This is a genomic window from Paenibacillus cucumis (ex Kampfer et al. 2016), assembly GCF_019748695.1.
GTDB classification, from domain to species: Bacteria; Bacillota; Bacilli; order Paenibacillales; family Paenibacillaceae; genus Paenibacillus; species Paenibacillus polysaccharolyticus.
Genome location: NZ_JACLIC010000055.1, coordinates 1 through 57,671 on the forward strand (window position 1 = coordinate 1; position 57,671 = coordinate 57,671).

A 57,671-nucleotide genomic window follows, 5' to 3' on the forward strand; every position below is an offset into this window, starting at 1 on the left:
AGGCGGAAGTCATACGATGTGGCTGGGTTCAAACCTGTTACGGTTGCACTTGTGGCGTTGGTCGCAATCGTTCCACTTGTTTGTGCCGTTGTCCATGTATTCGTGTCCGCTGGGGATTGTTCAATCACGATTCCGGTTGCTCCACTGGCTGCTGTCCAGCTAAAGCTTGCACTTGTACTCGTTTTCGCTGTACTCGCAAAATCGGTGAGCGGTACGCTCGGTGCATTGTCCGTCGTGATGTTCGAAACCACGTTCGATGTGCCAGCGTTCGTACCGCCAGTGACCACAAGACGGAAGTCATACGATGTAGCCGGGTTCAATCCTGTTACCGTGCCACTTGTGTCGTTGGTCGCAAGGGCTCCGCTTGTAGACGCTGTAGTCCACGTGTTCGCGCCCGCAGGGGATTGTTCGATCACAATTCCAGTTGCCCCGCTGGTTGCTGTCCAGCTAAAGCTTGCAGTTGTACTCGTCTTCGCCGTACTCACAAAGTTAGAGATTGGTGCCATCCTGTTGATACTGATCTTGTAGTACAAGGTTGTATTGTCTTCTGCAACGACTTTGATGTATACATCTGCTCCTGAACCCGATGTAAGGTTTACTGTCCCGACCTCAGGCGTCACGAATGTACTGTCTGTTCCGTAGAAAGTCACCATTGCACCTGCGTCGTGCTTGACGATATCCCCGGCCGATACAGATGATACTCCATTGCTTACCTCGATGGTTGCAGTCTTCGGAGCTGACGTTGTACCCGCTTCCGCTCCTGTTGTAATGTTTTGCCCCAATACACTGCTCAAACTTGCATCGTTGCTTGCGCTGGAAGAAGCAAAAAAGTCGGTTTGTTTTCCATAAACATAACTTGCTTTAGTTGTGTCCTTTTCAAAGTACTGCAACATCAGATTCCCGGTTGACGGAACAAAAGGATGCAACCAGTCCAAATTCTTGCCTATCATATTGCTTAATTCGGGAATATCATTCTTCCCTTTCATCCAAGTATTACTTCCAGCGAATTTTCCATAATAATAATAAGAGGTAGCCACATAATTTGATGGATCAATGGAAGCTGCAAGGACAAACATATTATCATTCGCATCGATAACCAAGCGGCTCACCGCTTGAGGAGAATCGTTTGAAGTTGCGACGTAGTCGACATTATCAATTACTGTTGTTTCCCATGAACCCCCGTTTCCGGTATTAGATACAACTTTAAAACCTGCATCCCCATAGAGAACATGAATGTGATCCGATGAATCTATTGCGGATCCATAATAAGAATAATAGTTATTGTCTCCAGTTAGTACTTTAGTGGAAGTGGCAAAGGGGGCGCTGGATACATAAATATCTGGACCAATCCCCGTCTCAACTGAATAAACAACACTTAAATTTCCGTTATGATCGCTCAAAAGGCTATTAATGCTTACGGAAACTCCTGTATTCAATACGGTCTCGGACCAAGTGGTATTTGAATTCGAACCGACTTTAATTTTAATATGGTAATTCTGATTTGGATTTGTATTTTTCACATAGGCAATAGCAGCCTCACCCAATGAATTCACTTGAAGTTGTAGCGATGTATAAAAGTAACGGGTTGCACTTAATTGTGTAGGAAGACCCTGTGTCTCCATTTCCGAAAATTCATTTGACCAAGAATTGCTGTTTGTATTGTATGTGCCGTAATATACTCCTTTGGTATAGGCGTACCAATTCGAATCATAGAAAGAACCTGTTTTTATAAAAGCAATGTGTAATGTGCCGTTGGTGTCAACTGCCATCTTTAATTCCCCATAATAGACATCAAATTGGTTCAGTCCAACCGCTGCGTTGACACTTGTTTCTAGTGAAAAAGAATTGCTCGCTGAAGTCCATTTATAAATTTTAAAATCCTTAATACCCTGGCTTCCACCTTGAATAGTTCCCATTTGAGGATATGCGAGATACATATCCCCATTCGAGGCTTTGGCCACTGCCGATGGTATGCCATTAAATTCAGGATATGAATTGCTTGTAATTCCTGAAGCAGCCGATACAGGAAAAGAATGCAAACTAACGAAAAGTACAATTACCATGAAAGAAGAGAACACCTTATTAAGGTAGCTCTTCACATTTTTTGTTGGATGGGATAAATGTCTTTGCAGCCCGGTTTCCTCAGCTATGGCCTTTATCATCGCTATTCTCCTTTTTATTGAACCGTAGATTATGCAAGAGTTATTACAAATCTTATTTTGACCGAGATTACATCACTAATTTTAGAATCCTAAATTTAAAGTTTCACCCCAGCCCCTCCCACAAATCATCCCTATAAAGTCTATATCGGTTTGTAACCATACCGCCATCAGACCTAATTGAAAAAAAAGAACCTTCCTGTCTGAAAATTCAGACAAGAAGGTTCTCGTTAAAGACTATTAATGTGCAACTGCGTTGTTAAGCATGATCCAGATCGAACCAATAACGATAGTCAACATCATCAGCAATCCGAAAATGAGAGCCATCACGTTCCAGCGAGGTTTCTCTGTTTCACGGATATGCATGAAGAAGAAGAGTTGAACGACAAACTGCAGTGCCGCAGTTCCCAGAATAACAATCATCGTTCCTGTTTTGCCCATCATGTCGTTCAGCACCACTACCAGAGGAATGATGGTCAGAACGATGGACAGTATGAAGCCGATGACATAAGACTTCAGGGAACCATGTTGTTCATGGCCATGAGAATCATGTGCGTTGTGCTGTGCCATCTACATCACCCCCATCAGATAGACGATGGTCAGGAGGAAGATCCATACAACGTCCAAGAAGTGCCAGTACAAGCTGATTACGTTGATTTTACCGCGAGTGACATCGGTAATACCCCGTTTTTTCAGTTGGAACATCAGGCCGATCATCCAGATCAGACCGAGCGATACGTGAAGTCCGTGAGTACCCACGAGGGTAAAGAACGCGCCGGATGCTGCACTTGTTGTGTAGCTGAATCCTTCGTGAACCATCTCAACAAACTCATAAATCTCCAGGGCAAGGAAGCCTGCACCCAGAACGGCTGTAACGATCAGCCAGTTAATCAATTGTTTTACTTTGCCTTGGTTCATTGCCAGAACCGCAAGTCCGCTCGTGAATGAACTTGTGAGCAACAAGAAGGTTTCAGCAATAACACCAGGCATTTTGATCAGTTCAGACAAAATCGGTCCGCCCGCCGTATTGTCACGCAACACAATGAAGGTTGCGAACAATACGGAGAACAGGATAACGTCGGAAATCAGGAAGAACCAGAATCCGAGAATTTTCATTTCCTGTGGATCATGGTGGCCATGGTCATGACCGTGTGCATGATTCTCACCGTGTTTAGCGGCTGCTTGAGCCATCTATACCGACCCCCTTAACGACGCTTCGGTACGCTTGATTTCATCGACCGGAATGTAATAATCCGTATCGTAAGAGAAGGAACGAGCAATCATGCAGATACCCACGCCAGCGAGTCCGAGGATTGCCATCCACAGCCATCCAAAGACGAAGCCGAAACCAGCAACGAACCAGAAGACAGACATAATGAACGGAATCGAGGAATTTTTCGGCATATGAATTGGCTCATATACAGGCTCAGGCGGATGAATGCCTTTCGCACGACGTTCTTTCTCTTCCCACCACTCATCCACATCATCTCCGCGCGGTGTAACAGCGAAGTTGTATTCTGGTGCTGGTGAAGGAATCGACCACTCGAGCGTACGACCATCCCATGGATCGCCAGAAGCTTTGAGTGTTTTGTATTTGCGAATACCGTCTGCAATTTGTGCAACTTGGAACAAGAATCCAACACCCATCAGGAATGCCCCGATTGTGGATACGAAGTTCAGTTCCCACCAGCCGGTATCCCAGCCGTAAGTGCTCAGACGACGAGTCATACCCATCAGACCGACAGCATACTGCGGCATGAAGCACACGTAGAAACCAATATTCCAAGTCCAGAATGCCCATTTGCCCAGTTTCTCTTCCAATTGGAAACCGAACATTTTTGGCCACCAGTAGTACAGACCTGCGAAGTATCCGAAGACAACGCCACCGATCAATACTTGGTGGAAGTGGGCAATCAGGAAGTAACTGTTGTGGAACTGGAAGTCAGCAGGAGCAACGGATAACAGAACCCCTGTCATACCCCCGACGATAAAGCACGGGATAAAGGCAAGTGTCCACATCATCGGAGTGGCCATGCGTATCCTTCCTTTATACATCGTAAACAGCCAGTTAAATATCTTAACCCCTGTTGGAATGGCAATCAACATCGTCGTAACCGCGAAGAATGCATTAACGTCCGCTCCGGAACCCATCGTGAAGAAGTGATGCGCCCAAGTGAAGAAGGACAGGAAGCTGATGATCAGCATCGCGAATACCATCGATTTGTAACCAAACAGTTTTTTCTTCGAGAATGTACTTACAATCTCGGAGAACACACCAAATGCAGGCAAGACGACAATGTATACCTCAGGGTGACCCCACATCCAGATCAAGTTGATATACATCATTGGGTTGCCGCCCAGATCAAGTGTGAAGAAATGCGCCCCGGCAAACCTGTCGAGGAAGAGCAATGCAAGCGTCACAGTCAAGATCGGGAATGCAAACAAGATAATGATACAAGTGGAGAATACCGACCATGTGAACATCGGCAGTTTCATCCATTTCATGCCTGGCGCACGCATTTTAATGATGGTAACCATAAAGTTGATACCGGTTGCCAGGGAACCGATACCCGATATCTGGATACCCCATATATAGAAGTTCTGTCCTACCCCTGGACTGTGTGACAGCTCCGATAGAGGCGGGTAACTCAGCCATCCTGCATCCGGTGAACCACCGATGACGAAGGACAGGTTGAACAGCATTGCGCCCAGGAAGAATAACCAGAAGCTCAGTGCGTTCAGGAACGGGAATGCAACGTCCCTCGCTCCGATCTGTAACGGCACAATAACGTTAAACAAACCGAACATGAATGGCATCGCCATGAACAGGATCATGATCGTACCATGTGTTGTGAAGACCTGATTATAGTGTTCTGGATGTAAGAAATCCATATTAGGCATAGCCAGCTGCAGACGCATCATCAATGCATCCACACCACCACGGAACAACATGATAATGGAAGCAATGATATACATAATACCGATCTTTTTGTGATCGACAGTAGTTAACCAGTTACGCCAGAGCCAGCCCCATTTTTTGAAATAAGTCAGCACCGTTACGATGGTAATCATCGTAATCCCGATCGCCACGTCCGCTCCATAGATCAGCGGGTCACCGGTAACGAAAAACTCCGATGCAAACTCCTTTAATCTCTCTAACATTGGGGGCCTCCTTTCGAATCTTTAGTTCGTACTTGTATTTAATTTCGGTACAGACAAGGATTTATCTCCAGCAGCAGACTCGTTCGAGCTTGAACCTTCATGCTTGCTGTGAGCACTTTTACCGTCAACAACATATTTAGTTACGATTTTCTGAAACAGTCCTTCAGGGAATGCAGAATAATACGCAACATTGCTTGTTCCTGGCTTAGCCAGTGTGTCATACGTTTCTTGAGTCATTGGCTGGGATTGTTGCTTCACTTCAGCTACCCATTTATCGAATTCTTCATCCGACGTTGCATTAACATCAAAACGCATCTCTCCAAAGTGTTCACCAGTGAAGTTGGCTCCTGAACCCCAATATTGACCTTCATGGTCAGCTTGCAGGTACAAGGTCATTGCCATTCCTGACATCGTGTAAATCTGTCCACCCAGTTGCGGAATCCAGAACGAGTTCATCGGTGAATCCGCAGTGAGCTCAAATTTCACAGGCCGGTCTGCAGGAATATTCAGTGTGTTAACTGTTGCAATGCCCTGCTCAGGATAGAGGAACAACCATTTCCAATCCAGTGAAGATACCTGAATCGTAATGGGCTCTTTCTCATGTGCCAGTGGTTTGGAAGGCTCCAAATCATAGGTGTAGCGCACAGTAACGATGGCCAAAAGTCCGATGATAACAATCGGAATTGTCCACCAGATGACTTCGGCCTTTGTACTATGAGCCCAGTTTGGCTTGTACTCATTTTTGTTTTCTGGTTTGTCGCGGTAACGCCAAACGATTACAGCGGACATAATCAACACAGGGACGATGACAACTGCACACAAAAGAGTTGAAATAATAATCAAATCTTTCTGTGCGGCGCCAATAGGCCCCTTCGGATCCAGAACAACATACTGCCCGCCTGCCAGCATTGGCCAGACAATCAACGCAATTGTAACCAACGTCAGGACAACCGGAATAATAATCCGGATAAGCGACCTAGGTTTCTTGTTCATTTTGATCCCCTCTCCTTAAATATTCGCTAATACTAAAAAATCAGTATACTACTCTCTTCCTACTAAAGATATCAGAAACGAACGACTTTTTTGTTCATGTTAACAAATTTGTCGATTTTACACCCCAAATGTGTGAATTTTTTCTCACAAATCGCTTGATCGGTTGATATTTGTACATTGTAATCTTTACACTCCAGGTCACAAAATAAAACCCTTTGCAGTCCCGTTGAACGATTGTCAACGTATCCGCAAAGGGCTTTATTGACTGGATTTCCGAGGAATACTCCAGTCTTATTATGGACGATATTACGCAAGATTATAATTAATCTGCACCTTCATCTTCATGCCGTGTATGAACCAGACCAATCGATTTAGCAATGACGTAGATAAATACGCTACCTACAAGAAAGCCAATGCCGACCATTAATCCTAAATTGCGATCATTAAAATCATTCAAGTTGATGAGGCACAGTACCACTCCAGTGATGAGCGCAACCCATGCCAGAACTGTCATCGTTAAAACTGCGCGACGCATATTTTTATCTTTACGCTCTAATTGGCTGACCATTGCTGTTTTAGATGCCATAGTAAACACTTCCTTTTCCCTTTTTGTAAGTGCTTTCCTAATACCAATATACCACATCAGTATGAATTTTAGTCAAGAAATGTTCAAATTTATTTCTCATTTTGGACACTTTATTTCTTTTAATTGTATTGACAAAGTTATTGTCACCATCTCTATACTTCTTATAACCCAAAAACAATCCATTTATAACAGAAATTTAGTTAACCCTTATGACAGTTAAGAAATTTCAATTTTACTTGTGACAACAGAGATGCTTAACGATTATCTGGCTCTGTTCTTTTAGTTAACGAAGAGGAAGTTAGATTGGGAATGTTAAGATGCTGAGACGGCTCGTTTTTCTAACGATCACCAGAGACGCTATTTAGGGTATATCACACCTTTTTATTTTCTAACGATCACAGGAGAGCTTATTTGAGTTGTTTGGCGCTAAAATGGGCTTGTTTCTTCTGTTTTTGTTGAAATAAGCTTTGTGGAGATCGTTACAATTTCGGAAGGCTCTAATTCGTTCAAATAAACTCATCTGAGATCGTTAAAACAAGAAAAAGACGGTCTATCGGAGAAGTCCGACAGAACCGCCTATATATAGTAGAAAAAATAATTTCTGTTAAAGAAGACATTCGCTTAGAATCTAGTTCCGGATCTCAAGCCAATTATTTCTAATCACGTTCTGATACCAGTAATAGCTTTCTTTTGGCGTTCTGACAAGCGAACGAAAATCAACATGCACTAAACCAAAGCGCATCCGGTAGCCTTCAGCCCATTCATAATTATCCATCAGTGACCAGGCCATATACCCTTTCAGGTTGATGCCGTCATTGATGATGCGGTGGATCTGAGCCAAATGCTGTTCATAATACGAAATGCGGCGATCATCGTTAATTTTGCCGTTCTCCAAATCGTCGTTAATACATGCACCATTCTCTGTAATATACACATCCACGTTACCGTACTTTTGCAAATAATGCATAAACTCATATAAGCCGCGCGATTCTACAGGCCAGCCGATGTCTGTTTTAATTAATCCCATGTTCATTTCTTCCGACTGAAGCACACCCGCTTCAGGATTATGACGGTTAATGCCCATCGTATAGTAGTTAATGCCAAGCAAGTCAATCGGCTCTGAGATAATTTCCATATCTCCATCTTGAATCGGTACAGTTGCTCCTGCTTCTGCAAACCAGTCCACCAAAAATTGAGGATAGGAGCCTTTATAGATTGGATCAAGGAACCAGTCTGTATTCAGTGCGATAGAGCGGTCACACGCTGCCTGATCCTCAGCAGATTTACTATATGGCTCAGCCCAGCATACATTGGGAGCGATACCGATCTGACCCGTAATGCCCATACGTCGGAAAGACTGTACAGCTTTGCCGTGTGCCACGAGCAGACCATGAGCCACATTAATAGCCGTTTGCACATCTTTATTACCCGGCGCATGAATGCCAAGCATATTGGACAGGAAGGCAATACACCATGGTTCATTGAAGGTTAACCAGAAGTTGATCTTGCCTGAAAATTCTTTGAAGATCACTTCAGCATATTTTACAAATGCATTCACCGTTCTACGGTTTCCCCAGCCTCCGTCATCCTCCAGCGTCTGTGGTAAATCCCAGTGGTACAGTGTAAGGAACGGTTCAATACCAGCATCTAACAGAGCATCTACAAAACGATGATAGAAATCCAGACCTTCACGGTTGATCTCTCCATCCCCATCTGGAATAATGCGTGGCCACGCAATAGAGAAACGATACGTGTTAATGCCAAGCTTTTTCATCAGTGCAATATCTTCTTCATAACGGTGGTAACTGTCACACGCAACATCACCATTATCACCGTTAAACACTTTACCAGGAGTACGTGCGAATGTATCCCAGATGGATACTCCACGCCCTCCCTCTTGTGCAGCCCCCTCAATCTGATAGGATGCGGTAGCGGTTCCCCAGCGGAAATCTTGCGGAAATTGAAAAATCGTCATAATTAAATCCTCCATTTCAGATGACATACGGATCGTGCTTCCCACGTCATTCATTAGTAATAGGTCGTGCATGTAAGGCATGATTCCATCTCGCTTATTAACTATTTTTTTCTTTTTTTGAAATAGGGAGTTAGTGAAACTAGTTTCCTAAAACGTTTTCGAAAATGCGAAAATAAAAAGTTTAAATGGTGTAAACATGCAAAACTTAGAATTCATCCATTATGTTGACTGGAAGTGCTTACAATAAGAGGATTATATGCGATTTCAAAAATGTCGTCAATGATTCTCGTTACAGAATTCTCAAAAGATACTACTACAGAAAAAAGCCCTCACAATGAGGGCCTTTTCCTATTACTCCGATTCGAAACTGGATAAAGATGAACTCTTATTATTTAACGTCTTTACCCGTCCACAGGGATACACGATCTTTGATCCATTCCGTGTATTGTTTCTCCATTTCTACTGCACCGGCTTTATCCAGTTCAGCCAGGAATGCATCATAGGTTGCATCGAAGTTCGCTGGTGAAGTCAGAACAGCTTCCGGAATACGTTTGCGCACGATATCCTGTGTTTTCTGGAATTTCACACTGTAATCTGTACCGGAAGGTACGGGCATATTGTACGCTGCCCCCCACTCTTTCAGCTTCAGATCATCTTCAGCAGGATAGAAATCCTTCCAAGTATTAATACCATAAGCTTTCAACGTTTCCTTCTCAGCCGCTGTGTATCCAGCCTGAATCTGCTCAGGGAAGTTGGTCGTGAAATAATTGTCCGTTGCATCCTTCACACCATCACCGTATCGGGCACTGAAAATGTTGTACATGCCAATACCTGTTTCTTTGGTGAATGCGGAGTTATCGTTTACTTTGCGATCCTGAATATCTTGTGGAACGACACGTTTGCCATCCTCTACTTTGTAATGCTCATTTTCAATGCCCCAGTTTCTCAGGACTTGACCTTCATCGGATGCGAGCCAATCCATAAACTTGATGATGCGGACCGGATCTTTGGCAGACGTCGTGATTCCGATACCGTAACCGTCAAAACCGGTTGGCTGGAACGTGTGGTCTACGATGTCCTTGTTCAGCGAGACGGAGAAGTGAGCATACGTGCTGTCATCCTTACCTGCGGACTTGAGCGCATTCTCGGCTTCACCATAGTTCCACTCCTGATCAATCAGACCCAGAACACGGCCGCTGGCGATTTTGGACTTGTACTGGTCATCCTTTTGCACAAATGTATCTTTGTCCAAGAGACCTTCGTTGTACATTTTGTTCAACCAGCGGAAGTATTCTTTCTCCTCTGGACGTTTGTAATGGAGCATCGCTTCATATGTCTCAGGATTGATGTAATACTCTCCATCATCCGGTGCACCCGTTGCCTGGAAGGCCGGATTCGTAACCGTGATCATGATTTTCCAGTCATCGGCATTCAGCGTCAGTGGAATCGTTGGCTGTCCGTCGATGGTAGGATGTTTTTCATAATAGGCCCGAAGTACATTTTCATAATCTTCAAGTGTTTTTACTTCAGGGTAACCTAGTTCTTTCAGTACCTTTTGCTGGATTTCGAATCCGCCTGTAGCGTCAAAAACAACGTTGTCTACCCCCATGTTGGTCGGGATGGTATAGATCGCCTGATCTTCGGTGCTGTATTTCAGACGGTTCATCTGATCACCATAGATTTTTTTCAGGTTAGGAGCATGCTCTTCGATCAGATCGGTAAGGTCAATCATTGCACCTGCATCCACCAATTTTGACAAGTTTCCTTTTGGGAAAATCATGTCTGGATAGTCACCGCTGGCCGCCATCAGTGCAACCTTCTGGTCACCGCCATTGTTCACATCATACTCAGCCTCAATCGTAACGCCGGTTTGCTTCGTGATCTCTTTACCAACGGCATCCTGCATGTTGTTCCAGGTTGGACTTGGATCTGCGCCAAAGAATGAGATCGTAATCGGGTCGGTACCACTGGATTCAGTAGTCTCTTTGCTACCGGAGTTACCGCATCCAGCTGTAACCAACATTGCACTAGCCAACATTAACATCGCAAACGTCTTGGGTGTCTTACCTGTCATTCTGCCTTTCATTTTGCCTCTCATTTGTCTATCTCCCCTATTTATGAAGGTTTTATCTGTATAACAGGCTTGGTGCCTGTGAATACCACTTCTTATTTGAGCCAAGCTGCTTAATCTTGAAAAATATAATTACAATTTTCCTTCAATGCATTTGTCATGCTAAAACTTATTTCACATCTTTACCTGTCCAGAGGGATACACGATCCTTGATCCAGACGGTATATTGTTTTTCCATCTCCACTGCGCCTGCTTTATCCAGTTCAGCCAGCAGCCCGTCATACACACTGTCGAATTGATCCGGTTTCGCCAAGATCGCTTCCGGAATACGTTTGCGGATGATATCCTGTGTTTTCTGGAAAGTCACGTTGTATTCTGTATCGGAAGGCACCGGCATGTTATATGCTGCACCCCAATCCTTTAGTTTCAACTTATCCTCAGATGGGAAGAAATCTTTCCATGTTGTAATGCCATACGCTTTCAACGTTTCTTTCTCAGCTGCCGTATATCCAGCCTGAATCTGTTCAGGGAAGTTCGTTGTGTAGTAGTTATCTGTGGAATCTTTCATACCGTCACCATATCTGGCACTAAAGATGTTATACATTCCGACTCCAGACTCTTTTGTGAACGCGGAGTTATCGTTAGTTTTACGATCCTGCACATCATCTGGTACGATGCGTTTTCCATTCTCTACTTTGTAGTGCTGGTTCTCAACACCCCAGTACCGGAGCACCTGGCCTTCGTCAGAAGCAAGCCAATCCATAAACTTGATGATACGAACCGGATCTTTCGCAGACGTTGTAATACCAATGCCGTAACCGTCAAAACCGGTTGGCTGGAACGTATGATCTACGATGTCTTTGTTCAGGGACACGGAGAAGTGAGCATATGTGCTCTCGCCGTTGTTTTTGGATTTGAGCGCATTCTCAGCCTCGCCATAGTTCCACTCCTGGTCGATCAGACCCAGTACGCGGCCACTGGCGATTTTGGACTTATACTGGTCATCCTTCTGAACAAACGTATCTTTATCCAAAAGACCTTCGTTGTACATTTTGTTCAGCCAGCGGAAGTATTCCTTTTCCTCTGGACGTTTGTAGTGCAGCTTTGCTTCATACGTCTCTGGATCAATATAATATTCACCATCGTCTGGTCCACCCGTTGCTTGAAAGGCCGGGTTTGTAACCGTAATCATAATCTTCCAGTCATCCGCATTCAGCGTGAGCGGAATCGTAGGCTGACCATCAATGGTTGGATGTTTCTCATAATAAGTGCGTAGCACGTTTTCATAATCTTCAAGGGTTTTCACTTCGGGATAACCCAGCTCTTTCAACACTTTCTGCTGAATCTCGAATCCGCCGGTAGCATCGAATGCGACGTTACCTACACCCATATTCGTTGGAATCGTATAAATTTTCTGATCTTCATTGCTATATTTCAGACGGTTCATCTGGTCACCATAGATTTTTTTCAGGTTAGGTGCATGTTCCTCAATCAGGTCGGTTAGATCAAGCATGGCACCTGCATCCACCAGCTTCGACAGGTTTCCTTTAGGATAGATAATATCAGGGTAATCACCACTAGCAGCCATCAGCGGAATTTTCTGGTCTCCACCGTTATTCACGTCAAACTCAGCTTCAAGCGTAACACCGGTTGCCTTCGTAATCTCTTGCCCAACAGCATCCTTCATGTTATTCCAGTTCGGACTTGCATCGGCTCCGAAGAATGTAAAGGTGATTGGCGTTGTTGTATCCCCCGTATCCACCGGTTTTTCTTCAGCTGATTTCCCTCCGCTAGTTCCGCATCCTGCTGTGATCGCAAGAGCGCTCGCTAACAAAAGCATTGCAAATGTTTTTGGTGTTCTGCCCTTCATGTATAATCCCCCTTTGGATAAAATGAAGCTGTGTATTTGTACAACAGGACACGCCTGCTCATACCATATCCGGGTGAATCAAATAGCATTTCTCAGATTCGGGTGACATTAAAAGCGCTTACTTTTCCCCCGTCTGTGGGGATGAGAATCTGACCTAGCTGAGCTTTGATGAATCACACGTTCACTCAATTTAGTACTAACGTTTGAGTCTATCCAACAGCGTACAAGTTTTGTAAGTGCTTTCACAGTTGAATCATAATATCTAAAAATTCCCTTGTCAATAGCTAATTTTAAAAACCTAAAACGGTTTCACTAAAACGTTTTCTGTATAAAACAAACCCGATATTCCGGGTTTGTTTCCATTTTTGAAACAGACAAGTCTGTACTACTCCAACACTAATCAGCGTTCCACAAACGAACGCGATTTTGAATTAAAATGGTATATTGTTTTTCCATTTTTTCTGCTCCTGCCTGGTTTAGTTCAACGATCAAGCCATCATAAATGGCATCAAATTGATCCGGCGAACTTAAAACAGCTTCGGGAATCCGTTTGCGAATGATATCCTGTGTTTTCTGGAAAATGACATTATAATCCGAGTCTCCGGGTGTAGGCATGTTATAAGCTGCTCCCCAAGGTTTAACCGGGAATTCCTCTTCCTTTGGAAACAGGTCCTTCCAAGTGGATGCACCATATGCCCGTAGGGTCTCTTTCTCCGCCTGGGTATATGAAGCCTGAATTTGCTCAGGAAAATTCGTCGTATAATAATTATCAGTCGAGTCTTTTACACCATCCCCGTAACGTCCAGACATATTTTTATATAGTCCAATGCCAGACTCTCTCTGGAAAGCAGAAGCATGGTTTGTTTTTTGATCCTGGACTTCTGCGGGAATTACACGTTTGCCATCCTTGATTTCGTAGTGCTTGCCTTGAATGCCCCAGTTCATCAAGATCTGACCCTCCTCGGAAGCCAAATAATCAAAGAACTTGATGGTACGCACCGGATCAGGGTTAGAAGTCGTTATACCAATTCCCCAGCCTGATACAAATCCCGTGTCTTGAAAAGAATGATCCTTCATGTCTTCGGACAACGTCACCGGAAAATGTGAATAGGTTGCCTCCGCTCTGCCCGCCGATTTCAATGCGTCCTCAGCGTCGGCATATCCCCAATCCTGATCGATCAGGCCCAGTACGCGTCCACTCGCAATCTTGGATTTATACTGATCTGACTTTTGTACAAAGCTTTCCTGATCCAGCAAACCTTCGTTATACATATGGTTCAACCATCGGAAGTACTCCTTTTCCTCTGGGCGCTTATAATGTAGCTTCGCTTCATAGGTAATCGGATCAATGTAGTATTCGCCGTCATCCGGCGCGCCTGTCGCCAGAAACGCAGGATTCGTAACGGTGATCATGATTCTCCAGTTGTCAGCATCCAGCGTTAACGGAATGGTCGGCTGACCATCCGTCATGGGGTGTTTTTCGCTGTAAGCTCGCAATATATTTTCATAATCCTGGAGTGTACGAACCTTGGGGTATCCCAGCTCTTTGAGCACACGATGCTGAATACCGAATCCACCGCCGGCGTCAAAATACTTCTGATCCACCGCATAATACGTCGGCAATACATAAATAGACTGATCCTCGTTGCTATATTTCAACCGATTCATGGAATTACCATATAGCTTCTTCAGGTTGGGAGCGTGTTGTTCAATCAGGTCTGTCAGGTCGAGCATCGCTCCAGCATCAACCAGCTTGCTAAGTTCCCCCTTGGGAGAAACGATATCTGGATAGTCTCGGCTTGCTGCCATTAATGAAATCCTATCCTGTCCCCCGCTAACGGCAAATTCACCGTTCAGGGTGATGCCTGTTTTAGCTGTAATGACCTTGCCCACTTCATCCTTCATGCCATTCCAGTTCGGACTCGGATCAACACTGAAAAAATCGAACGTAAGTGGAGATGGCGCTCCGCTCGTATTCGTAAGTGACGTTTTACCGCCAACGCCTCCATCACAGGCTGTAAGCACAAGTAAAGCCAGAACAGGCGCCAGTGCGACCTTCATTTTGAAACTGGACATAATGGTAATCCTCCCTATTCATACGTCTGTCTTATACGGAACTGTTCTGTTCCTCTCTATAGCTTCATGAGTATCCTCTGCCGCAGTAGCTGAAAATCAAGCCGTTACGGCAGCAGTTCGGATATCCCGAGCTTCTTGTATAAGTACTTTATTATAGGTGTACAATCCATTATTAAGCCAGTCTTTACATCGGATCACAGGTCTATGCTTTTACCGCTCCAAGCGTCATTCCGCCAACAAAATACTTTTGCAGGAATGGATACACAATCAAAATTGGAACGGTAACGACGATTGTAATCGCCATTTTGATCGACTCTGGAGAGATTTGCGTCATTTGCTGTGCCATATCATTCGCATTCCGTCCAGCTCCCGAACCTTGTTGTGTACTTTGCAGTACTTTCATCAACTCGTATTGCAACGTCGTCAGATGTGCTTTTGAGCCGTTATACAGATACGTATCGAACCACGCATTCCACTGACCTACTGCCAGAAACAAAGCAATCGTTGCGAGTACCGGCTTACACAGCGGTAGAATGATCCGGTAATAGATTTTGAAATCATTCGCGCCGTCCAGCTTCGCTGATTCCTGCAAGGCATAGGGCAACCCGTCAATGAATGAACGGATGATAAATACGTTCCAGGCACTGATCATACCAGGCAATACGTATACCCAGAATGTACCGATCAGGTTCAGATCACGCATCAGGATATATACCGGAATCAGACCACCCGAGAAATACATCGTCAGCGCCAGTGTTGTAGATACAAATTTCCGAAGACCGAAGTCAGGTCTGCTTAGCGTAAAGGCGATCATGGATGAACTGATCAGTCCAAGCAGTGTACCTACAAGCGTACGCATAATGGAGATTTTCAAGCCCTGGAGCAGACCTTCATACTGGAAGATCGTCTGATAGTTCTGTAATGTAAATTCACGAGGCCATAAGTAAATTCCGCCGCGTACTGTATCTGCTGAGTTGTTCAGTGAGATCGCCAGTACGTTAAGAAATGGATAGAGTGTTACAATCAGCACCATGGTCATCGCGAGGATATTAAATATATCGAACACTTTATCGCCCCGTGTGGCATTGAATGTTTTGTTCGCCATAATGTCTCCCCCTCCCTACATGATGCTTTCTTTGGTGAATTTTTTGAACAAACCGTTGGCCGTAAACAACAGGATGATACTGACAACAGAGTTGAAGATACCTATCGCTGTACCGTACGAGAATCGGCCCATATTCAAACCGTAATTGAGTGCATAGAGATCAAGGACTTCGGAGTAATCCAGGACCAGACTGTTCTGTAGCAAAAATTGTTTCTCAAAACCGATGCTGATCAGATGTCCGATGGACATGATGAACAATACAGAAATCGTCGTCCGGATACCTGGCAGTGTGATATGCCACATCTGTCTAAAACGGTTTGCACCGTCTACACGGGATGCTTCATACAGTTCTTGGTCAATACCAGTGATGGCCGCCAGATAGATGATCGCATTCCAGCCCGTTTCCTTCCACATATCTGAAGCGGTTACAATGTACCAGAACAGATTTCCCTTGGCCATAAACTGAATCGGCTGATCAATAATATTGAGACCGATGAGCAGGTCATTGATAATGCCTCCATCCGTGGACAGCATCTTGGTAATAATCCCCGCAACAACGACCCAGGATACAAAGTGAGGCAGGTACGATACGGTCTGTACAGCCCGTTTGAAGAACATGCCTTTCATTTCGTTCAGGAGGATCGCGAAGAAAATCGGCACGATAAAACCGACAACCAGTCCCATCAAACTCATCGCAAGTGTATTTCGAAGCACCAGATAGAACCTGTCATCACTGAACAATTCTACAAAGTGTTTAAAACCAACCCAGTCCTGTTCACCAAACGACCTGGCTGGTTTATAGTTTTGAAAAGCCATCGTCCATCCCCACAGCGGAAGATAGTTAAATACAAATACCCAAGCGACGAATGGCAATGACATAAGATAAAGATACTTCTGCTGTTTCATTCTGTCCCAAACTCCGTTACGCCTTGGCTTCAATGGCGGCTGGGAGTCACTGCCTCTTTTCGCGGAAGCGGATTTCTTTGTTAGCGTTTCCATCTCCGTTCCCCCTCCTCTGTTTTTATAAAATAATCATAATCGATAGAGCGTTTTCAAAATACCATCTGGATTTTAGAGAAAATCATATAAAAATTAGATATCCCCCTCTAGAATCAGACATTTATCCGTTAAAATTAGAGATATTAAATACTTATTAGTGTCACAAAATCTATATGAAGTAAAAAATAACTTTTTTAACTAAAATACGAAAACGTTTTTCGGAAATCGTTTACTTTACATTTTATACATCAAAAAAGAGACCTGGTTAGGTCCCTTTAGTGTCTTGATTCGTGTCTTATCACAATGTGAATTGAATAGGTTGAAGTTTGAATACTCCTAGCAACTCGGCGGCTGTAACGGAGCTTTCCGGATGAAACTGCTCTCCGCGGGCATAAGACAACATCTCTTGAAAAAGAAACGCAGCTTCCGGACGCTTCATCAAGGCGCTGTCGGTAAAAGGAAAAGAGGATACCAGGATACGCCCCTTCCCTGCTCTAGCCTCAAAAGCATAAGCGAGCCGTTTCGCCCGGTGAAAATGATCTACCACCTCGATCAGCGGTGTAGCCCCCTGCATGGTATCCAGGCATATGGCCGGCGTATCATTCACAAGATGATACCAATGCCAGTCCGAAGCTCCATCCTGCGGAAAAGCTCCGAGAAGAGCTGTTTCTTTCTCCATATACATACCCATCGTAGCCCCCGGCTGGGTGGCAAACATGAGATAATTCCAGAACACCGGCAGGTACTTCGTTTCCACTGGATCATACAGATCCGTTGCACCCGGCATAAGCCAAACTCTTCCACCATTCAAGAGAAGATCCAGTACATTGGAGGTTAAGGACTTTACAATCAGCAGGTCATGCTGATTTTCCTTTAACCATCGGAAGCCATTCACATGATCCACAGCATCATGATAAGAATCAGCGAGTAGGGGCTGTAGTTCTTTTACGGTATTCCAGATGCGCTTCATCTCTCCATGACGCTCGTTTTGCATCTTCATCTGTGGGAAAGACCAAGCATGCCACTCATTCTGAGCTACCGTAACGGTTGCTAAACGATGGGAAGAGTGAACGGTAGAATGCTCCGCATTACCGGGATGCAGCGGATCATTCACATGGTCGCAACGTAGCTCAGCCTCCACTCGAAACGCAACTACACCTTCGGCCTGAGAGTTAACCATTATACTCCCGAGAGATGTTACCGCACCGCACGGCATATCTCCGCAGCTCCATTCTCCTTCAGCCAGCATCCGTTCGTCCGTAACCGTAACCATTCTCCAGTGAATGGAAGCATTTTTTAACACCCTTTTGCCAAAGTGGGATACACGTACTTCGATTTCAATCGGTTCTCCAGCATAGTATGTCCGCTCTCTGGAGCCAAGAAGGATGACTACCTCAGCATTGAATTGTTTTACTTCATTCGGTGTGGTTATCCCTTTATCTTCCCAAAAGACATCCAGAAAACCCGTGGTGGCGTGTCCCTGTCCCGGGAAATCACGGATATCCAGCAGCTGGATGCCCGCAGCATCTGGCGTACGTCTTACTCGCTCCATCGCCTCTTTAAGGGATCGCATCAGATGTATACCCGTTGCCTGCTGATATTGTTCCAGCTTTGCCATCATGCCTTTACGTGTAAGCGACTCTTCGACAGGTTCTAACCATGTAGGACGAAGGACACCTGTATACTTCTCTCGTTCCTGGGGACGTACATACATCGTAAATTGCGCATGTTCATGCCCGATCACCGGATGTGATGCAAGCCGTGTAACCGCATGATAATCCAGCGTAGTATCGGGTACCGCCGCCAATACAGATTCCAGCGGGGGATGCCAGTTGAATGATTGAATAAAATAATCGGTCTCTCTACCTTGAGCTGGAAGGTGTCCAAAGCCTGTGTTATCTGTATATAGTCTCGATGGATCTGTATCTCTCGCTCTTGAGATAAGTGCATTCAGTTCAGGATGCCCGTTTGCGCCAATTAACTCATTGCCGAGTGAGAACAGGACAAAGGAAGGATGACGATGCAATGCTTCCAGCAACCGATCTAGCTCCTGTGTCAGATACATACGTATTTCAGGAGGAGCGGATACATCCCGCTGTTCAAAAAAACGTGACCAGTGAGGAAGCTCTGCTTGTACAAGCATACCCTCTTCATCGGCAGCTTCCCAGAATGGTTCCGGTGGACTCCACCCGTGTAAACGAACATGGTTGAAGCCATATGACTTGGCTATGCGAAATTGCTCCACATAGTACTGTGCATCCCAAACGGGATATCCCGTAAGTGGAAAGATACAACAGTCCACATACCCGCGCAGAAACACTGGTGTTCCGTTCAGGACAAGTTGTTTTCCACTGGATGCAAAAGAACGCATGCCAAACCGCTGCTCCACCTGGTCAAGCTTCTGTTCGCCTGCCTGCAATTGAACTACCGCCCGATATAAGAGGGGATTCTCATCGCTCCACATGGCAATCGCATTCTCGGAGTCCAATGCAATCTGGCATACCCCCGTAACCCGGCCTTTCTCAACACTGCTATTCAAGGAATCATCATCACTTCCAGTGTTTGCACTGTTCCCAGTACAATCGATATCCAAACACTCGCGCTTTAGCCATGAGCCATCCGGATGCTGGATATTGATTAGAAGCTGCAACGGTGCGACTGAGTCTTCAGCTGGATTATTAACCGTGTACCGAACTGCTATCCTTCCGTTAGCAGGATCAGGTTCAATACGCACGGTATGTACTCGCCGCAACGGTAGCCTTTCCAGATATGCTCCGCCTGTAATACCTCCCCAAGCCGTAGCGGTATGCAAAGAATGAATATGGCTGCCTGCCAGTTTAAGCTTCATCGTGTTGTCAACCCAAATCTCTACACGGTTCATCTCGCCAGGCTTCACCCAAGGTGTCACATCCCACGTCTGTTCCGTCAGCAGACTATCCCTTTCTCCCGCTTCGTTCCCATTGAACCACAGCCTTGATGTCCAGCGTACACCTTTCAGTCTGAATACATAGTGTCCGTTCTGTGCATCATGTGGAACATGGACATCCTGCGCATACCATGCCGCCCCCTCATACTCTCGGATTTTGGTCCACGTGTCGATTCTGGCATACCCCGGTTCTTCGCCGTATCCTTGCTCTTCCCATGACCCCGGAACTTGAATCGTATCCCATAAGGCATCATCCCGGTGCGGGGGGGGGCATGTCCCAGCATTCTCTCCCTCTCTTCGTTCTCCACTCAGTTCAGTTAATTGAAAATGCCATGTTCCGTTCAAATTGATCGTGTGACGTACAGTTGTTAAATCAGTACGATTCATATCCTGCAGCCATCCCTTCATCTGGACTCTTGTACCTTGTACAATCAGTCTACGGTGTACAGCTTGGACATACCATTGCTTATTCGGGGAAGTACATGGACTATATTATGAAGAACTCCAGCACCGCCGGTTATTCATCTTCATTGTCATGGTGATTCGTTTCTCTCGTGTGAGATTGGGATCTGGATTGTTTATACGCCGAAGGAGATTCTCCTACGTATTTTTTGAACTTACCGTGAAAATAGTCCACATTGGCATAACCGACTCTTGAAGCTACCTGATGCACCTTTAACCCTTCGTCAAGCAATGCTTTCGCTTTCTCGATCCGAACTTTATCCAGAAAGGCGTTAAAAGATTCGCCCGTGTGGTTCTTGAACAATTTCCCCAGATAACTGCTGTTGTAGTTAAACACCTCGGCCAGAACCTCCAGCTTCAGATTCTCACCGGGATTACGCTGAATGAACTCAATCATCTGTTTCATCACGGTATCTGTACTGCCTCCGCCCATACGCTGAATCAGACGATGCAAATGTTCCGCCGCCATCGCTTTAAGATCAGCCATCGTGAACTGATGATATACCTCATTAATCAGCACGGAGTGATCCTGCATAATGGTTTGCATGTGCTGATTCGCCGCAGCAAGTTTATTGAACGCGAGCGAGAACACCTGCGAAAATGCCGTTTTGATTGCTTGCTCCGTCCAATGATACGGAATCAGTCGCTCCTCCATCTCTCCAAGCACACGCATAACAGATTCACTGCTGCGAATGTCCAAGGCATAATACAGCTTGTCCGCCAGCTCAACTTCATCAGGCTCTTGAATGCCGTCTGCCTGGGCTCCCATACCGTTACTCTCCGCACTTGAAGGTGACAGTCGCCCTTCATCCCAGCGTTTGATCCGTTGCTCTGTGAACAGGAACCGTTCTGCCATAAGGCTGCTCGCCTGTGTGTATGATCTGGCAATCTCAGTAGTAGACTGTACCGGTTCTCCAGCGGTAGCGTACATGTGAATGTTCCACTCTGCGAGTAATGTTTGCAATTCATCATATAGATTCTGTAATGAGGGATTCTGAGTAACTGCTTCTTTGATCAGTAACCCCAAGCCGGAATGATATGAAAATACGATACCTTTGTCCTTCTGATCGAATGCTTCAATCAGTTTGCGTTTCATCTCATTCCCCCGCTGCAGATCAAGCGTTGCATGAATCTCCAGCAAAATCACTTGATACTGAGGCCAATGCAGTCCAAGACTGTCCTCTCCCTTGTTCCCCTTACCTTGTAAAGAGTCATATAACAGTTCTTCAATCTGATGTTCTCTATATGCTGTATCTTCTCCAGCGTAACGAGCCTGCGTTTCCTGTTCCTGATGAAGCTGTCCCGCAATTCGTTCCAGTTCAGCGATGATCTCTTCTTCGTCAACCGGCTTCAGCAGATAACCATCTACGCCGAAGCTGATTGCTTTTTTGGCGTAATCAAAGTCAGCATAACCGCTCAAAATCAGAAAATGTGCGTCAGGTTCATGCTGGCGGATCTCTTCGATGACTTCCAGGCCAGTCATGCCTGGCATCCGTATATCAATAATGGTCAGGTCCGGCTTGATTTCGTTGAAACAGGCGATGGCCTCGCGCCCGCTTCCGGCTGTAGCCATGACCTGGAAGCTGTATTTTTCCCAATCGATAATCGTGGTCAATCCCTCGCGAATGCTTGGTTCATCGTCTACCAACAATACTTTATACATGCTGGTTCCCTCCTGCTGGCAAGGTGAAAGAAACCTCTGTTCCTTCCCCGTACACACTGTTAATCTGTAACCCGGCATTTTCCCCATACGTCAAAGTCAAACGCTGATGCACATTGCGCATGCCAATCCGGCTCTTCTCCTCTTCTTCAGGACCGCTGACAAACTGCATCACTTCTGCAAGCCGTTCCGGCGTGATGCCCGCTCCATCATCTTTCACTTGTACCGTGACCATACGATCCACCATACAAATCAGAATATGCACCCGCACGGTTCCTTCTTTGTTCTCTAGTCCATGCACAATAGCGTTTTCTACAATCGGCTGAATAATCAAAGGCGGGATATACATCCTCTCCACCTCAGGGTCCAGATGAATCTCAAAGGCTAACCTGTCCCCATACCGAAACTTCTGAATCTCCAGATAGGAACGTACCATTTCCAGTTCTGCCCGAAACGTTGTTTTGCCGCTGCCAATCTCCAGGCTTTTCCGCATCAGCTTGCCAAGCAACCTGACAATATTCGCAATCTCTGCTTCTCCCTTGATGTGAGCCTTCATGCGAATGGATTCAAGCGCGTTAAACAAAAAATGAGGATTAATCTGGCTGGCCATCATTTTCAGTTTAATCTCTTTTTGGGCGATTTCCAATTGGTTGTTCTGCTCTGTTGTCTCGACCACCTGAGTCATCAGTTCGTTAATACTTTTCACCATGTAGTTGAACTGACGTGATAATTGCCCGATCTCATCGTTCCCGTCAATACGCGAAGTGACGTTCAAGTCTCCAAGAGCCAGCTTGTTCAGATGTTTACTGAGGCGTAGTAGCCGGTTCGAAGTGAGGAATGAAATAATGTACACCAGCAACAGCGCAATCACCAGCACCATGGTAATAAAAATCATGCCGATCTGGCTAATCTGGTTGGCATCTTTCACGATATTTTTGGTCGCAAACACCGAGATAACCTTCAGCTTGTTAAAGCTTGATCCCGGCCCCAGTTCATCAATGACAATATTCGAGGGCTCTCCCTGAAAATCGGCTTCAATGGTGCCCTTAGGTTGACTCTGGAGGTCTACGCCAAAATCAAGCTGACCCAGCGTTTTCCCGACCAGGTCAGTATTTTTCGCTGCAACAACGTAACCCTGCTCATCGGTAATCAATGTCTCAAACTGCTCTTGGCGCAACAAACCGTTAAGTTCTTCCTGATTGATTACGATCATCAGCACACCTTCGGTCTTATATTCGGCAAAAGGAACCTTCCGTACCAGACTGAGCCGGTGAACCGGATTGTCTTCGTTACCAGGGATATAAAACCAGCCAATGCTCGTTGTTTTCAGCGCTTCCTTGTACCAGTAACTCTGCTTGGTTCGCTCATTGACCGGAATAAATTCCAGATTATTGATCAACGTCGGGTTCGTCGAATAAAAACGTATACCTGCAATTTCCCGATATAACCGCCTGTATTCTTGAAAATCTTTATATGCGAGGTAAGCCGAGGTCAGCTCCACCACACTTGTATACTGTCGATTCACGATCTCCTTGAGATCGGTGTTAAACATGAGCAAGTTGGATATGTCTGTAGGTACGCGCAGCATCGTTGCCGTCTGGCTTTTAATTTTATCCACATTGATGATCGTTTGCCCAATGGCATTATCCAGTGCTTGCTGACGAAAATAACTGGTCACTGCGAGACCAATAATCAGGACGGGAACCATGACAACAAGCACGTAGGAAATGAGCAATTTATGCTTTAATTTGAGATCATTTGTAATACGAATCAGCCGTTTTAACATATCCGCACCTTCCGTCATCTTGTATAAGCGCTTACAACTTGCGATCATCCGAAGCAGGTCACTCTCACCTGCGCATCCATCATACCACATAACTGCAGCCTTCGATTTGACATTAAAGTGGAGATATGGACCTGAGTTGTTATGGATACATCGATGGGATTCAATAAAATATGACTATGCTAAAAAGACACTTCCGCGATTGGAAGTGCCTTTTCATTCAAACTAAAGTGAAAGTAAAGCTTTTTATGGACGAGGTGTGCTCACGCCATTGAGGATCAGCTTCGGATGGATATCTGCGCTCAGTGATGCGGAAACGGCGCAGTATTTCTCTTCAGCCATCTGGATGGCTTTCCAGATCCGGTAATCCGGGATATCTCCGTCCACTTTGAAGATCAGGTCAATGGACGTAAAACCTTTGGGCATATCCTCGCTCCGTGTGCCTTGTGCTTCAATCTCAATCGAATCGATCTTGTCCAGAAAAGCATCCAGAATCATCGTGATGTCGATTCCCATACAACCACCAAGTCCAGCGAGTAACAATTCCATCGGCGTAGCGCCTTGGCTATCACCGCCATATGCCGCTGTGGCATCCATGCCTACAGCATACCCAGACGGTCCTTCGGAGGTAAACGCGCGTTTTCCCTTCCATACTGTTGTTACGTTCATGATGTCTTCCTTCTTTCTATAGTAGTTTACACATACACTGCGATGACAGAATAACCTTCCCATCAGTGGGTGGTTTAAAATTCGGTAATCTGCCGCAGGAACTGGCGTGTACGCTCTTGCTCCGGATGTTCAAAAAAGGCTTCAGGGCTAGCTGTCTCCACAATGGAGCCGTCTGCCATAAAGACAATTTTGTTCGCCACGTTCCGGGCAAATTTCAGCTCGTGTGTCACGACCAGCATCGTCATGCCTTCCTGCGCCAGCTCTTTCATCACCGACAGCACCTCTCCAACCAGTTCGGGGTCGAGGGCCGAGGTCGGTTCGTCAAACAGCATCACTTCCGGCTCCATCGCCAGTGCCCGTGCAATGGCTACGCGTTGCTGTTGTCCACCGGATAAACGGGAAGGATAAGCATCCTGCTTATCCGACAGCCCTACACGATCCAGCAAAAGCCGGCCACGTTCGGCGGCTTCGTCCCGCTTTATTTTTTTCACCGTCACAAGACCTTCCATAACATTACCAAGCACCGTCTTGTGCGGATACAGGTTAAACTGCTGGAACACCATACCGGTCTGGCGACGAATCTCCAGCACCCGGGCACGTTGCACACGCAGCGGATCTGCGCTGTTTACCACAATGCCGTTCACTTCGATCTGTCCGCCAGACAACTGTTCGAGTCCATTGAGACAGCGTAGCAGTGTACTTTTGCCTGAGCCACTGGGACCCAGCAGGACAACAATATCCTTGGCATCTACATGCATATCGATATTGGTGAGCACTTCATGATTTTGAAAACGTTTGGTTAATCCAGTTGTAGTAATCACCCGGTTCTCTCCCCCTTTAGTAAGCCCGGGCCAGCCGGCGCTCCACTTGTTCCAGAATGGCCGAGAAACCGATGCTCATAATCCAATAAATCACGCCGATTGCCAGATAAAATGGCATGTTGAGCGCATACTGCGAAACCAGAAGCTGCGCAGACCGCAACAGCTCGGTAACGCCAATTGCAGCAACAAGCGATGTTTCCTTGAGCATTCCGATAAAGGTATTCCCCATCGGTGGAATGGCAATGCGCACAGCCTGCGGGAAAATGATCCGTCTCATCGCCTGTGCTGGAGTCATACCGGTAGCGTATGCCGCTTCCGTTTGCCCTTTCGGTACAGCTTGAATCGCACCGCGGAACGTTTCCGACAGGAAAGCCCCCGCGTTCAGACTGAGACCAAGACAAGCGGCCGTTAGTGACCCGAGAGTTACGCCGTAGTCCACAAGCCCGTAATAGATAACGAATAATTGCACCAGCAGCGGGGTTCCCCGCATGATGGATACATAAAATCTGGCGATCAATCTTAGCCACATCGGTCCTTTAAGCCTGGCAATGGCTACAAGCACCCCGATAATAAAGGCAAAAAACATAGAGATCACCGTAACATAAAGCGTATAATAAGCCCCCTTCAAAAAGAAGGGGATATTTTCGAATATCAGTTCCATGGATCAAACTTCCCTTCGCCTTGCAGGTTCATTATTGCGCAGGCTCTTCACCAAACCATTTTTTGAAAATGGTATTGTACGTGCCGTCATCCTTCATGCCTTTCAGTGCATCGTTCAGTGCCGCTACAAGTTCAGGGTTGTCCTTACGCACCGCGATCCCTGCCTGGTCACTCTTGATTGCTTCGCCAACAGCTTTAATTTTGAATCCATTCGCATCTACGATAGGTTTCAACGCATACAGGTTGTTGATCGTTGCATCGATCCGTCCTGCGTTCAGGTCTTTCAGAGATGAGATAACATCATCATACGTTTTGATTGTAAAATCTCCGACTTTGGGCAACACTTCGTTGCGCAGGTACGTTTCATCGTTTGTGCCCAAACCTACACCGATTGTTTTGCCTTTGAAATCTTCCAGTTTCGTAATATCGTTGTTGTCTTCTTTGACAATAATTTTGACCTGGTTGGTGATGTACGGATCACTGAAATCCAGCACTTTTTTGCGATCGTCCGTAATCGTCATTTGGCTGATAATCGCATCCAGCTTTTTCGCTTGCAGACTTGGTGTCAGACCGGAGAACTCCTGAGATACAAACTCAAACTTAACGCCAAGACGCTTCGCTACTTCACGTGCGATATCCGCATCAAATCCGTCCATTTCTTTCTTGTCATTCAGGAAGTTGTATGGACGATACGTACCCATCATGCCGACTTTCATGACACCTGCTGATTTGATCTGTTCCAGTTCGTTGCCACCAGACTGTGCTGCATTGTTTGTATTGCCATTCTCCGCCGCGGGTTTGCTACCGCAAGCACTCAGTACGAGCACAACCATGAGCAGAATCGCGGTGATAGACCACCCTTTGCGAATTTTAGTTCCATATGTGTTATTCATGACGTTAACTTCCTCTCATTCATCTTATGTTCTCTTGGTGATTCCATTATTCCCTGTGACTGGCTTAATCATGTGAAGAAGTGTGTTAAATGTGAATCCTTCCTGCCTCTTTTGCCTGAAAAGTAAAGCCCCGGCCCTTGCCGACATTATGTACCGAGCAGGCCGTAAAACTCAAAACTCGCCGCTTCAGCTGCTAACGCTGTAGCACTCATCTCCGTGAAACGGCTGTGCAGTGCGTCTGAGCCGAATAACCAGCGCGAGATCATGCCCTCGATCATGCTTACAAGCAATGCCGCACGTAAGGGTACATTCATATCTGCCGGCAACATCCCCAGTTCAATGGCACGCTCCATATTGTGACGGAATGCTGTCTCCACGGCATTACGAGTCTCTTCAACTAACCTCTGGACGGATTCCTCGGTCACGATGCCCTTAAGCAACAACTCCATGAAATATCGGTTCTGCGCAGCAAAGGTGAACAAGTTTGTAAACAGCTTCTCCGAGGCCTTCACCATATCTTCAACCGACCCGGCATCCTTCCGGTACCCCTGCCCGATTGCTTCAAGTAGTTGTTCTCTGCCCGTTAACAAAATCTCGGAAGCAATGGCTTCCTTGCTCTTGAAGTGCCAGTAAAAGGTGCCTTGAGCGACTCCAGCTTCGCGAACAATATCAGAGATTTTCGTCTGATGGTACCCTTGAGTTGCGAATCGTTCCATCGCTATGCGAATAATTTGGTCCCTTCGTTCTTCTCCGGGTCCCAAACCGTTAACTTTGGCCATGCTCTTTACCCTCCCGATTGATCAGTCAGTCAGTTAATGTATATCCTATGGGATAACTAGGTTTTTGTCAATATAGTTTTAAACAACGGGTTACAAGCATAGAGTTGAAGTGGGAGGCAATTCTGAGCATAATAGAGGATAGTCTTGTTCGAAAGGACAGACATCGTTATAGCAGGACAGGCCTTGTGGCTGCTGTCATCTGCATTTCAAGGAGGAAGAGAATTGGACTTTATATCATCCATTATTATGGGCATCATCGAAGGTTTGACTGAGTTTTTGCCCGTGTCCTCTACAGGACACATGATTCTGACAGCTCACTTGCTGGGTCTATCAGAGGACAACGAGTCAGTCAAAACGTTTGAGGTGGTTGTCCAGCTTGGTGCTGTACTGGCTGTTGTTGTACTGTACTGGAACAAATTCATTGATATGTTTCGCTTCACCGGGGGCAAAAGGCCGTATTCCCGACGCCTTAATCTGGGACATATCATCCTGGCGATGGTTCCTGCTGTTGTCATCGGACTTGTGTTCCGGGACTGGATCAAGGCTCACTTGTTTGGTCCGCAAACCGTACTGTACAGCCTTGTGATCGGTGGTATATTGATGATCGTAGCTGAACGCTGGAGCCATAAGAGCTCACGGATTACCACACATGATGTAGACGATATTACCTACAAACAGGCATTTGCTGTGGGGATGTTTCAGATTTTGGCGTTGTGGCCAGGCTTCTCCCGTTCCGGCTCTACGATCTCGGGCGGCTTGTTTGCCGGAATCAGCCGGGTAGCTGCGGCAGAGTTCACCTTCCTCGTGTCCGTTCCAATTATGATTGGTGCCACGGGATATGATATGTACAAAAGCATCGATCATCTGAACAGCGATGATTTTCTGATCTTTGCGATCGGATTTATCGCAGCGTTCATCGTTGCCATGCTGGCGATTAAGACATTCCTGTCTATTTTGAAAAGATTAAGCTTGACCGTCTTCGCTGTGTACCGCTTTGTACTTGCAGCTGTATTCTTTGTGATCCTGATGATGTAATGGAATCTGTGTAAACACAGTTCAATTCATATCAAACATCAAACAGATCCGTTGATTTTAATTGGAAAATGGCGGCCCTGTCTTCCTCACGGAAGTCGGGCCGCCATTTTGCTATCGCTTCATATGTAAATGTACCATCATGATATTTCTATGGCATGTTCAGGAAGTTAGATCGTTACTCCCATCGGTCAGCCTGTATGTTTCGCTGTCTCTTCCGCTCCTTCAGTCTTCCTAACCAACGATATCTGTTCAGCTTCTGTTCATGTAACATTTGTTTGACACCAGCCATAAGTAAATGATACCTGCGATCATCATTATGGCTTAATTGGTGCATCTCATCCAATATTTCTCTGTTCATGTGGCTCTTGTTCACTCCAATATTCAGTTTGTTCTATTAAGTATAACGAACGATACTGAACAAATTCTAAACAAGGTGCTATAGCAGAACTAAAAAATCCCCTACATGTCTGAAGACAAGCAGGGGATGTGGTTATGGTCTGAAACGATACATAGGGTTAATTGAGCAATATCAATATCAATTGTCACATATAAGGCTATTCCGCTTACACTTTGGATTCAAGTGTCTCCAGATACTCCGAGATTTGTGCAGGGGTTTTTGCCCATTTGCTGTGAAGATGTGCAAGCTTTTTGCCGTTCTGGAACACCAGCAGGCTTGGAATGCCACGTACACCGTTCTCTTCAGCAAACGGCTGGAATTCTTCTGCATCCAGTGCATAGAAGGTTTTATCCGTATGCTGATCAATAACGTCACCGATGAACCGATCCAGGTTTTTGCAGTCCGGGCACCACGTTGTATCAAATTTAATGACCGTCATTCCGTCGGAGTTAATCAGGTCGCGATATTGCTGTTCACTTTGAATTCTTTCCATATCTATTCTCTCCTTATGTCGTTCTAGTTAATAGTTGTACTGTACTTTGTGTAGAGATGGTACTTTTATTGTACCTCAAATAGTTACACTTGAAAACAGGTAACCCACCCATTAACGATGCTGCGTGTAACGGTTAGCAGGACTCTGCTCCCGTATAGCCTGAATCTCGGCAGGGGTGAGCGGGGCCGATGAAGCAGCGGCAATGTTATGCAACAATTGTGTTCTGGAACTGGCTCCTGGAACGACAGCAGCAACGGCAGGTTGCGCAAGCGCATAACGGATTGCCGTCTGTGCCATGCTGCGATCATCTGTGACCAGTCCAGCCAGGCCTTGGCGGATGTGATGCAACTGCTCTGGCGTATAATCCAGATATCCTTTGTCTGCCTTCGCCGTTCCCGATGCTGCCAGTACACCACTGGCAACCGGGCCGCGAGCGATGATACTGATTTCTTTTTGCTCAAGTAAAGGTAATACTTCCTCTTCCGCCCGGCGATCCACTACACTGTATTGATTCATCACGCTGACAATGGATGATTTCTCTACATACTCCCGAATCACGTTCGGACGAATGGAAGAGATGCCGTAGTATCGGATAAGTCCTTCCTTCTTCAACTCCTCAAACGCTTCAATGGTCTCAGCGATTGGATCATCCAGCGTGCCACCATGAAGCTGATACAGATCAATGTAATCGGTCTGCAGTCGTTTGAGGCTTTCATGCACGGCCTGTTTAATATAAGCTTTGGACGGGTCCCATGACCAGCCCTCTTTGCCAGGAATACGGCGGTTCCCCACTTTCGTTGCCAGAATGACTTGATCCCGGCGCCCTTTGATCGCTTGTCCCACAATCTCTTCGTTCCGTCCGGCATCATACAGATCAGCTGTGTCCAGCAGATTAACCCCGAGATCCAATGCTTCGTGAATCAGCTCCACTGCAGGTTTCAGTTCCGTTCCGAGCGACATACAGCCCAGTCCGATCTCCCCCACCATCAATTCCGAATTACCCAAACGATTTTTCTTCATAGAAGTGCCCATTTGACCTTTATCCACAAGTGCATCTCCTCTCCATACGTTCTGCAAGTATTCATTGTATCATTCTTCATGGAAAAAATCGCATAGTGTGCAATCTCCAGTGATGCTCAGACGCACATAAGAAAAACCCGGAACGATCGTCCCAGGTCTCTTTGATGTTGCTCACCATATGCGCCTGCTAGTAGCAAGCAAGTACGTTTATTTACTTTTACGTGTATCGAACAGATAACAGGGCTTCCTTACACTGCCCACGCTATTGGTTAGCCGTCATGTAAGACTCCTGGATTACTCAATTTCTCCACTCTTGGTTGCTAACCTCTACCCGCGGTCTTGCGGTACGAGATGATGATCCGTTCTTTTTCACCATATTAGATACGGTGCTAATGACTTTGTCCCTGGCCTGTTTATTCCTCATCAGATACGTCACGCCAGCTCCAATCGCCGTCATGAGCAATTTGCGTTTCGACATGTAACTCTCCTCCTTCTGGATTCATGTACATCGTGTCTTGTTTGAGTTTTACCCGATCTAGCACAAACGAAACGATATCCAAGCTTGCCTGCCTGTAAAAAATAAAATATTTCTCCAACTGGCACACCCAGTTATACGATTGAGCAGTACAAAAAAAGATGATCACCGAAATGAAGAATGGTTCGGTAATCATCTTTTGCTCGGTTATTATGCTCCGTAACGTGAGCCTATATGAGCCATACAGGACTTTATTTTGAATCCATATGTGAGCCATTAGGTTAGGAGCTTATAAGGAAACATGTAGTGGTTTCATATGCTTTATTGAGTCCTGTTGCCCTAACCCCGCGTCATCAGTCGGATGGTCGGGCTACTTGGCTCATCTCTTCATGCTTGTAGGTCGAGCCATCGGCGGTCAGATAAAAATGACCGGTCGGGTGCAGCTCTTCGTTCAACTCATAGACCAGCGGAATGCCAGTCGGGATGTTGAGCGCCATCACGTCTGCTTCGGACAATTGGTCCAGATGCATGACAAGTGAACGGAGCGTATTGCCATGCGCGGAGATCAGCACTCTTTTTCCCGAAGAAACCATCGGTTTAATCTCTGCATCCCAGTACTCCAACACCCGCTTGGACGTATCCATTAAATTCTCCGTACGCGGGATGGTGCAGCCAAGGCGCTTGTACTTGTCCAGATCCTGCACATATCTGTCGTCATTCTCATCCAGAGGTGGTGGGGAAATGTTAATGGAACGACGCCATTCGTGAACCTGATCCTCCCCGTATTTCAAAGCCGTCTGCTGCTTGTTCAGTCCTTGCAGCGCACCATAGTGGCGCTCGTTCAGCTTCCACGTCTTCTCAATCGGAATCCACATCAAGTCCATTTCATCCAGCGCAATGTCGAGTGTACGAATGGAACGTTTCAATACCGAAGCGTAGGCACAGTCAAAATCAAACCCCTGCTCTTTCAGGATTTTCCCGGCCTTGCGCGCTTCACCATACCCATCCTCGGTCAGATCCACGTCCGTCCAACCCGTAAAGCGGTTTTCCACGTTCCACATGCTCTGTCCATGGCGAATCAACACTATCCTGTACATCACGTGACCCTCCTTCCTTGGATACATTACCCGCAGAACCAGCGAAATTATACATCATTAGCCCTGCGCGTAATTGGTGGATATCGTTAATGGCATAAAAAGAAATCAATAATACGGTGCCATCATCAAGTAAACGACTACACCTGTAGAACTGACATACAGCCAGATTGGCATGGTCCAGCGTGCGATTTTACGGTGTTTCTGCAACTGGTTTGTCCAGCCCCATACGAGCGTAAAGAGCGCAAGTGGCACGATCAGGGCAGCCAGAATGCTGTGTGTGATCAAAATGAAGAAGTAGATCGAACGAACAATACCTTCGCCACCAAACTTGGACGTTTCCGGAGACAGATAATGGAACGTCAGATACGTCACCAGGAACAGCAACGTGGTTGAAAATGCCGCCAAAATAAAGCGTTTATGCAGCTTGACGTTACGTTTGATAATCGCAATCAGCGCAGCCAGCAAAAAGATAAAGGTAAAGCTGTTAAACACGGCATTGAAGCGTGGCAACACGGTGATGTCGAACGTAACCTCACCTTTGTACCCGATCGATGGTGCGAAAAACAATAACAAGATGATAACGTTAGCAAGAATGGAGATGGTAATAATGATACCTGCGAAATTTTTATTACTGGTCGGGGTTGTCTGATTCGATGAAGCATTCAGACTCCCTCTTTCCTTGTTAGCCAATGCAAAATCCTCCTCATATCCTAACTTTCTGTGTTCTATATCATTATATCGCGGCAAATCAGGGCTGTTAAGTGACAACACTCTGAACAAAAACAGGCTGTCCTTACGTATAAATGCCCGTTTTAAACTGTTTTCATGCCTTTTCGTGCGAGTATGATTTTACCCTAGTCTTAAATTGTGGTATAATTAATGCACTTAATCACATACGCGTCGACTATGGAGGAGCCTGTCACCAAGGGCCCCTCTTTGTCTTTTACAGGCATGGAACGGTAACTTGTTATCGTTGTTCCGTGCCTTTTGTTATGATCAAATTGGGTGGAACAGGGATGTTTTCCCTTGGAAAGGATATTCTAAGGTTGCCGCGATCAGAGAGGAGAAACCATCTGTGGAATTTATTTTAGTTCTTGCCCTTATTTTGATCTTCACCAAACTGGCTGGTGATCTCTCCGTTCGGTTAGGCCAGCCATCGGTGCTGGGTAAACTTATTGTGGGTGTTGTCATTGGACCTGCCCTACTGGGCTGGGTGGATAAAAGTGATTTTGTGCATTATATGGCCGAGATCGGGGTATTATTGCTCATGTTCATCGCCGGTCTGGAAACCGACCTGGAGCAATTGAAGAAAAACTGGAAGTCCGCTTTCGCTGTGGCAGTGGGCGGAGTCATCTTACCTTTTATCGGAGGATACAGTTCGGCTGTTGCTTTTGGCATGTCTCAGACACACGCACTGTTCTTTGGTCTGTTGTTCTGTGCCACCTCGGTAAGTATTTCCGTGCAAACCTTGAAGGATATGAACCAGCTCGGTTCACGTGAAGGCACCACCATTCTGGGGGCAGCGGTAGTGGATGATGTGCTCGTCGTTGTACTGCTCGCTGTCATGATGAGTGTGCTCGGAACAGGCGGCGGAGATGTCTCCATCGGCTTGTTGATTGGTAAAAAGCTGTTGTTCTTTGTCATCATCATTGCGGCAAGCTGGCTACTTGTACCTCGTATCATGAAATGGATGGCTCCTCTGCGGGTAACGGAAACCGTTATTACGGCAGGACTCATCATCTGCTTTGGCTTCTCTTATTTTGCAGAATGGATGGGTGTTGCAGGGATTATCGGTGCATTTGCGGCAGGGATCGCGATTTCCCAAACTGGATTCAAACATGAAGTGGAGCAAAAGGTGGAACCGATCGCGTACAGTATTTTTGTACCTGTTTTCTTCGTTAGTATTGGACTGAATGTAACTTTTGACGGCGTAGGCTCACAGATCGGTCTGATCATCGTCATCAGCATCGTTGCCATTGTCACCAAGCTTCTCGGCGGCGGGGCCGGAGCTCGGTTGACTGGTTTTGATCGCTCCTCCTCAATTGCAATCGGTGCAGGCATGATCTCCAGAGGTGAAGTTGCGCTTATTATTGCCTCGACTGGACTTGCATCTGGCTTGCTGGATGCCGAATATTTTACCAGCGTGGTTATTATGGTCATCGTCACCACACTGGTCACACCACCGCTACTCAAAATCACGTTTGCCCGTAAAAAGGGTGAACAACGTGTGGAACAAGGGATTGAGGATCCTCATCTGAACAGGTGAGGTGAATGGTACGTGGAAGCGTTGCTCTCTTTTAGCAGAAACGGTTAAACGACTTGGTTGTTCATCCAATCCGACATAAACTTACTCATAGTAAAAGTGGTACTTCTGTGTTAAGCCCAAGACATCCTTACCATAATGAACTCACTCTTAACTCACTCTTTAGAACTCACTCATACTTGCGTTGTAAAATCTTCATGCGATTAACTACACAACTTAGTAGGCGCTGGAGGTAAGTGGGAGTAGCATCAAAACCGGGTCTAGGTTATACTTGGAATTATTGTAGAAAAAGTAGCTATAGATGTTAGTAAATAGATATTAATTAATCGGTCGTGAAGCACACGCCGCTTTGTCCATTTTTCCAACCTTCCAATTATGGAGGCAGGAAAGATTGGGTAAAGCGGCTTTTTACATTTTCCCACTAACTTATCTTAGGAGGTTATCATGCCATGAGTACAATAATCCAAAACTTTGATGAAGCATATGAAGAATGGATGAGAACTCTGCTCACAAAAGAAACCAACCCCCGCGTTCGATCACGGATTGAACATGGACTTGAACATGGTACATTGGAATTTTTGCGCTCCGTCTGGTTCCCCGTCATGAAAAATTTCAACCATTTGCATCCCGAGTGGGAAGTTCGAGATTTTCACAACGGTTATCGTTATCTGGATCTTGCCTACTTACCAGGGAACGGTGTGAAAGGCGGTATTGAGATTCAGGGTTATGGGCCTCATGCTCGTGATCTTGATGCGAGACGTTTCAAAGATCTATGCTGGCGACAATGTCTCCTAACATTGGAAGACTGGCTTTTCCTGCCGATTGCCTACCTCTCCATTAAAGATGAACCAAAACAGTGTCAGCAACTGGTGCTAGCATTTATGGGAAAATTTATGGCTTCAGATGCGCCCGCAGCCCTCAACTGGTTGGATGCTGAGGCCGTGCGGTATGCGAGACGTATAATCCGGCCGTTTACACCTTTGGAATTGGCAACACATCTGCGAATCTCTGACGCACATACGAGAAGAGTCCTCCGCAGCCTGTTGGATCAAGAAATTATATATGTTGCGAGCGGCATTCAGCGGTATCGCACTTATGCTCTACGAATGTAAAACGGAGTAAGTGCATATGTCTCGGACGTGGCTCGACTACGCAGTCGAATGTCCCAGGTGCAGTGATCGCTAGTGTTATCATATACATAGTGAAAGTGGGTCCGTGGTGCGGGAGTTAGGCGTAATTGGCAAACGTGGGTCCGTGGTGTAACCACTGTGTTTGATCCCGTAAAGCAAGCATGTGGACGGGCATTGCACTGTTTATGTTAATGATTACTTGCTCGTGGCTGATTTATGAGTGAATGAGGCTACGCTATGTCACGTTGAAAGTATTTCCTTATGTGTGCACTCATCTCCGCAATTCTAACGATCACCAGAGACGCTATTCGGCGTATATCACACCTTTTTAATCTCTAACGATCTCAGGGAAGCTTATTTCGATAATTTAGTGCGAAAACAGACCTAATTCATGGGTTTTTGCTGAAATAAGCTCCCTGGTGAGCGTTAGAATTTCAGAGAGCTCAGGATCGTGCAAATAAGCTCATCTGTGATCGTTAGAATTTTCAGGAGGAGTTTTACATTTCATTGGCTTTACTCTAGCAGGTTTGTGGAGACTTCTAATGGAGACTTCTAATGAAGATTTCTACTTTCTTCGTATTGCGTTTATGTTTTGTTTCTGAGTTTCCATCTGTATGGTAGTGATGTCCTCAGATGTTTGCAATGTGCAAATCAGATCGGCTCCCTGGTTGGCACAGATAAGAGGGTTGGGTTGTCTCGAATGGAAAACAAAAAAAAGACCACCTTACACACGAAGAGGTCTTCCATTCTAAGTTGTATTATTTAATCTGTTTTGCTAAGTCGCTTCTCAACCGTTTGTTGTTGCTGCGGCATACACCCTCCAGGGGATTCACTGATTATAAGTACCCTTTCATGTATAACCCGTCTCTCCGCCTGCTACAAGGCTTGTCCAGCCTAAGTTAACACACCTACATAGAAACCAATCGAGATAAACAGAACACACCAAACAAATGCACCGATTCCAGAAATAACAGCATATTTCCCCATCCTCATGCGGCTCATGCCAGAAAAACAGCACATTAGATTACGCACGCCTGGGATGAAGTAACCCAGAATAACGGACCATGAGCCATATTTGAGAAACCACGTTTCTACCCTGCTAAATCGCTTGGCATTTACCCCAATCCATTTACCATACTTGTCAAACAGGGGCCTGCCGGCTTTTCGGCCAATCGTATAACTCAGTATGCCTCCCGTAAAGGCCCCGCCAAAACAGACAGCGATGGATACGGAATAATCCAGAACGGAGATCGAGGCGAGATAACCGACAAAGGTCATCAACACCTCATCCGGAATCGGTAGCCCAATAACACCAAGAGCGAGTAAACCATATATTGCGAAATACCCATATTGACTAATAATTTCTTTAGCAAATTCCATAACTTAACTCGCTCCTTATTTCGGTTCCACAATATCCTTCTCATGAGAGGGCAGTATTTGCTTCAATGAAGGGAAACGGATTTGACTAACCATGAGACCGGATAATACCACAATAACAAGATATGCTACAGCATGATTAAAATAAGGACTCCATAGAGCGAAGAAGGACATCAGTCCACCTGCAAATGTAATCGGCATTCCGACAAAACCACTAACTGGTGTTTTCTGGCAGTTATATCTTGCAAGACGAAGCGCTCCGCACACCGGGAACAGTGCTGTCAATACCATGCCCAGCATACCAACTTCAGTCATCGAATTAAGGTACAGAATTAGCACAGGTGCTGTCCCGAAGGAAACGACATCAGCGAGTGAATCAAGCGCTTTACCAAATTCCCCTTCACAATTAAGCTTGCGTGCCGCATATCCATCAAATAAATCAAAGAACATCGCTACCCATATCATTGTCACAGCCAAGGCAAATTCCCCATGAATCGCCATAATGACCGCGAGCATCCCCGAACTTAAATTCCCCAAGGTTAAAATGGATGGTAAAGACTTCATAAAATTTAACTTCCTTTCATACTAGGCTTTAGGAAATGTAATATAAAAACGTACGCCATCCGGTGTATTCTCCACTCCATAACCACATCCGTGCAGATCGAGAATCTGTTTTGAAATGGCCAGGCCTAGCCCGGTCCCTCCCATTTTGCGATTGCGCGAGCGCTCTACACGGTAGAACCTCTCCCATATATATTGCCGTTCCTCTTCCGCAATGTGTTCACCTTTATTCTCAATCGTGACGTGAACACAACCTTCATGCCTGTTAATCTCAATCATTATATCGGTTTGCGGAACCGCGTGACGTATAGCATTCATCATAATATTGTAAAACACTTGCTCTAGCTTGCTTCGATCCCCTTCGACCGTCTGCTCCGTCGTGGATATAAGCACCACTTCAAGCCCTTTATCTTTCAGCTGAGGCCCGAGGCGCCCAGCAATATCTTCAATCATGTCAGCCAAAGCAATCGCTCCGGTATTCAGTTGAATCGCAGCAGATTCCAGTCGGACCAGATCCAGCATTTCTTCAACCATCGTTTCCATCTTAATGGCTTCATCTACAATGACTTCAATGTAGCGCTCCCGCTTGTTTTCACTCACACCGTCTTTCAGCCCTTCAGAATATCCTTTGATAATACTGATCGGTGTTTTGAGTTCATGAGAAGCATCGGCAAAAAACTTACGCTGACGCTGTTCAATCTGCTGTTTCAATTCCATGTCGGTACGCATCTGTTCATTCGCCTGTTTAAGCTCTTCCAGCGTCTGACCCAGTGTGCCTGATAGAGCATTCAGACTATCAGAAAGGCTACCAATCTCGTCCTTGCGCCGGATCGATGATCTGACCGTGAAATCCAGCGTGGACATCTTTTTCGCCACATGATTCAAAGCGAGCAGCGGCTTCGTTATGATTTTGGACAATAACAGGGCGAGCAACAGAATCAGCACAAACGCGCCCATACCGAAGTACGCATAGAATAAACGAGTAGCCTCATTCGCTTCCCGAACCTCCTGCAGGGAGGTGAGCGAGAAAATCAACTGTTGTTCCGCGCCGACACGTTGCACAGGAGCAATGGTAACGACGTTACGCACTCCGCTCCAGCTTTCCTTCCATTCTTCATTAATCATTTTGCCATTAGACAGCTTTTGCTGATCTTCTGACGACAACGGGAACCGACTGTCCAGAGCCTGCACGAGCAGGCCTTGTCTCTGACTCCAGGTAGCAAGATCCGGTAACACAACCTCCGTCAGAACTCCCGTCCATTCCTGCACAGGTAGCAACGATTCTTGAAAAGTTTCTGTGCCCCATGCAGCAGAAGCTGCATCTTGAATTTTGAAGGGATATACCGTAGGCTCAGTTTTACCCTGATCGCTGGAAGATCCCTTTACGGTCAGTTTTTGTCCAAATTTGAGATGTGACCTGATCCAGCCTGCGTTTTCACCATTAATGAACAACGACAGAGATACCTTCACACGTTTGCCGTCTTCCTGAAGAAGCGTGATATGAAAGGGATCATCCACCAGCTTGCCTGTGTTCGTTAAAATAATGAGATGAGACTGATTTTGCCGCATGAATCTGCCCATTTCCTTCGCGAGTTGCATATCACTCCAGTGACTGGCAGAGAATTGCTGTTCAAACTTGGACAGCTTCTTTTTCATACTGCTAATCTTCTGATGCTGGTAAAAATCGGGGAACCAGATCAGTTGGGCAAGCACCGTTGTCCCATACAGCAGGACCACAAATCCGGCCATGACCAGAAACAGCTTCATCGTTACACCATTTCTTCTCATTCTTCTGCCTCAAAACGGTACCCCGTACCAATCACAGTACGAATGCACTTTGCTTCATCGCCCAGTTTACTGCGAAGCTTTTTGATATGCGTATCTACCACACGAGAATCCCCTTCAAAATCAAATCCCCACACCCGATTTAATATGGCTTCACGGGATAAGACAATGCCAGCATTCCGAGCCAGATAGAGTAGCAGATCATATTCCTTCGGTGCAAGCTCAACTTCAATCCCATTTCTCTCCAAACGTCTACCCCATGGATCGAGAATAACATCGCCAAAACGAATGACCCCCTGCTCCCGCCCCATCGCACCTTCCACTCGTTTCATCAGCGTCTCAGCCCGTGCAACCAGAACCCGGGGACTGAACGGCTTGGTAACATAATCGTCTACACCTAACTGGAATCCATGGATTTTGTCATCGTCTTCCGACCTTGCGGTTAGCATGATAATAGGTACGGCAGAAGTAGAGCGAATATGACCACATAATGTCCATCCGTCCATTTCAGGCATCAGTACATCCAGAATGACCAGGTCTACCTGATGCAAAGCCAGCTGTTCCAGCGCTTGGACTCCATCTTCCGCTTCAATAACATTCCATTGTTCTTTTATAAAATAATCGGCCACAATCTCACGAATGCGGCTTTCGTCTTCTACCAGAAGCACGGTTCTGATCATGACCGACTCTCCTTCTTTATTTCTATAGATAACATACCTGCTCAATGTGTCGTTCATGTGTCCTGATTCATCCAGATCAATCCAGTTATACCGAGTAATCGACTCCACCATATATACGATTAATATATACCAAAAGTTACTATTTTTTATCAAAAATACGCAAAAAAGAAGCAGCCAACTAGTATTACACTGTTCGTTGACCGCTCCTGAGATGAAATTTGGGATATGCTTTATTCAAATTATGCGCTCTGATGCGGCCCGTCCTGTTCTGGACAAGTGCATTCCAAACGCTGATTAACGTTGGTGCTCCAAACGATGTGCTACATGCAGTGTAGGTCCAACGAAGCGGTTCAACGGGAACCCGCCAGCAATCGCTTTGGTTACAAAAGCTTTCCCCTCACGTACAGCCTCTTTCACGGAAAGTCCGCGAGCGAGCCCGGCAGTAACGGCTGCAGATGTTGTGCAACCTGCACCATGGGTATAACCGGAACCGACAACATCAGCTTCGAACCAATCATAATTGGTTCCGTCATAGAGCAAGTCCATGGCTTTACCCGGGTTAATTACACCGCGATCTTTAATCAGAACATGTTTGGCACCATGCGCGTGAATGGTCGCTGCCGCAGCTTCCATCTGCTCTTTGGAACGAATCGGACCGCTCTTCGCCAGTTGGGAAGCTTCGAAGAGATTAGGTGTTACAAGATCCGCACCCGGGAGCAAAAATTCGATCATCGCTTCGGTGTTTTCTGGCTGCAGCACCTCATCCGTACCTTTGCACACCATAACTGGGTCAATAACGATTTGCGGCAGACCGCTACGGCGAATATGTTTGGCAACAAGCTCAATGATATCCACTGAACCGAGCATGCCCGTTTTCATCGCGTCAAAACCAATCCCATCCAGGACGGTGCGAAGCTGAGCCTCGACTACATTTAATTCTACAGGAAAGACCTGGTGATCCCATGTCTCAGGTTCCATGGAAACAACCGTTGTTAATACGGTCATGCCGTATACACCCAGCTCCTGGAATGTTTTCAAATCGGCTTGAATGCCTGCGCCACCGCTCGTATCCGAGCCAGCGATAGTTAACGTTTTTGGAATCGTCATGGTCGTTCTATTCTCCTTCGTGTTTCAGTTGACACTATCCTATCCCTTGTACGAGCGGATGTCAATGGCATGTGAGGCTGTATACAGCCATGCTTTTTCAACACAAAAGAGATCATATCTTAATTCAGATCTTTGGTTTCCAACCTTGTCATGGAACGTGTAGCGATCCATAAGCCAATTGCACCCAAGGTCAACGGAATTACGATGATGTTATTGACCGACATTGTAGGTCCACTGGAACCGCTGACCCCCCCGCATACGATGAGAACAAGGAAAATCGAAGCAACCATTGTAGCCGTTACCGAGTGCTTGCGCATACCGAAGAATAGAGGAATCAGAGCCATGGCGGCAGCAGAGAGCGAACTTATCGTATATTTCAGTACGATCTGCCCCAAAGCAACAGATTCTACAGGCTCGGTAATAAAACCATAGTACTGATTGGCCGCCAGCAGGAGCACACCCATTAGAATGTCCGTAAACATGATCATCGTAAACGTAAAAATAAAAACTAACATTAACTTCGCAGCGATAATTTTATGCCGCTTGATCGGATAGGTAAACATCACATTCATCGTTTTGTCCCTATACTCGCTAATGATCAATTTGGATATCAAGGAACCAGCAAATATAATAAACACTGCTCTGGAAAATGTATCAATTAGCATAAAGGCACCCTGGTAATCGGCAAAGGCATAATCTTCAGCCGCGAAATCTGTAACACCAATCATAATCATAAATAGAAGAATGCTGACAATGGCGATGCCTGCACCCACAAAATTCCGGGCAAAGCGATGCTTGCGCCATTCCAGACGAATGAGTTTAAGCAACGTCATCAGCCCCTTTCATCAGACCCATGAAGTGCTCTTCCAAGGAATGCGAACGTTTAGAGATCGACTCCACCGCAACCCCGTGCTGAACCAATTTGCTGTTAAGATCGGAAGCCGTTATATCTGAGTCATAGACACGTAACGTCTGCTCATCGAACAACTTATAATTGCTCAGATGCAACAAATGTTCTACGACGTATGCAGCTTTCTTAGGATCTGCAGCCTGTACTTCAATATAATCGGTGTGACTGCCACGGATACTCTCCATGGATACTTCTTCGACAAGCCTTCCCTCGCGAATGATGCCAACCGTGTCCGCAACCTGCTCCACTTCGCCCAGAATGTGACTGGAGATCAGCATCGTAATGCGATATTCTGTGCTCAATCGTTTGAAGAGATCACGCATCTCTTTGATCCCCACCGGGTCAAGTCCATTGATCGGTTCATCCAGAATTAACAACTCGGGTGTTGTAATCAGAGCACGAGCCAGACCAAGACGTTGCTTCATACCGAGAGAAAAGTCCTTCACAGGTTTCCTGCCCGCATCCTTCAAACCGACCATTTCCATATGTTTTCCAATCATCTGTTTGCTCGTGAATCCCATATACTCACAGTGCAGATCAAGATTTTCCCATGCAGACAGTTTGTCATAGAAAAAGGGATACTCGATAATACTGCCCATTCGTTTCAATAACTCATAAGAGTCCGGGTTTAACTTTTCGCCGAAGAGTTCGATCTCACCCGCAGTAGGTTTAACAAGGTTGGTTAACATTTTCATTAATGTTGTTTTCCCTGCTCCGTTCGGCCCTAAAAACCCATAGATTTCGCCTTGCTTAATATTCATGTTAACACCGGATACGACCTCTGTTCCTTCGTACACCTTGGTAAGATTTATGGTCCGTGCAATATAACTCATCTGGTCATTCTCCTTTACGTCCCCCTCCTGGGGTGCTTATAACTGTATTGTAAAGAAAAAAGTCTGCTTTTTTATTAATCAAATCTTACAAAAACCTTAAGTTGGAACCTGTGCTATATCAGTTGAACTAAAGAATTTACACAGACCACTCCGATGACATGTAAAACAATAGTTCAACTCATATAGTTCGACCGTTCACGTCCTGCATTTCTTCCAAAGTAAAAGAAAACACCGTCCGCTGATGTGGCACGCTATGAACATCAATACGTCCACCCATCCGTTCAACGAGCCGCTTCGTGATGGTTAGGCCGAGACCGCTGCCCTGATACATCCGATTACGGGAATCTTCCAGCGTGTACATTCGTTCAAAGACACGACTGTGTTCCTGTTCCGGGATACCTTTTCCTCGGTCCCATACCTGCACAGTAACGGGCTCTCCTTCTCTGTTCAGTATAGATATTCCGAGTTCCTTGCCATCGGCGCCATATTTCATCGCATTGGTGATCAGGTTGTCCAGCACGCGATCCAGTGCCTCTTCGTTGGCGCGAACGAACACATCCTGCTCTGGAATGCTCAGTTCCACTTGTAACCCGAGCTTTGTAAGCAATTCGTAAAACGATAACATTTTTACCCGGCACAACTCACTGATATTCACCCGGCTAAGCTCCAGCTGACGGTCTCCCGATTCAAGCTTGGCGAGATCAAAAAAAGAATGCATCAGGCGCAGCACTTCCTGTGCTTTATCCTGTATTTTCTCCGTCATTACCCTCCGCTCCGTATCGGTCAGAGATGAACTGTGCAGCAACGTTTCACTGTACCCGAGTACAACCGTAAGCGGGGTCTTCAAATCATGCGAAATGTTGGAGAGCATATGACGCATCTCCTTCTCCTGGTTGGCATAGTCAGCCTTAGCCAGATGGGCGTGTTCAAGCAACCGGTTCATGTCGTTTAACAGCCGGCTTACCTGTGCATCACTATCAAATACAAGCAGACGTTCAAACGTGCCCTGTTCGAGAATACCCGACACTTTGTTGTGAATATACGTTAGATGCTTACTTCGTTTATGAAGGCGTAGTCCAAGCACAATAACAGCACACGCAAGCAGGATCGTTGATACCGCAAGCAACCAGAGCATCATCATCATACCGGCTCCGCCTCCAGCTTATATCCAATGCCCCATAACGTTTTAATGTAGCGTGGAGCAGAAGGATCAACTTCCAGCTTTTCTCGCAAGCGGCGCATATGTACGTTGATAATATTTTCATCGCCATAATAGTGATCATTCCAGACGGACGCGTATATCTGAGCCTTGGTGAACACTTTACCGGGATGGGTGACCAATAATTTTAAAATGCCAAACTCCTTGGACGTTAATTTGATTGGCTCTCCCTCGCGCTCTACCTCATACGTTTCCATGTCCACTACAAGTCCGCCGAGAATTATCCTGTGGTCGTGGGCTTCTTCTTCCGCAGGCTGAGCAGTGTAATTGGCACGGCGGATGGCCGCTTTGATGCGAGCTGTCAGCTCAATCAGCGAGAACGGTTTGCTCAAGTAATCGTCAGCCCCGAAGCCAAGACCCAGTGCTTTGTCTACGTCCCCATCTTTGGCAGATAGAATGAGTACGGGCACCAGACTTCTCGCGCGAATCGTTTGCAGGACTTCCATCCCGCTGCGATGCGGAAGCATCAAATCAAGAATAATCAGGTCAAAACCAGGCTTCGCCTCGTTGAACAGCCGTTCTGCCTCCAGACCGTCATAGGCATATGTAAGGTCAAAGCCCTCTTTTTCCAAATAGGGACCAACCATCTCACTAATCGAACGATCATCTTCCACAAGCAACAAGCGATGACTTGACATAAACTCCCCTCCGGCATAAAACATTTTCTATGAAGCTATTCTATAAGACCGTTTTCTTTATTACCTCACAGTTTGATGAAATTGGCAATGACAGATCAAAAAAACCTGACCAAGCAGGCACTTCGGGTTGAAGTGTGCTCCATCAGGTTTATTAATGACGTTATTTATGATTTCGTTCGTTCACTAAACGATACGATGTGGATCAACAGTTATCTTGCAGCTATGCTTGTTCACCACGAATCCAGCACAATCCGATTGTACCGGCCCCGGCATGAATGCTGACCACTGGGATAAACGGCATAATCTCGGTTTTCAAGCGTGGAAGCAGTTCAGTGATTTGTCGTTTAATCGTGTGTGCTTCCTCCTGGTTGTTTGCATGCATAATACACACATGTTTAACCTTCTCCATGTCCTTTTTCAGCATCTCGAGCATGCGCTCCTTGGTCCGCTTAAACGTGCGAATCTTCTCGTTCACGACCACTTTGCCCTCTTCGAATCGAAGCAACAAGTGTATTTTGAGCAGTTGGCTGATGATCAGTTGAGTCCCGGTCACACGACCGCTGCGATGAAGATTTTGAAGACTCGCAGGAATCAGATAAAAAGACATGTTATCAATCATCTGTTCGATGTGGTGTTTAATCTCGGAAGCGGAACACCCCTGCTTCTGCCATTCCAGACCTTGCATAATCATCTCGCGAAGAGGATAAGCGCCTGCCCTTGAATCAATTGCGGTAACCGTCACGCCTGCCATCTCCGCTGCCTGCATCGAGGTGTGGAGCGTTCCGCTAAGTGCCGTGGAGCAATGAATCGTTATAATCTCATCATACTGATCCTTAATGGATTCATACAGTTCGATAAACTCACCAATCGGCGGCTGTGAACTGCTCGCGCGTGAAGAAACTGCCAATTTCTCATAAAATGTATCGGACGAGATTTCTTCGGTTTCCCGGTAACACTCCTCGCCAAATACAATGCGCAGCGGCACGATATAGATATGATTTTGCTCCGCAAAAGCGGAATCCAGTGTACTGGTGCTGTCGGTGACCCATGCAATTTTCTTCATGACATCCTTCTCTCTTGCCGGATTGTTCGTGCTGGTAATCATCTACCCATCGTCAGGCACATGCCCGGCCGTTATTTTAAATTTGAATAAAAACAATTGTAAACGCTTGCGGTTTTACCTCTTAATTATAAAGGATTTGACCCTCGCCTGTCTTGTGGCGCATTCATGAACAATCCCTCAAGTTCCAATATTCTCTAAAAAAATGTCTTGCCTGTGAAGGGATAAATTGGTATGCTGTTGTCCTTCTCTCTTTTTCGCCTTGACTGAAGTGAACGGGTCCGCCGTTCAATCCACTTATCGGAGGTGTCATATGCTTTATTTCACGTTGGCTTCCAAAGCCTACGCCCGAAACCTGCAATACCGCGGGGCACACATGGTACATAACCTGGCAAGCGCCATGTTTGGTTACATGTATGCTTGTCTCTGGATCGGCATCGGGGCCGACCACCAGCTCGGAGAATACGGGGTGCAGGGGATGATCAGTTACATTGCATTCACGCAATCATCACTCTGGATTTCAGGTTTCCTGACGAACGGACTCGGTATTCCGCTCAGTGTCAGGACAGGGCAGATTGCACTGGATCTCATGCGTCCGGTACATCTGTTCACTCACCTGATGGCACGGGAATGGGGGCAGATCGCCTACCAATTCGTGTACAAAAGCCTTCCCATCTACCTTCTCTACTCCATCGTTTTTTCCCTGAAATGGCCTTCAGAGGCCTGGACTCTGGGCTATGCCGCACTTGCACTTGCTGGCGCAGCATACTTATCCATCTGCATGAACTATATTATCGGTGTCACATCCATGTGGACTACGGAATCGTCCTGGCTACACTGGGCCAATCATGCCTTGATGAACCTGATGGCTGGTTTCTTCATCCCGCTGGAATGGTTGCCGAACTGGCTGGAACAACTGGCCTGGCTGTCGCCCTATCCCTTTTTACTCTATGTACCTACCCGAATTTACCTTGGTTTTGAAGACGGCTCCTTCCTATGGGGAACCTTGCTTTGGTGTGTTTTCATGACCCTGCTCTGCCTTGCCGTCACCAAAGTGTTACGTCGTAAAGTGGAGGTGCAAGGGGGATGAAACCTATCTCGTGGTTCCACTTATATAAAATACTCATTCGAACCAGCATCCGCAGCCGCATGCAGTACAAGTTCAACTTCGTGCTGGGAGCTATCCTGGCCGCTCTGATTCAAATCTCCGAATTTCTGATGGTCGCGTTAGTACTGCACAAATTCGGTGCGATCAAGGGCTGGTCGCTACATGAGATCGGTTATCTTTTTGCGATTATGACATTATCCAAAACGCTATATCGCACATTCGGAAATGAAGTGCATCATTTGGAAAAATATTTGGTGGGCGGTGAGCTGGATCAACTGCTGACACGACCTATGCCTGTCCTGCTCGCGCTGATGCCGCAGAACTTCCGCATCATGATCGGTGAAGTACTGCAAGGTGGATTCATTCTATGCTGGTCGCTTGCGGGCATGATGCACAGTGGGCAGATCGGCTGGACGGTTGTTCCGCTCTCCCTGTTTGTCATTGTGACTGGAGCTATCATTCTTTTTTCCATCGGACTCGCTACAGCCACACTTGGTTTCTGGACGACACGTATTGAAGAGTTACAAGTCATCACAGAGGATGCGGCCCGTACCGCGGCTCAATATCCGCTCACCCTCTATCCCAAATGGATGTCCGGTCTTCTGCTGACCGTCATTCCTGTAGGATTTGTAAACTACATTCCATCCCTCTACTTGCTTCGCGGCGAAGGCGGCGCTTGGGCGTTGGCAGTCATTGCTGCGGTAGCGGTGATATGTTTAGTTGCCAGCTTACGTTTCTGGGCGTTCGGCATGACCAAATATCAAAGTACGGGTAGTTAGAGAAGTTATATACGTTGAACGATATATTTACACATTAACGGAGAGGACAGAAAAAACCTGGAAAAGCGAAGCGCTCGCCTTTATCACCGGATTTTAACCTTTATTAAAAGAATTCAAAAAATCTGGGGATAACAGCGATTGGAAGGTTATTCTGTCATCGGAGTGTCTGTGTAAAATCATTTTTTCAATTTATATGAATTAACGGAGGAGGCGTAATACACATGAATATGATTACAGCACGCAACCTGCAAAAACAATTCAAAACTCCTGTCGTGCGGGAAGGCCGCTTCTCAGGCGTACGCACCTTGTTTTCACGCCAGTATGTAACCAAAGAAGCGGTACGTGATATCAGTTTTGATGTCAGGCAAGGAGAGTTTGTTGGTTATATCGGTCCCAACGGGGCTGGCAAATCCACTACGATCAAAATGCTGACAGGCATTCTTCACCCGACTGCGGGTGAGGTGATGCTTGGCGGGATGAATCCACATGAGGAAAGGCGCAAGACAGTGCGCAAGCTCGGCGTTGTGTTTGGACAGCGAAGTCAGCTCTGGTGGGACTTACCCGTGAAAGATTCCTATGACATTTTGGCAGAGATGTACGGCGTGAGTTCGGAGGTCAAAAAGAAACGGTTGTCCCAGTTTGCTGAACTGCTGGACCTCGAATCATTCTGGGCCACTCCGGTTCGCAAGCTCTCTCTTGGACAGCGCATGCGGGCCGATCTGGCGGCATCCATGCTGCATGATCCAGAGCTGCTCTTTCTCGATGAACCCACCATCGGACTGGACGTGAATGCGAAGCGAAATATTCGCCAGTTCCTGCGCACATTAAATGAAGAGTTTGGCAAAACCATTCTGCTCACTACCCACGACATGGATGATATCGAACAGCTATGCAATCGTGTCATGGTTATTAACCACGGACAACTGACCTATGACGGAACCATCGCCTCCCTTCGAGATACGATCGGTTTGCCTACATTGATCCGTGTCGCCTTCCGCGGAAGGGTTCAACTGCCAGATGCATTACCTTCCGCCATTCAGGTTACAAGTATGGACAATCAGGTGCTGACGGCACTGGTGAATCGGAAGGAATGGCGTACGATGGATATTTTGAAAGAGCTGGAGCAGTGGGGAGAGATTGACGATATTGAGATGAAGGAACCCGACTTCGAGGATGTTATACACAAAGTATATTAATTAATCTAAGGGTTGGCCTATCTTATAGTGAAACGGGTTATAGGGCTGTTCAAACGCCGTTACAGGAGAGAGGGACATGACGTACTGTAGTAACGGAGGTGAGGGTCATGCTTGTGACCAGACATGTTCTTGCTGCACCCAGTCCCTATGCTACGCCTTATTACATCGTGCGTGGAACGAATCCCGGACCCGTCATGATGATTACATCCGGAGTTCATGGCAATGAAACCGCGAGCATGGCTGCTGCACAGAAGCTTGCAGATGATTGTGCTTCGGGGCGGCGTGTGATTCATCGCGGAACCTTGATTATTGTGCCGAGAGTCCACCAGCAGGCTTATGCGAAAAAAATCAGAGGCAAACCTGACCTGAACCGCACCTTTCCTCGCCGCAAGTCAGGAAAATCGAAGCATCCACTGGCAGCCGCCGTGTTCAAGCTTGCACGCGAGCATCAGCCTGACTGGTGGCTCGATCTGCATGAGGCAAATGGTCTGTCTCAGCTCAGTCCACGCGTGCTTGGACAAACGCTGATCACCAATCCCGGTAGCTCCAGCGTGCCGATCTGCCGCAGGGTGATTGAGCGCATGAACCGCTCTATACTGGTGGGCAAGCATCATTTTAATCTGAAGCGGCATGAGTTGCCCGGCTCCGCTCGGACAGCGGCTTCAAGGTTGCTACATGCGAAGTCTATCACCGTGGAAACGTGCTGGAGCCTGAAACGCGCTGTACGGATCAAGTACCAGACGGAAATTGTTCATCATTTTCTACGAGAAGCAGGCATGACTTGAGCGAAAAAAAAACAAAACCACCTCCATTGCAGAGAAGCCGATGAATGACATCGACGGGCGCAATGGAGGTGGTGATTTTTTTGGTATGGATTCAAGTATAGTCTATGTAGTCAGAAGGTAATGCAACAGAAAAGAAATTTGAAATATCCTCAATCTAACCATCGTTTTAATCAGACCATTCTTTAAACGCTTTGAATAACTCCATCCTTACGGCTCCTTATCAGTAAACTGAACTTGTGAAATCGATTTTGAAGCAGCGATTCTATTCTTTATTGCTCCATGCTTTTTACATCAGATACAACTTGGAAGCCTTTAGCTTTTCCGCTCAGGTATCCCTGTTCGTAAAAATCAATTCCATTGGAGGTTATTGTAATTGCCACCATTTCAACATCATTTTCTACCGAATCAACTACAATATATTTTCTATCTGATAAATAGGTTATCGCCCTATGTTTTTCTATATGTTCTGTTTGGTAGAATGCGCTTTTAGGAACAACGGCAGACTCACTTGCTGAAAACCATATGGAATAAAGTTCTGCCAGAATATCGTACCTCTCTTGTATCCTCTCTTTTATGGCTATTTCCAACTCATCAAGCATCCTGAATACCTCCTTTAATATATAGGAATAAGCAAAGCACGACTTCAACCGGGGGTATTTTTTCTGCATCACGGATTCCAGTATATCCTTGCCTACAGGCTCCAGAAACGTGAGCGGATACAGATCTTTTTTCGTAAAAAACTTATAGATCGCATCCAGATACTCGTCCACACGATCGGCTGATCCAACGCCGTATCCTCTTGCCAACCGAAATAAAGCTCTGTTTCTCCGATTCGAATAGGTACATGACGCTAACCAACCTCGAATGGAAAATTCAAACGTTGTATTCGTTATATTCGTTTCTCTCCCCCCGTTTCCTGCTCGTTACATACGACTGGTCTACTCTTAAAAAATAGAAAAAGAGCCGTGATCACGGCTCTATGGCTCTTTTTTCTCCACTCTAAAGGACTGGATATAACTATCGATTTCGTCCTCAGGTACAAGCAACAATCCGGCCAGCTGTTTTTGCATCTGCTCCAGATGTTCAATGTGCTGTTGAATATCGGTGATCCGTTCACGTACAAGTGTTTTCAACGTCTCTTTTTCCATATCGTCATTGCTTAGCAGCTCCAGCGTTTCCTTTATTGCTTTCAGCGAATAACCGAGCGTCTGTGCACCCTTAATGAAGTTGACTTTCACCAGATAATCCTCGGTATATACGCGATATCCGTTGGAGGATCGATGCGGAGCAGGCAATATGCCGCTATCCTCATAATAACGAAGCGTGGCCATACTCACTCCCGTCTTTTTGGCCAATTGGCCTCTTGTCATGGTCTGCACAACGCTCTCCCCCTTTCCAACTGACTCATTGCGCTTGTTTGTTACGTATCTGCGTATATTCGTGATCATAAGATACTTCGGGAAATTTGGCTGAACTTCCTTGCAGTAGAGGTTGTGCCTCACCTTTCAGGTAACGGTCAAAAAAGGCAAGTGCATAACTTCTCGTAATATCGATATTATGCTCCGCAGACATATTCTTGGCAAACAAACGCGGTGAAATTAACGCAATATCCGTGAAGCTCTGATGGAAAAATCCATCCACGGTCAGATAATAGGTATCATTCAGACTGTTCTTCATTACATGTTTCAGGTCTGGCTCAAACTCGGGATAGAATAATTTTTCATGCTCGGTAGGATTGGGTCCCAGACTTTTAGCTGTCTTGCCAGACATGATGTACATAAACGGCTGTTTCAGCGACGACTTGGAAACACTGCCCCAGAAACCACCTTCCAGGCTGAGTCCGGCTTGCAAACGTTCATCCTGTGCGAGTGCTTCAGCTGTTGTGGCCCCACCATAGGAATGTCCCATAATGCCCGTGTGGCTCAGGTCAAGTCTGCCCTCCAGCACCTGATTCGGATCGCTCACATTCCATTGTTCAAGCGTATCGAGTACAAAACGTGCATCGGCCGCACGAATGCCCACTCCCTGTACATTATATTGATACAACTCTTCTGATGTTGCAAATTCTGGCCCGGCATCATAAGAAACCTTGTGACCATCCGGGAAAGTTACTCGAGCCGACGTATACGGATGATCCATCCCTACGACGATATAACCATGGCTAACCAGCTCCTCCACGGCGGTCATACTCTGAAAACGAGCCGAACGGACACCCGGAGAGAATACTACAACAGGATACGAGCTACTTGCATTAGACATCGCTGCACCTTTTACCACATGGGTGGGTATCGTATCCAGATAACTGAATACTTGAGATGGGATGCCAAACACCAGACTGATCGCTTCCCCCAATTCAGCAGGATATGACTCCGGTTTAATGCCTTTTGCAACTTCCGGGTCTACTGGATACCACACATTAATCATTAGTTCCCGCTTGTCCCCGGATTCAGGCGAAAGAGTCTCCTCACGAGATTCATCTACGATATGTTGTGAAAATGTACCGATGGCAAATCGCCCCGTTGGCTCAGGCATTGTAAATGCCGGGAAATACCTCGTAAACATTCCTGATCCAATTCCCGAGAAAGCGGCAAGAAGAAGGATGAAGAGACCGCGCATCCAGGCACGTCCTTTTGACTTCTTCTTATGTATTTCTGGTGCTACGCTTCCAACACTGCGAGTCCATTTCATCACTTGAATCATTAACAGGATAAATAGAATGAGCGCGACAATATAAGACGGCAGTAACATCACCCGTACTGAGTCCATGATCGCATGTAGCAGAAAAGCAATCACCAAGGCACTGAGCATGCCTATCGCAAGCTTTCGCCTTTTCGCATAAAACGGTAAACCCAGCGCCCCTGCTATCGTTACTAGTACGAAAATCCATTCGAATATCTTCATGATTTTTCCTCCAAACGTTGTTGATACAACAACAATAAACCTTGAAGTATACTTCAAGGTCAAGGATTGAAATGAAAAATCATTAAATTATTCGACAGTCACCTTCGTACGCGGCATGGTATGCATTGCACCCGAAGTTACATGTGCCTGGACAACATATACCCCCGGCTCCTGAAATGTATACTTCACTTCATATATGCCATCACCTACAGAACTAGCCTTCACTGCCCCACGTGCCTCAAGCTCATCGGCATTCATCATTCCTTCTTCAATGGAAGGTGCCGCAGGTTCGTTCTGTTCGTCCCAGATTTGGAATTGTACCTGATCAGCATCATCTACAGGCTTCTCTCCCTGGGTTAGTTTGATCTGTAAAGCGACTTCTTCGTTCACCTTCGCCTGATCTGGCATCATCAGTTTCACTCGAATCATCTCCGGCATCTCGCCAGAGGCCGACTGCTCCGTATAAGAGCAGCCGGACATGATCAGCACCAGTATAAGCAGAGGTGTAAACCAGCGAGCTTGTCCCTTCATCACCGTTAGTCCTTTCTGCGTGTTTTACCGATTCCCCACAACATCACAATAATGATGATAAATGCGATCAGAGCCAGCAATGGAATCGTGATAAAACCAAACCAGTTCAAATAATCGGTATAACATGGAACCTTACCACACGCCACAGCGTTGCCGGTAGCCGAGAAGATCCGCTGAATTGTTACGTGATACAAAGAAATGCCGCCCCCGATAAAGCTGAGCGGAAGCACGTACTTGGCAATCCCCACATCATCCTTGAAATACGCAATTCCTAGCAAAATCGTTAACGGATACATAAAGATGCGCTGGAACCAGCATAGATCACATGGCAGAAACTGCTTGATCTCACTTAAATAAAGACTTCCCAAGGTTGCAATAACAGATACAGCCCAGGCAATAAATAATCGGGTATCTACACTCCGTGCAGGCTTCTCTGAATTGGATGTTGCACTCATACCTCTGTCCTCCTCTTCCATTGTTCGTTTTGAATGATTTTATCATTCCTTTGTATTCTCTGAGTTCACTGCATGCTTATGTAATTGATTACGCGATTAATTATACCAAATATTTGCTCTTTCCGGCGAATACAAAAAAGCTGCCACAGGGGCAGCCTTTTCGGTTTGAATGTGAGATTAATTATATCAACATAAGACCGTATGGGATCACAGTGTTGATTGTTGCATTAAGCTTGCCTTACATTGCTTTAGTCAGTGTAATAGATCCATCTTTTTGAGCCCATTTCACATTCCATTGTAACAATTCAGCAATGAAGCGCAGCGGTACTTGTGTACGTCCGTCTTTGTTAACAAACACGGTAGAACCTACGTTTTTCTTCATACCGTTGACTTCCATGACCGTGTTGTTCACCCAGAATACGAGTGTATCATCACCAGCCATAACGGTAACTTGCTGTGCTTTTTTGTCCCATTTCACCGTTGCGCCGATTCCCTCACTCAGGAAACGCAGTGGGATGTATGTTGTATTTTTCCAAAGCACAGGTGTGGTGTCCATGTTCGTTGTTTTATCGTTAATTTTCAGCATTTTGCTGTTCAGCTTCATCCAAACCGTTGTCATATCTGGCGCTGGTGTTGGTGCTGCCTCTTGGAACTTGTCATTGAACTGAGTCACAATGGCATTACCCAGCGCTTGACCTACCCCGAACATCACTTTGAAGCCTTCGCGATTCGTGGTGTAAGAAGCATCATAGTTGCCTGCCGCATATTGATCCAGCACTTTTTGCACTTGGTTTTCATGTGTTGTCAGCGCTTGTTGTGCTGCAGATTTAGGCAGGTTGCCTGCTGTTGCGGAATCCAGGAATGTAGCAAACTCCGTTGTGAAGCCGTCGATTCGTTTTTGCACAGCTGTACGTGCGGTAGCATCATTATCTTTTACAGCTTTAACATAATCACTCTGAGCGTTAACATGGTTAGTTACCCAGATTTTTTCGAATGCATTCGCTCCTTCATTTCCATAAATAGAAGCAATTGCAGCTTTGAAGTCCGCTGTATTTCCAGCTTCTGCGGTTACGAGGGCATTCGATGCCGCTGTGCGTCCATCATATTGCTCTTGCATTTGCAGAGCGGAAAGCGCAAAGTGCTCCGAAGCCAAGTGGTTAAGTGCCGATCTCAGGTCAGCTGCTTTGGTATCCGCTTTGGTGTTGTTAAACTTCTCAGGCATCTGTGTTGTAATCGCGGTGGAAAGTGCTTTACTTACGTCAAACATTTCCTTGAAGCCTTCGCGATATGCCTTGTATGCATCGGTGTAATCTCCAGCTACGTACTCGTCGAATACTTTTTGCACGAGATCTTCATGCACTTTCAATGCTTGTTTTGCTGCGTCTTTAGGCAGTTTGCCTTCTGTCGCTGTGCTCAGGAATGTGGAGAATTCATCTACGAATCCGTTGATGTTATCCTGTGCTTGCTTGATGCCAGCCTGATTCCCCATCTTAGTGGCTTTCACCAGATCGTCGGTATATTTGTTATGTGCACGGAAGATGCGTTCGAATTCTTTGGCACCAGCTTCACCGTAAAGCGAGGCAATCGCCGGTTGCATATCCAGTGCATTTTGGTCGAGCGCTTTGTATGCTGCATCTGCATCTTTGGCTCCATCATAAGCTTTCGCCATAGCCGTTACCGCCAGAGCAAAGTGCTCAGACAACAGATGATCCAGATTCGCTCTCAGGTCAGCCGCAGGGGTGTTCACGGATGCTTTCATCATGGTCATGGAAGTGGATGTCTGAGGCGCAGAAGCAGCTCCCGCGATTCCCGGCATTAACAGCGACAAGCTAAGTACAGGTGCAATAAATGTTTTCATTTTCATCTTCATTGGTGAGTCACTCCTTAAGTATGTTTTTGGTTCGTTTGTTTCTTTGTCGTTGTCTTCATAGGGTGTAACGCACGGTTCTCCATTCTGGATCACTCCGCAGGCAAAAAAAATTACAGCTTTCGATAAAGAAAGCCGCAAATGCTTGATACATCTATGTTTTTTTATCTATATAAGTTAAACTAAAGATTTTACACAGTCCACTCCGATGACAGAATAACCTTTCAATCGCTGTTATCCCCAGATTTTTTTGAATTCCCTTTTCCAAAGGGAAAATCCGCTGATAAAGGCGAGCGCTTCGCTTTTCCAGGTTTTTTCTGTCTTCTCCGTTAACGTGTAAAAGAAGTGTTCACCCTATAATATTTCAAACTGAATAAATTTCCTATATTTCTCAATAATAGCTTACATTGCGAGTAAACCTGAGATACAATAGAGGCAAACGCTCTCCATCGAATGGAAAAGGAGGTCAACTCATGACTTGGCTACCTTATGCATTGGTTATCGGTATTGCCTTATTTGGCGGGATTGCTACACTTATCATCGGGAATTCGAAAGCCAATCGCATCAGTAACCCCGAGTATGATCGCCGTACACGGCAAAATCTGAGTAAACTTACATATGTATACGTCGGCGCCATCGTACTGGGTATAGGCGGATTTGTCCTGTATTTGTACAACTGATCATCATCCACTGAATGCTAAAGTAACATCTCTTTGAATACGGCAACTCTCCGCACGCCTCGCTCCATGTGTTGCACCATCGGGGAGGTAACTCCCCTCTCCCTGATCCACGCCAGCCAGCCGCGCAGCAACCATAGATGAATTTGTTCATACAACTGTTCTCTTGTGAGCAGTCCCCCGGCCTCAGCGTACCCTTTCATCACATCTTCTATGATTGATAAGCACTCATTCGCTCTTACGGTTGCAGGAATCATCGAGGTAAGCGCGGCAGCCACATCAAAATGCGGATCACCTCTTCTCACCTCTCCAAAATCGATCAAAAGCGTCTTTTGCTTCATAAATAACATATTCCACACACCCAGATCACCATGAATCAAGCTATCATTTCTCACGATGTACTCCGTACATTGCTCTACATGCCCCTCAAGTGAACCGATAATAGCTGACGAAGATCCCCTGACTTCATCACGGACTTGTGACCATAATAGAGATAACGCAAAACGATCCTGCTGATCCATGATTTCAAGCTTGTAAGCAGCATGGTGGAAGCGAGCAAGCATATTCCCAAATTCAACAAAATGCATGGTTTCCTGATCGTACGGTACCGTTTCTTCCACGTAGTACTGCAAATTATAAATTTCATCATTCAAATGCACATAGGACAACCCATTCCGCGCAATGACCATTGCTGGAGAGATGTTTTGCAATGACAGAACGTGATGAAGTCTCTCTTCGTTTACAGCCTGCCGCTCATCTCTAAGTTTACGTAACACGAATCTACCTGCTGAAGAATCGATGCATTTTGCTTCAGAGCTCGTCCCCTGTTTCATCACTTCCACGCGCTGTATCCGACCAATATCATAAAACTCTTCAATAAACTCTTTCATAACGCGATGATCCATCTGCTCCCCTCCTTAATTATGAAACCCAAACAAGATGCTTCCCCTATAACCTTTACATGGCGACTACCCATCATGATGCAAAGATCGTTACACATGTTTACAAGTTGGAGATAATTCAGAATTATTCTGGATAAGTTCGGGGGGTAATATAAAGCCATAAGGAACAGCAAGACAACAAATAACCCAACTTAAAGGAGAGATATATGATGAAGAAAAACATGAAGAAATCCGTAGCTACAATGATGGTGCTGGGTATGACCTTAACCGGAGCAGCCGGTGTATACGCCGGAACACAATTGGAGAAAATCTCGGCTTACCTCAATCATGGAATCAGCTTTAATGTAGACGGTGCAGCATACTCGCCGACTGACGGGAACGGTAAAAAACTGGCTCCAATCACGTACAATAACTCGACTTATCTACCGGTTCGCGCACTGGCTGATGCACTGCATGTGCCTGTAACGTATGATGGTGCCAATAAACAAGTTATTATTGGTGAAGCGAACAGCAATCCAACTGCACTAACCAATGTAACCTATACCGTAGCGCAAAAAGAAGCGATCCAGAAAGCATTTACTCAATTCGATGGCTTTGAGACAGCATATGCTCCACAGCAAATGACTGCAGGTGATACATTCAAAAGCGTAGCCGTTGGCGACGGTGTAAGCTTCATTTTCAATCACATGAAGGTTGATGTTTCTCCAAGAGATTATTCGGACGGTTACACGAGCAAAGAGG

The 57,671-nt window shown here is 46.0% G+C and carries 52 protein-coding genes (1 of these 52 running past the window's edge); 9 read left to right on the forward strand and 43 right to left on the reverse strand.

Annotated features, from left to right (window positions below; translation table 11 throughout):
- The 20 genes from H7T88_RS27520 to H7T88_RS27615 all read right to left on the reverse strand — a co-directional run.
- A partial coding sequence (locus H7T88_RS27520) for a fibronectin type III domain-containing protein (RefSeq protein ID WP_221791565.1) occupies nt 1-2,063 on the reverse strand: 2,063 nt, incomplete at its 3' end.
- Nucleotides 2,064-2,399: 336 nt separating this feature from the next.
- Nucleotides 2,400-2,729 carry a cytochrome o ubiquinol oxidase subunit IV gene (gene cyoD, locus H7T88_RS27525; RefSeq protein ID WP_090924960.1) on the reverse strand — a complete coding sequence of 110 codons (330 nt, stop codon included), beginning with the start codon at nt 2,727-2,729 and terminating at the stop codon, nt 2,400-2,402.
- The gene (cyoC, locus tag H7T88_RS27530) at nt 2,730-3,350 is read right to left on the reverse strand and encodes a cytochrome o ubiquinol oxidase subunit III (RefSeq protein WP_090924959.1); all 621 of its coding nucleotides are present in this window, start codon (nt 3,348-3,350) and stop codon (nt 2,730-2,732) included. It abuts the gene before it with no gap.
- Entirely contained in the window at nt 3,351-5,321 is a 1,971-nt protein-coding gene (locus H7T88_RS27535) for a cbb3-type cytochrome c oxidase subunit I (protein WP_090924958.1), read from the reverse strand.
- A gap of 21 nt (nt 5,322-5,342) precedes the next feature.
- Nucleotides 5,343-6,314: a ubiquinol oxidase subunit II gene (gene cyoA / locus H7T88_RS27540; protein WP_154891743.1), complete on the reverse strand. Its 972-nt coding sequence runs from the start codon at nt 6,312-6,314 to the stop codon at nt 5,343-5,345.
- 322 nt (nt 6,315-6,636) lie between these two features.
- Complete coding sequence (locus tag H7T88_RS27545) at nt 6,637-6,900, reverse strand: hypothetical protein (protein ID WP_090924956.1); 264 nt, start codon at nt 6,898-6,900, stop codon at nt 6,637-6,639.
- Nucleotides 6,901-7,528: 628 nt separating this feature from the next.
- Nucleotides 7,529-8,875 (reverse strand): GH1 family beta-glucosidase, encoded by a 1,347-nt coding sequence (locus H7T88_RS27550; RefSeq protein WP_154960176.1) that lies wholly within the window; start codon nt 8,873-8,875, stop codon nt 7,529-7,531.
- A 388-nt stretch (nt 8,876-9,263) separates the two neighbouring features.
- The gene (locus H7T88_RS27555) at nt 9,264-10,949 is read right to left on the reverse strand and encodes an ABC transporter substrate-binding protein (RefSeq protein WP_145334946.1); all 1,686 of its coding nucleotides are present in this window, start codon (nt 10,947-10,949) and stop codon (nt 9,264-9,266) included.
- Nucleotides 10,950-11,115: 166 nt separating this feature from the next.
- Entirely contained in the window at nt 11,116-12,816 is a 1,701-nt protein-coding gene (locus H7T88_RS27560) for an ABC transporter substrate-binding protein (RefSeq protein WP_154891745.1), read from the reverse strand.
- Nucleotides 12,817-13,212: 396 nt separating this feature from the next.
- Nucleotides 13,213-14,892 (reverse strand): ABC transporter substrate-binding protein, encoded by a 1,680-nt coding sequence (locus H7T88_RS27565; protein WP_154985109.1) that lies wholly within the window; start codon nt 14,890-14,892, stop codon nt 13,213-13,215.
- A 202-nt stretch (nt 14,893-15,094) separates the two neighbouring features.
- Nucleotides 15,095-15,997, reverse strand: a complete 903-nt coding sequence (locus tag H7T88_RS27570) for a carbohydrate ABC transporter permease (RefSeq protein ID WP_090924952.1) — start codon at nt 15,995-15,997, stop codon at nt 15,095-15,097.
- Between the two features lie 15 nt (nt 15,998-16,012).
- Nucleotides 16,013-16,996 (reverse strand): ABC transporter permease, encoded by a 984-nt coding sequence (locus tag H7T88_RS27575; RefSeq protein WP_145334795.1) that lies wholly within the window; start codon nt 16,994-16,996, stop codon nt 16,013-16,015.
- Nucleotides 16,997-17,294: 298 nt separating this feature from the next.
- Nucleotides 17,295-20,309, reverse strand: a complete 3,015-nt coding sequence (locus H7T88_RS27580) for a glycoside hydrolase family 2 protein (protein WP_221791567.1) — start codon at nt 20,307-20,309, stop codon at nt 17,295-17,297.
- Between the two features lie 130 nt (nt 20,310-20,439).
- The gene (locus tag H7T88_RS27585) at nt 20,440-22,047 is read right to left on the reverse strand and encodes a response regulator transcription factor (protein ID WP_221791569.1); all 1,608 of its coding nucleotides are present in this window, start codon (nt 22,045-22,047) and stop codon (nt 20,440-20,442) included.
- Nucleotides 22,040-23,830: a cache domain-containing sensor histidine kinase gene (locus H7T88_RS27590; RefSeq protein ID WP_154891770.1), complete on the reverse strand. Its 1,791-nt coding sequence runs from the start codon at nt 23,828-23,830 to the stop codon at nt 22,040-22,042. Before H7T88_RS27590 ends, H7T88_RS27585 begins: the two co-directional genes overlap by 8 nt.
- 243 nt (nt 23,831-24,073) lie before the next feature.
- Nucleotides 24,074-24,496, reverse strand: coding sequence for an OsmC family protein (locus tag H7T88_RS27595; RefSeq protein ID WP_090924948.1), 423 nt, complete (start codon nt 24,494-24,496; stop codon nt 24,074-24,076).
- A gap of 74 nt (nt 24,497-24,570) precedes the next feature.
- Nucleotides 24,571-25,317, reverse strand: a complete 747-nt coding sequence (locus H7T88_RS27600) for an amino acid ABC transporter ATP-binding protein (protein ID WP_145405987.1) — start codon at nt 25,315-25,317, stop codon at nt 24,571-24,573.
- Between the two features lie 16 nt (nt 25,318-25,333).
- Nucleotides 25,334-25,978, reverse strand: a complete 645-nt coding sequence (locus H7T88_RS27605) for an amino acid ABC transporter permease (RefSeq protein WP_123065900.1) — start codon at nt 25,976-25,978, stop codon at nt 25,334-25,336.
- A gap of 31 nt (nt 25,979-26,009) precedes the next feature.
- A complete protein-coding gene (locus H7T88_RS27610) occupies nt 26,010-26,870 on the reverse strand; it encodes a transporter substrate-binding domain-containing protein (protein WP_221791571.1) in 861 nt (286 codons plus the stop codon).
- Between the two features lie 146 nt (nt 26,871-27,016).
- Nucleotides 27,017-27,649 (reverse strand): TetR/AcrR family transcriptional regulator, encoded by a 633-nt coding sequence (locus tag H7T88_RS27615; RefSeq protein ID WP_154891750.1) that lies wholly within the window; start codon nt 27,647-27,649, stop codon nt 27,017-27,019.
- Between the two features lie 246 nt (nt 27,650-27,895).
- Between H7T88_RS27615 and H7T88_RS27620 the strand changes: the two genes are divergently transcribed.
- Nucleotides 27,896-28,684, forward strand: coding sequence for an undecaprenyl-diphosphate phosphatase (locus tag H7T88_RS27620; RefSeq protein WP_240037061.1), 789 nt, complete (start codon nt 27,896-27,898; stop codon nt 28,682-28,684).
- Nucleotides 28,685-28,859: 175 nt separating this feature from the next.
- Here the strand turns inward: H7T88_RS27620 and H7T88_RS27625 are convergent, their stop codons facing one another.
- From H7T88_RS27625 to H7T88_RS27650, 6 genes are all read right to left on the reverse strand, one after another.
- Nucleotides 28,860-29,042, reverse strand: coding sequence for a hypothetical protein (locus tag H7T88_RS27625; RefSeq protein WP_090924942.1), 183 nt, complete (start codon nt 29,040-29,042; stop codon nt 28,860-28,862).
- 205 nt (nt 29,043-29,247) lie between these two features.
- Complete coding sequence (locus H7T88_RS27630) at nt 29,248-29,574, reverse strand: thioredoxin family protein (protein ID WP_123065907.1); 327 nt, start codon at nt 29,572-29,574, stop codon at nt 29,248-29,250.
- Nucleotides 29,575-29,685: 111 nt separating this feature from the next.
- Nucleotides 29,686-30,594, reverse strand: a complete 909-nt coding sequence (locus H7T88_RS27635) for an aldo/keto reductase (RefSeq protein WP_221791618.1) — start codon at nt 30,592-30,594, stop codon at nt 29,686-29,688.
- A 298-nt stretch (nt 30,595-30,892) separates the two neighbouring features.
- Nucleotides 30,893-31,072 carry a hypothetical protein gene (locus H7T88_RS27640; RefSeq protein ID WP_090924938.1) on the reverse strand — a complete coding sequence of 60 codons (180 nt, stop codon included), beginning with the start codon at nt 31,070-31,072 and terminating at the stop codon, nt 30,893-30,895.
- 350 nt (nt 31,073-31,422) lie between these two features.
- Complete coding sequence (gene gpmA / locus H7T88_RS27645; protein WP_090924937.1) at nt 31,423-32,166, reverse strand: 2,3-diphosphoglycerate-dependent phosphoglycerate mutase; 744 nt, start codon at nt 32,164-32,166, stop codon at nt 31,423-31,425.
- A gap of 105 nt (nt 32,167-32,271) precedes the next feature.
- Complete coding sequence (locus H7T88_RS27650) at nt 32,272-32,856, reverse strand: DUF420 domain-containing protein (protein ID WP_423246162.1); 585 nt, start codon at nt 32,854-32,856, stop codon at nt 32,272-32,274.
- Nucleotides 32,857-33,241: 385 nt separating this feature from the next.
- Between H7T88_RS27650 and H7T88_RS27655 the strand changes: the two genes are divergently transcribed.
- Together H7T88_RS27655 and H7T88_RS27660 are read left to right on the forward strand one after the other, a co-directional pair.
- The gene (locus H7T88_RS27655) at nt 33,242-34,432 is read left to right on the forward strand and encodes a cation:proton antiporter (RefSeq protein ID WP_090924936.1); all 1,191 of its coding nucleotides are present in this window, start codon (nt 33,242-33,244) and stop codon (nt 34,430-34,432) included.
- A gap of 446 nt (nt 34,433-34,878) precedes the next feature.
- The gene (locus H7T88_RS27660) at nt 34,879-35,541 is read left to right on the forward strand and encodes a transcriptional regulator (RefSeq protein WP_260511186.1); all 663 of its coding nucleotides are present in this window, start codon (nt 34,879-34,881) and stop codon (nt 35,539-35,541) included.
- A gap of 912 nt (nt 35,542-36,453) precedes the next feature.
- Here H7T88_RS27660 and H7T88_RS27665 read toward each other — a convergent pair.
- The 10 genes from H7T88_RS27665 to fakB form a co-directional block, all read right to left on the reverse strand.
- The gene (locus H7T88_RS27665) at nt 36,454-36,939 is read right to left on the reverse strand and encodes a DedA family protein (protein WP_221791574.1); all 486 of its coding nucleotides are present in this window, start codon (nt 36,937-36,939) and stop codon (nt 36,454-36,456) included.
- Nucleotides 36,940-36,954: 15 nt separating this feature from the next.
- Nucleotides 36,955-37,500 carry a CDP-diacylglycerol--serine O-phosphatidyltransferase gene (gene pssA / locus H7T88_RS27670; protein ID WP_221791576.1) on the reverse strand — a complete coding sequence of 182 codons (546 nt, stop codon included), beginning with the start codon at nt 37,498-37,500 and terminating at the stop codon, nt 36,955-36,957.
- A 21-nt stretch (nt 37,501-37,521) separates the two neighbouring features.
- On the reverse strand, nt 37,522-39,285 hold the full coding sequence (locus tag H7T88_RS27675; RefSeq protein WP_221791578.1) for a sensor histidine kinase: 1,764 nt from the start codon (nt 39,283-39,285) through the stop codon (nt 37,522-37,524).
- Nucleotides 39,282-39,962 carry a response regulator transcription factor gene (locus tag H7T88_RS27680; RefSeq protein ID WP_090924295.1) on the reverse strand — a complete coding sequence of 227 codons (681 nt, stop codon included), beginning with the start codon at nt 39,960-39,962 and terminating at the stop codon, nt 39,282-39,284. The genes H7T88_RS27675 and H7T88_RS27680 overlap by 4 nt, the downstream gene beginning before the upstream one ends.
- Nucleotides 39,963-40,256: 294 nt before the next feature.
- Nucleotides 40,257-41,069, reverse strand: a complete 813-nt coding sequence (thiD, locus tag H7T88_RS27685) for a bifunctional hydroxymethylpyrimidine kinase/phosphomethylpyrimidine kinase (protein WP_090924296.1) — start codon at nt 41,067-41,069, stop codon at nt 40,257-40,259.
- Between the two features lie 119 nt (nt 41,070-41,188).
- Nucleotides 41,189-41,896, reverse strand: coding sequence for an ABC transporter permease (locus H7T88_RS27690; RefSeq protein WP_221791581.1), 708 nt, complete (start codon nt 41,894-41,896; stop codon nt 41,189-41,191).
- Nucleotides 41,889-42,812, reverse strand: coding sequence for an ABC transporter ATP-binding protein (locus H7T88_RS27695; RefSeq protein ID WP_221791583.1), 924 nt, complete (start codon nt 42,810-42,812; stop codon nt 41,889-41,891). The genes H7T88_RS27690 and H7T88_RS27695 overlap by 8 nt, the downstream gene beginning before the upstream one ends.
- Nucleotides 42,813-42,990: 178 nt before the next feature.
- Nucleotides 42,991-43,950, reverse strand: coding sequence for a sensor histidine kinase (locus H7T88_RS27700; RefSeq protein ID WP_423246163.1), 960 nt, complete (start codon nt 43,948-43,950; stop codon nt 42,991-42,993).
- 2 nt (nt 43,951-43,952) lie between these two features.
- Nucleotides 43,953-44,669, reverse strand: coding sequence for a response regulator transcription factor (locus tag H7T88_RS27705; RefSeq protein WP_154891757.1), 717 nt, complete (start codon nt 44,667-44,669; stop codon nt 43,953-43,955).
- Nucleotides 44,670-44,889: 220 nt separating this feature from the next.
- Nucleotides 44,890-45,774 carry a fatty acid kinase binding subunit FakB gene (fakB, locus tag H7T88_RS27710; protein WP_312027668.1) on the reverse strand — a complete coding sequence of 295 codons (885 nt, stop codon included), beginning with the start codon at nt 45,772-45,774 and terminating at the stop codon, nt 44,890-44,892.
- A gap of 268 nt (nt 45,775-46,042) precedes the next feature.
- Here fakB and H7T88_RS27715 point away from each other — a divergent pair, with 268 nt between their 5' ends.
- The 4 genes from H7T88_RS27715 (at nt 46,043) to H7T88_RS27730 (ending at nt 49,597) form a co-directional block, all read left to right on the forward strand.
- The gene (locus H7T88_RS27715; RefSeq protein WP_090924301.1) at nt 46,043-46,819 is read left to right on the forward strand and encodes an ABC transporter permease; all 777 of its coding nucleotides are present in this window, start codon (nt 46,043-46,045) and stop codon (nt 46,817-46,819) included.
- A complete protein-coding gene (locus H7T88_RS27720) occupies nt 46,816-47,616 on the forward strand; it encodes an ABC transporter permease (RefSeq protein WP_221791585.1) in 801 nt (266 codons plus the stop codon). The genes H7T88_RS27715 and H7T88_RS27720 overlap by 4 nt, the downstream gene beginning before the upstream one ends.
- A gap of 227 nt (nt 47,617-47,843) precedes the next feature.
- A complete protein-coding gene (locus H7T88_RS27725; RefSeq protein WP_221791626.1) occupies nt 47,844-48,812 on the forward strand; it encodes an ABC transporter ATP-binding protein in 969 nt (322 codons plus the stop codon).
- Nucleotides 48,813-48,919: 107 nt separating this feature from the next.
- A complete protein-coding gene (locus H7T88_RS27730; protein WP_221791587.1) occupies nt 48,920-49,597 on the forward strand; it encodes a M14 family metallopeptidase in 678 nt (225 codons plus the stop codon).
- A gap of 269 nt (nt 49,598-49,866) precedes the next feature.
- Here the strand turns inward: H7T88_RS27730 and H7T88_RS27735 are convergent, their stop codons facing one another.
- The 6 genes from H7T88_RS27735 to H7T88_RS27760 all read right to left on the reverse strand — a co-directional run bounded on the left by H7T88_RS27735 (nt 49,867) and on the right by H7T88_RS27760 (nt 55,348).
- Complete coding sequence (locus H7T88_RS27735; protein WP_221791589.1) at nt 49,867-50,367, reverse strand: hypothetical protein; 501 nt, start codon at nt 50,365-50,367, stop codon at nt 49,867-49,869.
- A 207-nt stretch (nt 50,368-50,574) separates the two neighbouring features.
- Nucleotides 50,575-50,967, reverse strand: a complete 393-nt coding sequence (locus H7T88_RS27740) for a MerR family transcriptional regulator (RefSeq protein ID WP_260511194.1) — start codon at nt 50,965-50,967, stop codon at nt 50,575-50,577.
- 34 nt (nt 50,968-51,001) lie between these two features.
- A complete protein-coding gene (locus tag H7T88_RS27745; protein ID WP_221791591.1) occupies nt 51,002-52,498 on the reverse strand; it encodes an alpha/beta hydrolase in 1,497 nt (498 codons plus the stop codon).
- An 87-nt stretch (nt 52,499-52,585) separates the two neighbouring features.
- Complete coding sequence (locus H7T88_RS27750) at nt 52,586-53,029, reverse strand: FixH family protein (protein ID WP_154891812.1); 444 nt, start codon at nt 53,027-53,029, stop codon at nt 52,586-52,588.
- Between the two features lie 5 nt (nt 53,030-53,034).
- Nucleotides 53,035-53,484: a disulfide oxidoreductase gene (locus tag H7T88_RS27755; RefSeq protein WP_221791593.1), complete on the reverse strand. Its 450-nt coding sequence runs from the start codon at nt 53,482-53,484 to the stop codon at nt 53,035-53,037.
- 238 nt (nt 53,485-53,722) lie between these two features.
- Nucleotides 53,723-55,348, reverse strand: coding sequence for a copper amine oxidase N-terminal domain-containing protein (locus H7T88_RS27760; RefSeq protein ID WP_221791628.1), 1,626 nt, complete (start codon nt 55,346-55,348; stop codon nt 53,723-53,725).
- A gap of 476 nt (nt 55,349-55,824) precedes the next feature.
- Between H7T88_RS27760 and H7T88_RS27765 the strand changes: the two genes are divergently transcribed.
- The gene (locus H7T88_RS27765; RefSeq protein WP_090924310.1) at nt 55,825-56,031 is read left to right on the forward strand and encodes a hypothetical protein; all 207 of its coding nucleotides are present in this window, start codon (nt 55,825-55,827) and stop codon (nt 56,029-56,031) included.
- Between the two features lie 17 nt (nt 56,032-56,048).
- Here the strand turns inward: H7T88_RS27765 and H7T88_RS27770 are convergent, their stop codons facing one another.
- On the reverse strand, nt 56,049-56,933 hold the full coding sequence (locus tag H7T88_RS27770; RefSeq protein ID WP_221791595.1) for a phosphotransferase: 885 nt from the start codon (nt 56,931-56,933) through the stop codon (nt 56,049-56,051).
- 203 nt (nt 56,934-57,136) lie between these two features.
- Here H7T88_RS27770 and H7T88_RS27775 point away from each other — a divergent pair, with 203 nt between their 5' ends.
- Nucleotides 57,137-57,671 carry the 5' portion of a stalk domain-containing protein gene (locus tag H7T88_RS27775; RefSeq protein ID WP_260511188.1) on the forward strand. 572 nt of this gene lie beyond the right edge of the window, so the window shows 535 of its 1,107 coding nt (coding positions 1-535); it begins with the start codon at nt 57,137-57,139; the stop codon falls past the right edge of the window.

Excerpts from the sequence above, each read along its gene's own strand:
- cyoD (WP_090924960.1), bottom strand. The coding sequence starts at position 2,729 with ATGGCACAGCACAACGCACATGATTCTCATGGCCATGAACAACATGGT.
- cyoC (WP_090924959.1), bottom strand. The coding sequence starts at position 3,350 with ATGGCTCAAGCAGCCGCTAAACACGGTGAGAATCATGCACACGGTCAT.
- H7T88_RS27535 (WP_090924958.1), bottom strand. The coding sequence starts at position 5,321 with ATGTTAGAGAGATTAAAGGAGTTTGCATCGGAGTTTTTCGTTACCGGT.
- cyoA (WP_154891743.1), bottom strand. The coding sequence starts at position 6,314 with ATGAACAAGAAACCTAGGTCGCTTATCCGGATTATTATTCCGGTTGTC.
- H7T88_RS27545 (WP_090924956.1), bottom strand. The coding sequence starts at position 6,900 with ATGGCATCTAAAACAGCAATGGTCAGCCAATTAGAGCGTAAAGATAAA.
- H7T88_RS27550 (WP_154960176.1), bottom strand. The coding sequence starts at position 8,875 with ATGACGATTTTTCAATTTCCGCAAGATTTCCGCTGGGGAACCGCTACC.
- H7T88_RS27555 (WP_145334946.1), bottom strand. The coding sequence starts at position 10,949 with ATGACAGGTAAGACACCCAAGACGTTTGCGATGTTAATGTTGGCTAGT.
- H7T88_RS27560 (WP_154891745.1), bottom strand. The coding sequence starts at position 12,816 with ATGAAGGGCAGAACACCAAAAACATTTGCAATGCTTTTGTTAGCGAGC.
- H7T88_RS27565 (WP_154985109.1), bottom strand. The coding sequence starts at position 14,892 with ATGTCCAGTTTCAAAATGAAGGTCGCACTGGCGCCTGTTCTGGCTTTA.
- H7T88_RS27570 (WP_090924952.1), bottom strand. The coding sequence starts at position 15,997 with ATGGCGAACAAAACATTCAATGCCACACGGGGCGATAAAGTGTTCGAT.
- H7T88_RS27575 (WP_145334795.1), bottom strand. The coding sequence starts at position 16,996 with ATGGAAACGCTAACAAAGAAATCCGCTTCCGCGAAAAGAGGCAGTGAC.
- H7T88_RS27580 (WP_221791567.1), bottom strand. The coding sequence starts at position 20,309 with ATGAATCGTACTGATTTAACAACTGTACGTCACACGATCAATTTGAAC.
- H7T88_RS27585 (WP_221791569.1), bottom strand. The coding sequence starts at position 22,047 with ATGTATAAAGTATTGTTGGTAGACGATGAACCAAGCATTCGCGAGGGA.
- H7T88_RS27590 (WP_154891770.1), bottom strand. The coding sequence starts at position 23,830 with ATGTTAAAACGGCTGATTCGTATTACAAATGATCTCAAATTAAAGCAT.
- H7T88_RS27595 (WP_090924948.1), bottom strand. The coding sequence starts at position 24,496 with ATGAACGTAACAACAGTATGGAAGGGAAAACGCGCGTTTACCTCCGAA.
- H7T88_RS27605 (WP_123065900.1), bottom strand. The coding sequence starts at position 25,978 with ATGGAACTGATATTCGAAAATATCCCCTTCTTTTTGAAGGGGGCTTAT.
- H7T88_RS27610 (WP_221791571.1), bottom strand. The coding sequence starts at position 26,870 with ATGAATAACACATATGGAACTAAAATTCGCAAAGGGTGGTCTATCACC.
- H7T88_RS27615 (WP_154891750.1), bottom strand. The coding sequence starts at position 27,649 with ATGGCCAAAGTTAACGGTTTGGGACCCGGAGAAGAACGAAGGGACCAA.
- H7T88_RS27620 (WP_240037061.1), top strand. The coding sequence starts at position 27,896 with ATGGGCATCATCGAAGGTTTGACTGAGTTTTTGCCCGTGTCCTCTACA.
- H7T88_RS27625 (WP_090924942.1), bottom strand. The coding sequence starts at position 29,042 with ATGAACAGAGAAATATTGGATGAGATGCACCAATTAAGCCATAATGAT.
- H7T88_RS27630 (WP_123065907.1), bottom strand. The coding sequence starts at position 29,574 with ATGGAAAGAATTCAAAGTGAACAGCAATATCGCGACCTGATTAACTCC.
- H7T88_RS27635 (WP_221791618.1), bottom strand. The coding sequence starts at position 30,594 with ATGAAGAAAAATCGTTTGGGTAATTCGGAATTGATGGTGGGGGAGATC.
- H7T88_RS27640 (WP_090924938.1), bottom strand. The coding sequence starts at position 31,072 with ATGTCGAAACGCAAATTGCTCATGACGGCGATTGGAGCTGGCGTGACG.
- gpmA (WP_090924937.1), bottom strand. The coding sequence starts at position 32,166 with ATGTACAGGATAGTGTTGATTCGCCATGGACAGAGCATGTGGAACGTG.
- H7T88_RS27660 (WP_260511186.1), top strand. The coding sequence starts at position 34,879 with ATGAGTACAATAATCCAAAACTTTGATGAAGCATATGAAGAATGGATG.
- H7T88_RS27665 (WP_221791574.1), bottom strand. The coding sequence starts at position 36,939 with ATGGAATTTGCTAAAGAAATTATTAGTCAATATGGGTATTTCGCAATA.
- pssA (WP_221791576.1), bottom strand. The coding sequence starts at position 37,500 with ATGAAGTCTTTACCATCCATTTTAACCTTGGGGAATTTAAGTTCGGGG.
- H7T88_RS27675 (WP_221791578.1), bottom strand. The coding sequence starts at position 39,285 with ATGAGAAGAAATGGTGTAACGATGAAGCTGTTTCTGGTCATGGCCGGA.
- H7T88_RS27680 (WP_090924295.1), bottom strand. The coding sequence starts at position 39,962 with ATGATCAGAACCGTGCTTCTGGTAGAAGACGAAAGCCGCATTCGTGAG.
- thiD (WP_090924296.1), bottom strand. The coding sequence starts at position 41,069 with ATGACGATTCCAAAAACGTTAACTATCGCTGGCTCGGATACGAGCGGT.
- H7T88_RS27695 (WP_221791583.1), bottom strand. The coding sequence starts at position 42,812 with ATGAGTTATATTGCACGGACCATAAATCTTACCAAGGTGTACGAAGGA.
- H7T88_RS27700 (WP_423246163.1), bottom strand. The coding sequence starts at position 43,950 with ATGATGCTCTGGTTGCTTGCGGTATCAACGATCCTGCTTGCGTGTGCT.
- H7T88_RS27705 (WP_154891757.1), bottom strand. The coding sequence starts at position 44,669 with ATGTCAAGTCATCGCTTGTTGCTTGTGGAAGATGATCGTTCGATTAGT.
- fakB (WP_312027668.1), bottom strand. The coding sequence starts at position 45,774 with ATGATTACCAGCACGAACAATCCGGCAAGAGAGAAGGATGTCATGAAG.
- H7T88_RS27715 (WP_090924301.1), top strand. The coding sequence starts at position 46,043 with ATGCTTTATTTCACGTTGGCTTCCAAAGCCTACGCCCGAAACCTGCAA.
- H7T88_RS27720 (WP_221791585.1), top strand. The coding sequence starts at position 46,816 with ATGAAACCTATCTCGTGGTTCCACTTATATAAAATACTCATTCGAACC.
- H7T88_RS27725 (WP_221791626.1), top strand. The coding sequence starts at position 47,844 with ATGATTACAGCACGCAACCTGCAAAAACAATTCAAAACTCCTGTCGTG.
- H7T88_RS27730 (WP_221791587.1), top strand. The coding sequence starts at position 48,920 with ATGCTTGTGACCAGACATGTTCTTGCTGCACCCAGTCCCTATGCTACG.
- H7T88_RS27740 (WP_260511194.1), bottom strand. The coding sequence starts at position 50,967 with ATGACAAGAGGCCAATTGGCCAAAAAGACGGGAGTGAGTATGGCCACG.
- H7T88_RS27745 (WP_221791591.1), bottom strand. The coding sequence starts at position 52,498 with ATGAAGATATTCGAATGGATTTTCGTACTAGTAACGATAGCAGGGGCG.
- H7T88_RS27750 (WP_154891812.1), bottom strand. The coding sequence starts at position 53,029 with ATGAAGGGACAAGCTCGCTGGTTTACACCTCTGCTTATACTGGTGCTG.
- H7T88_RS27755 (WP_221791593.1), bottom strand. The coding sequence starts at position 53,484 with ATGAGTGCAACATCCAATTCAGAGAAGCCTGCACGGAGTGTAGATACC.
- H7T88_RS27760 (WP_221791628.1), bottom strand. The coding sequence starts at position 55,348 with ATGAAAATGAAAACATTTATTGCACCTGTACTTAGCTTGTCGCTGTTA.
- H7T88_RS27765 (WP_090924310.1), top strand. The coding sequence starts at position 55,825 with ATGACTTGGCTACCTTATGCATTGGTTATCGGTATTGCCTTATTTGGC.
- H7T88_RS27770 (WP_221791595.1), bottom strand. The coding sequence starts at position 56,933 with ATGGATCATCGCGTTATGAAAGAGTTTATTGAAGAGTTTTATGATATT.